At 61.3% G+C, this 56,337-nt stretch carries 52 protein-coding genes, 1 tRNA gene and 1 riboswitch (2 of these 54 only partly in view); of the genes, 21 read left to right on the top strand and 32 right to left on the bottom strand.

Annotated elements, in window-relative coordinates; genetic code table 11:
- Nucleotides 1-221 carry the beginning of an MDR family MFS transporter gene (locus tag FX982_RS02385; RefSeq protein ID WP_172609508.1) on the bottom strand. Its footprint begins 1,285 nt before the window's first position, so the window shows 221 of its 1,506 coding nt (coding positions 1-221); it begins with the start codon at nt 219-221; its stop codon lies off the left edge, out of view.
- A 447-nt stretch (nt 222-668) separates the two neighbouring features.
- Nucleotides 669-1,556, bottom strand: coding sequence for a LysR substrate-binding domain-containing protein (locus tag FX982_RS02380; RefSeq protein WP_172609507.1), 888 nt, complete (start codon nt 1,554-1,556; stop codon nt 669-671).
- A 147-nt stretch (nt 1,557-1,703) separates the two neighbouring features.
- On the opposite strand from FX982_RS02380, the gene FX982_RS02375 reads away from it, so the two are divergent.
- On the top strand, nt 1,704-3,335 hold the full coding sequence (locus tag FX982_RS02375; RefSeq protein ID WP_172609506.1) for a 5-guanidino-2-oxopentanoate decarboxylase: 1,632 nt from the start codon (nt 1,704-1,706) through the stop codon (nt 3,333-3,335).
- 27 nt (nt 3,336-3,362) lie between these two features.
- Here the strand turns inward: FX982_RS02375 and FX982_RS02370 are convergent, their stop codons facing one another.
- Nucleotides 3,363-4,316 (bottom strand): AraC family transcriptional regulator, encoded by a 954-nt coding sequence (locus tag FX982_RS02370; RefSeq protein ID WP_122622413.1) that lies wholly within the window; start codon nt 4,314-4,316, stop codon nt 3,363-3,365.
- Nucleotides 4,317-4,685: 369 nt separating this feature from the next.
- On the opposite strand from FX982_RS02370, the gene FX982_RS02365 reads away from it, so the two are divergent.
- Both FX982_RS02365 and FX982_RS02360 read left to right on the top strand, forming a co-directional pair.
- The gene (locus FX982_RS02365) at nt 4,686-5,039 is read left to right on the top strand and encodes an antibiotic biosynthesis monooxygenase family protein (RefSeq protein ID WP_172609505.1); all 354 of its coding nucleotides are present in this window, start codon (nt 4,686-4,688) and stop codon (nt 5,037-5,039) included.
- 120 nt (nt 5,040-5,159) lie between these two features.
- Nucleotides 5,160-5,399 (top strand): hypothetical protein, encoded by a 240-nt coding sequence (locus FX982_RS02360; RefSeq protein ID WP_122536017.1) that lies wholly within the window; start codon nt 5,160-5,162, stop codon nt 5,397-5,399.
- On the opposite strand, the gene FX982_RS02355 is transcribed toward FX982_RS02360, so the two are convergent.
- The 7 genes from FX982_RS02355 to bglX form a co-directional block, all read right to left on the bottom strand.
- The gene (locus FX982_RS02355) at nt 5,400-6,023 is read right to left on the bottom strand and encodes a flavin reductase family protein (protein WP_122536018.1); all 624 of its coding nucleotides are present in this window, start codon (nt 6,021-6,023) and stop codon (nt 5,400-5,402) included.
- Between the two features lie 214 nt (nt 6,024-6,237).
- The gene (locus FX982_RS02350) at nt 6,238-6,561 is read right to left on the bottom strand and encodes a hypothetical protein (RefSeq protein WP_172609504.1); all 324 of its coding nucleotides are present in this window, start codon (nt 6,559-6,561) and stop codon (nt 6,238-6,240) included.
- Between the two features lie 406 nt (nt 6,562-6,967).
- Nucleotides 6,968-7,432 (bottom strand): hypothetical protein, encoded by a 465-nt coding sequence (locus FX982_RS24655; protein WP_172609503.1) that lies wholly within the window; start codon nt 7,430-7,432, stop codon nt 6,968-6,970.
- 246 nt (nt 7,433-7,678) lie between these two features.
- Nucleotides 7,679-9,001: an MFS transporter gene (locus FX982_RS02340; protein WP_172609502.1), complete on the bottom strand. Its 1,323-nt coding sequence runs from the start codon at nt 8,999-9,001 to the stop codon at nt 7,679-7,681.
- A gap of 340 nt (nt 9,002-9,341) precedes the next feature.
- A complete protein-coding gene (locus FX982_RS02335) occupies nt 9,342-10,688 on the bottom strand; it encodes a sigma-54-dependent transcriptional regulator (protein WP_172609501.1) in 1,347 nt (448 codons plus the stop codon).
- Complete coding sequence (locus FX982_RS02330; protein ID WP_172609500.1) at nt 10,682-12,445, bottom strand: ATP-binding protein; 1,764 nt, start codon at nt 12,443-12,445, stop codon at nt 10,682-10,684. The genes FX982_RS02335 and FX982_RS02330 overlap by 7 nt, the downstream gene beginning before the upstream one ends.
- Before the next feature lie 43 nt (nt 12,446-12,488).
- On the bottom strand, nt 12,489-14,786 hold the full coding sequence (bglX, locus tag FX982_RS02325) for a beta-glucosidase BglX (protein ID WP_172609499.1): 2,298 nt from the start codon (nt 14,784-14,786) through the stop codon (nt 12,489-12,491).
- A gap of 341 nt (nt 14,787-15,127) precedes the next feature.
- Between bglX and FX982_RS02320 the strand changes: the two genes are divergently transcribed.
- The 4 genes from FX982_RS02320 to FX982_RS02305 all read left to right on the top strand — a co-directional run bounded on the left by FX982_RS02320 (nt 15,128) and on the right by FX982_RS02305 (nt 18,549).
- Complete coding sequence (locus FX982_RS02320; RefSeq protein WP_438826312.1) at nt 15,128-15,691, top strand: LemA family protein; 564 nt, start codon at nt 15,128-15,130, stop codon at nt 15,689-15,691.
- Nucleotides 15,691-16,467 (top strand): TPM domain-containing protein, encoded by a 777-nt coding sequence (locus FX982_RS02315; RefSeq protein ID WP_172609497.1) that lies wholly within the window; start codon nt 15,691-15,693, stop codon nt 16,465-16,467. Before FX982_RS02320 ends, FX982_RS02315 begins: the two co-directional genes overlap by 1 nt.
- A 27-nt stretch (nt 16,468-16,494) precedes the next feature.
- The gene (locus FX982_RS02310; RefSeq protein ID WP_172609496.1) at nt 16,495-17,112 is read left to right on the top strand and encodes a TPM domain-containing protein; all 618 of its coding nucleotides are present in this window, start codon (nt 16,495-16,497) and stop codon (nt 17,110-17,112) included.
- A 219-nt stretch (nt 17,113-17,331) separates the two neighbouring features.
- On the top strand, nt 17,332-18,549 hold the full coding sequence (locus FX982_RS02305; RefSeq protein WP_172609495.1) for a class I SAM-dependent methyltransferase: 1,218 nt from the start codon (nt 17,332-17,334) through the stop codon (nt 18,547-18,549).
- On the opposite strand, the gene FX982_RS02300 is transcribed toward FX982_RS02305, so the two are convergent.
- Nucleotides 18,546-19,445, bottom strand: coding sequence for a DMT family transporter (locus FX982_RS02300; RefSeq protein WP_172609494.1), 900 nt, complete (start codon nt 19,443-19,445; stop codon nt 18,546-18,548). The two genes, FX982_RS02305 and FX982_RS02300, sit on opposite strands and share 4 nt — an antisense overlap.
- Nucleotides 19,446-19,632: 187 nt before the next feature.
- Between FX982_RS02300 and FX982_RS02295 the strand changes: the two genes are divergently transcribed.
- Complete coding sequence (locus tag FX982_RS02295; RefSeq protein ID WP_172609162.1) at nt 19,633-19,998, top strand: hypothetical protein; 366 nt, start codon at nt 19,633-19,635, stop codon at nt 19,996-19,998.
- A 292-nt stretch (nt 19,999-20,290) separates the two neighbouring features.
- Here the strand turns inward: FX982_RS02295 and FX982_RS02290 are convergent, their stop codons facing one another.
- Nucleotides 20,291-21,325, bottom strand: coding sequence for a DUF4917 family protein (locus FX982_RS02290; protein ID WP_172609493.1), 1,035 nt, complete (start codon nt 21,323-21,325; stop codon nt 20,291-20,293).
- 211 nt (nt 21,326-21,536) lie between these two features.
- On the opposite strand from FX982_RS02290, the gene FX982_RS02285 reads away from it, so the two are divergent.
- From FX982_RS02285 to FX982_RS02275, 3 genes are all read left to right on the top strand, one after another.
- Nucleotides 21,537-21,734 (top strand): SPOR domain-containing protein, encoded by a 198-nt coding sequence (locus FX982_RS02285; protein WP_065992330.1) that lies wholly within the window; start codon nt 21,537-21,539, stop codon nt 21,732-21,734.
- Between the two features lie 256 nt (nt 21,735-21,990).
- Complete coding sequence (locus tag FX982_RS02280) at nt 21,991-22,467, top strand: hemerythrin domain-containing protein (protein ID WP_122536032.1); 477 nt, start codon at nt 21,991-21,993, stop codon at nt 22,465-22,467.
- A gap of 307 nt (nt 22,468-22,774) precedes the next feature.
- Nucleotides 22,775-23,545, top strand: coding sequence for an alpha/beta fold hydrolase (locus FX982_RS02275; protein ID WP_172609492.1), 771 nt, complete (start codon nt 22,775-22,777; stop codon nt 23,543-23,545).
- Between the two features lie 57 nt (nt 23,546-23,602).
- Here FX982_RS02275 and FX982_RS02270 read toward each other — a convergent pair whose 3' ends face one another.
- From FX982_RS02270 to FX982_RS02215, 12 genes are all read right to left on the bottom strand, one after another.
- Complete coding sequence (locus FX982_RS02270; RefSeq protein WP_172609491.1) at nt 23,603-24,412, bottom strand: EAL domain-containing protein; 810 nt, start codon at nt 24,410-24,412, stop codon at nt 23,603-23,605.
- A gap of 236 nt (nt 24,413-24,648) precedes the next feature.
- Nucleotides 24,649-24,722 (bottom strand) — tRNA-Gly (locus FX982_RS02265).
- Between the two features lie 184 nt (nt 24,723-24,906).
- Nucleotides 24,907-25,791, bottom strand: a complete 885-nt coding sequence (locus FX982_RS02260; RefSeq protein WP_122536035.1) for an alpha/beta fold hydrolase — start codon at nt 25,789-25,791, stop codon at nt 24,907-24,909.
- Nucleotides 25,792-25,874: 83 nt separating this feature from the next.
- Nucleotides 25,875-26,567, bottom strand: coding sequence for a pseudouridine synthase (locus FX982_RS02255; RefSeq protein WP_172609490.1), 693 nt, complete (start codon nt 26,565-26,567; stop codon nt 25,875-25,877).
- Complete coding sequence (locus FX982_RS02250; RefSeq protein ID WP_172609489.1) at nt 26,557-26,775, bottom strand: cysteine-rich CWC family protein; 219 nt, start codon at nt 26,773-26,775, stop codon at nt 26,557-26,559. Before FX982_RS02250 ends, FX982_RS02255 begins: the two co-directional genes overlap by 11 nt.
- A gap of 81 nt (nt 26,776-26,856) precedes the next feature.
- A complete protein-coding gene (locus FX982_RS02245) occupies nt 26,857-30,249 on the bottom strand; it encodes a dermonecrotic toxin domain-containing protein (protein ID WP_172609488.1) in 3,393 nt (1,130 codons plus the stop codon).
- A 135-nt stretch (nt 30,250-30,384) separates the two neighbouring features.
- On the bottom strand, nt 30,385-34,023 hold the full coding sequence (gene uca, locus FX982_RS02240) for an urea carboxylase (RefSeq protein WP_172609487.1): 3,639 nt from the start codon (nt 34,021-34,023) through the stop codon (nt 30,385-30,387).
- A gap of 128 nt (nt 34,024-34,151) precedes the next feature.
- Nucleotides 34,152-34,787 carry an urea amidolyase associated protein UAAP2 gene (locus tag FX982_RS02235; protein WP_172609486.1) on the bottom strand — a complete coding sequence of 212 codons (636 nt, stop codon included), beginning with the start codon at nt 34,785-34,787 and terminating at the stop codon, nt 34,152-34,154.
- A gap of 11 nt (nt 34,788-34,798) precedes the next feature.
- A complete protein-coding gene (locus tag FX982_RS02230) occupies nt 34,799-35,524 on the bottom strand; it encodes an urea amidolyase associated protein UAAP1 (RefSeq protein WP_172609485.1) in 726 nt (241 codons plus the stop codon).
- Nucleotides 35,525-35,536: 12 nt separating this feature from the next.
- Nucleotides 35,537-36,301 (bottom strand): ABC transporter ATP-binding protein, encoded by a 765-nt coding sequence (locus tag FX982_RS02225; RefSeq protein WP_172609484.1) that lies wholly within the window; start codon nt 36,299-36,301, stop codon nt 35,537-35,539.
- Nucleotides 36,298-37,113: an ABC transporter permease gene (locus tag FX982_RS02220; RefSeq protein WP_172609483.1), complete on the bottom strand. Its 816-nt coding sequence runs from the start codon at nt 37,111-37,113 to the stop codon at nt 36,298-36,300. Before FX982_RS02220 ends, FX982_RS02225 begins: the two co-directional genes overlap by 4 nt.
- A gap of 18 nt (nt 37,114-37,131) precedes the next feature.
- Nucleotides 37,132-38,199, bottom strand: a complete 1,068-nt coding sequence (locus FX982_RS02215; protein WP_172609482.1) for a putative urea ABC transporter substrate-binding protein — start codon at nt 38,197-38,199, stop codon at nt 37,132-37,134.
- A 61-nt stretch (nt 38,200-38,260) separates the two neighbouring features.
- Nucleotides 38,261-38,362: riboswitch (guanidine-I (ykkC/yxkD leader) on the bottom strand.
- A 277-nt stretch (nt 38,363-38,639) separates the two neighbouring features.
- On the opposite strand from FX982_RS02215, the gene FX982_RS24700 reads away from it, so the two are divergent.
- Nucleotides 38,640-39,230 (top strand): hypothetical protein, encoded by a 591-nt coding sequence (locus tag FX982_RS24700; protein ID WP_172609481.1) that lies wholly within the window; start codon nt 38,640-38,642, stop codon nt 39,228-39,230.
- A 186-nt stretch (nt 39,231-39,416) separates the two neighbouring features.
- On the opposite strand, the gene FX982_RS02205 is transcribed toward FX982_RS24700, so the two are convergent.
- Nucleotides 39,417-40,529 (bottom strand): enoyl-CoA hydratase/isomerase family protein, encoded by a 1,113-nt coding sequence (locus FX982_RS02205; RefSeq protein WP_172609480.1) that lies wholly within the window; start codon nt 40,527-40,529, stop codon nt 39,417-39,419.
- 171 nt (nt 40,530-40,700) lie between these two features.
- Between FX982_RS02205 and ung the strand changes: the two genes are divergently transcribed.
- The gene (gene ung, locus FX982_RS02200; protein WP_172609479.1) at nt 40,701-41,396 is read left to right on the top strand and encodes a uracil-DNA glycosylase; all 696 of its coding nucleotides are present in this window, start codon (nt 40,701-40,703) and stop codon (nt 41,394-41,396) included.
- Between the two features lie 176 nt (nt 41,397-41,572).
- On the opposite strand, the gene FX982_RS02195 is transcribed toward ung, so the two are convergent.
- From FX982_RS02195 to FX982_RS02180, 4 genes are all read right to left on the bottom strand, one after another.
- Nucleotides 41,573-42,604 carry an AbrB family transcriptional regulator gene (locus FX982_RS02195; protein WP_172609478.1) on the bottom strand — a complete coding sequence of 344 codons (1,032 nt, stop codon included), beginning with the start codon at nt 42,602-42,604 and terminating at the stop codon, nt 41,573-41,575.
- A complete protein-coding gene (locus tag FX982_RS02190) occupies nt 42,597-44,111 on the bottom strand; it encodes a tripartite tricarboxylate transporter permease (RefSeq protein WP_065992418.1) in 1,515 nt (504 codons plus the stop codon). The genes FX982_RS02195 and FX982_RS02190 overlap by 8 nt, the downstream gene beginning before the upstream one ends.
- A gap of 1 nt (nt 44,112) precedes the next feature.
- Nucleotides 44,113-44,571: a tripartite tricarboxylate transporter TctB family protein gene (locus FX982_RS02185; protein WP_172609477.1), complete on the bottom strand. Its 459-nt coding sequence runs from the start codon at nt 44,569-44,571 to the stop codon at nt 44,113-44,115.
- Nucleotides 44,572-44,646: 75 nt separating this feature from the next.
- Nucleotides 44,647-45,624, bottom strand: coding sequence for a Bug family tripartite tricarboxylate transporter substrate binding protein (locus FX982_RS02180; RefSeq protein ID WP_172609476.1), 978 nt, complete (start codon nt 45,622-45,624; stop codon nt 44,647-44,649).
- A 472-nt stretch (nt 45,625-46,096) separates the two neighbouring features.
- Between FX982_RS02180 and FX982_RS02175 the strand changes: the two genes are divergently transcribed.
- On the top strand, nt 46,097-46,768 hold the full coding sequence (locus FX982_RS02175; protein ID WP_172609475.1) for a response regulator: 672 nt from the start codon (nt 46,097-46,099) through the stop codon (nt 46,766-46,768).
- Nucleotides 46,761-48,185, top strand: coding sequence for a sensor histidine kinase (locus FX982_RS02170; RefSeq protein ID WP_122536051.1), 1,425 nt, complete (start codon nt 46,761-46,763; stop codon nt 48,183-48,185). The genes FX982_RS02175 and FX982_RS02170 overlap by 8 nt, the downstream gene beginning before the upstream one ends.
- An 18-nt stretch (nt 48,186-48,203) precedes the next feature.
- Here the strand turns inward: FX982_RS02170 and FX982_RS02165 are convergent, their stop codons facing one another.
- Both FX982_RS02165 and ygfZ read right to left on the bottom strand, forming a co-directional pair.
- Complete coding sequence (locus tag FX982_RS02165; RefSeq protein WP_172609474.1) at nt 48,204-49,025, bottom strand: HDOD domain-containing protein; 822 nt, start codon at nt 49,023-49,025, stop codon at nt 48,204-48,206.
- Between the two features lie 97 nt (nt 49,026-49,122).
- The gene (gene ygfZ / locus FX982_RS02160; protein WP_172609473.1) at nt 49,123-50,064 is read right to left on the bottom strand and encodes a CAF17-like 4Fe-4S cluster assembly/insertion protein YgfZ; all 942 of its coding nucleotides are present in this window, start codon (nt 50,062-50,064) and stop codon (nt 49,123-49,125) included.
- Nucleotides 50,065-50,206: 142 nt separating this feature from the next.
- On the opposite strand from ygfZ, the gene FX982_RS02155 reads away from it, so the two are divergent.
- Together FX982_RS02155 and FX982_RS02150 are read left to right on the top strand one after the other, a co-directional pair.
- A complete protein-coding gene (locus FX982_RS02155) occupies nt 50,207-50,461 on the top strand; it encodes a succinate dehydrogenase assembly factor 2 (protein WP_065992433.1) in 255 nt (84 codons plus the stop codon).
- A complete protein-coding gene (locus FX982_RS02150) occupies nt 50,445-50,912 on the top strand; it encodes a protein YgfX (protein WP_172609472.1) in 468 nt (155 codons plus the stop codon). The genes FX982_RS02155 and FX982_RS02150 overlap by 17 nt, the downstream gene beginning before the upstream one ends.
- Here FX982_RS02150 and nadB read toward each other — a convergent pair.
- Complete coding sequence (gene nadB / locus FX982_RS02145) at nt 50,881-52,497, bottom strand: L-aspartate oxidase (protein ID WP_172609471.1); 1,617 nt, start codon at nt 52,495-52,497, stop codon at nt 50,881-50,883. The genes FX982_RS02150 and nadB overlap by 32 nt on opposite strands.
- Nucleotides 52,498-52,990: 493 nt before the next feature.
- On the opposite strand from nadB, the gene rpoE reads away from it, so the two are divergent.
- The 4 genes from rpoE to FX982_RS02125 all read left to right on the top strand — a co-directional run.
- A complete protein-coding gene (gene rpoE / locus FX982_RS02140) occupies nt 52,991-53,572 on the top strand; it encodes an RNA polymerase sigma factor RpoE (RefSeq protein WP_037014368.1) in 582 nt (193 codons plus the stop codon).
- A 33-nt stretch (nt 53,573-53,605) separates the two neighbouring features.
- On the top strand, nt 53,606-54,193 hold the full coding sequence (locus tag FX982_RS02135) for a sigma-E factor negative regulatory protein (RefSeq protein ID WP_172609470.1): 588 nt from the start codon (nt 53,606-53,608) through the stop codon (nt 54,191-54,193).
- Between the two features lie 8 nt (nt 54,194-54,201).
- A complete protein-coding gene (locus FX982_RS02130) occupies nt 54,202-55,164 on the top strand; it encodes a MucB/RseB C-terminal domain-containing protein (RefSeq protein WP_172609469.1) in 963 nt (320 codons plus the stop codon).
- A gap of 291 nt (nt 55,165-55,455) precedes the next feature.
- On the top strand, nt 55,456-56,337 hold the 5' portion of the coding sequence (locus FX982_RS02125) for a DegQ family serine endoprotease (protein WP_438826295.1). It continues 555 nt past the right edge of the window; only the first 882 of its 1,437 coding nucleotides appear in the window; the start codon lies at nt 55,456-55,458; the stop codon falls past the right edge of the window.

The raw sequence follows: 56,337 nt of genomic DNA, 5'->3' as shown, positions 1-56,337 counted from the left end.
TACAAGTCCCCCAGCTTGCCGTAAATCGGCACGGCCACGGTCAGCGCGACCATGTAGGCGGAAATCACCCAGGCGAGCAGGTCGAAATCCTGGAATTGGGCTGAGATGGCCGGCATCGAGACCGCAACAATGGTCTGATCCAGCGCACTGAGGAAGACGGCCATCATCAGCGCAAACAGAATGCTGCGGATGTCCGGACGGGGTTGATTGAGGCTCGTCACAGAAGGGACTCGACTGGCAGATTGACCCGCTGAACACCCGCAGGAATTTTTGCCAAGTCTAGTCCGTTAGCTTGCTAATCGATAGCAGGCTGCGGGGTTTTTAAGCGTCGGATTGACCGGCGTTTGCCGTCAACGCAGGGCGCTGAACGTCGCATCCGTAGGGACGCAATGCCCCATCGTGCAGACCACCGCCATGCGGGGCGTTTGCCGCATTTGTTCGATTCGGTAAGCACCTGCGACATACAGGCTCAATACGGCAGTAACGGCGACGACATAAACACACTGTCTTTTTATTGTGGTTCTCATGACATTTGCCTCGATCCGGTAGGACATCTGGTTCAGAGCGGACACTGTCAGTGTAGGTCGCTTACGGCGAGTTGGCCGGGCGAGGGGGGATTGAATGTTTGTATCAGGCGGGCCATGGAGGAAGAGCGAGCATTGCGCCGCTCAGCCGATGCGCCTTTCTGCCGCCTGCAGCGACAGCCAGTCCAGCAGATCCTGCAGTGGGGAAGGGATGCTGGCGCCTCTGGGATGCACGAAGTAATACGCCGCGCCGGTCCGCACTCTCAGCTCGAACGGCATGACCAGCCGCCCGGCGCTCAGGTCTTCGCCGATCAGCGACCAGTCGCCGATGGCAACGCCGGACCCTTGAGACGCGACGGTCATCGCCAGGTCCATCGTGTCGAAGTGCTGGCCCTGCTCGACATTGCTCAGCTTCGCCCTGGCGGCTTTCAGCCACAGCGTCCAGTCCCGCTCGTCGAGGGTGGGGTGCAGGAGCATGTGCCGTTCCAGATCGGCGAGGCGGGAGAGGGGATTGCTGAATGGCAGTGATGGCGAGCACACCGGCGTGAGTTGTTCGTCGAAAAGGTGCTGCACGTGGGTGAAATCACCTGGGTGTGCGCCGAACACCACGGCGGCATCGAAATCCTCCCGGCGAAAATCCACGGTGTGGGCGCTGGTCGTGGTCAGACGCACCGGCACGTCAGGCCGCTCTTTCTGCCACTGCATGAGGCGCGGCAATAACCAGCGGCTGATGCAGGTCGGCGCCTTGATCTGTAGCGCCCTCGGTTTGGCATCGACCTGATCCAGCGCTTCTTCGATCAGGCTGAACACCTGTTCGATGCGCGGCAGCAATTCACGGCCCTGGGCGGTCAGGTTCAAGCCCCGGGCCTGACGATTGAACAGGCGATAGCCCAGATGAGCTTCCAGTCCGGAAATCTGCCGACTGACTGCGCCTTGGGTGATATGCAGCGCCTCGGCAGCCCGAGTGAAGTTGCAGCACTTCGCGGTGATCAGGAACGTGTGCAGGGCGGGCAGGGGCGGAAGGCGTTTCATCGGCAGGATGAGCCATGATCTGAGGACATGGCTAAGCATGACATTTTTTGCGTTGTGGTCGATACGGTCGCGCCGCTTCAATGGTCGCCTGCTGATCCTGGCAAATGGGCGGGCAGCGTCGGGCAAGACTTAACAAGGGGCAGATACATGGCGACGTGCGGGGAAGTGCTGGTCAGGTTGCTGGAAGGTTATGGGGTCGAGCGAGTGTTCGGGATTCCGGGCGTGCACACGGTCGAGCTTTACCGGGGACTGGCGGGTTCGTCGATAACCCACATCACTCCGCGTCATGAGCAGGGTGCAGGCTTTATGGCAGACGGTTATGCGCGCACGCGAGGCAAGCCCGGCGTGTGCTTCATCATCACCGGGCCCGGCATGACCAACATCACCACGGCGATGGGTCAGGCGTATGGGGACTCGATCCCGATGCTGGTGATTTCCAGCGTACAGTCGCGCAGCCAGTTGGGCGGCGGTCGCGGCAAGCTGCATGAGCTGCCGTCCCAGAGCGCACTGGTCGCTGGCGTCGCGGCGTTCTCCCACACGCTGATGTCAGCGGCTGAATTGCCGTCAATGCTGGCCCGGGCCTTTGCGGTGTTTCAAGCGGCGCGGCCGCGCCCCGTGCATATCGAGATCCCGCTGGACGTGCTGGTGGAAAATGCCGACGCCCTGGTGAATAGCCAATCCGTATCGGTGACCCGCGCGGGGCCGGCGCCTGCAGCGATTCGGCAGATGGCGACTTTGTTGGCCACGGCGCAACGGCCGTTGATTCTGGCCGGAGGCGGCGCCATTGACGCCGCCCCGGCGCTGACGCGTCTGGCGGAACGGCTGGACGCGCCGGTCGCGCTGACCATTAACGCCAAAGGCATGCTGCCGGGCGATCACCCACTTCTGATCGGCTCGACGCAATCCCTCGACGCCACCCGCGAGGTCATTGAAAACGCCGACGTGGTGCTGGCCATCGGTACTGAACTGGCCGAGACCGATTACGACATCACCTTTCAGGGCCACTTCAAGATACCGGGCGCGTTGCTGCGCATCGACATCGACCCTGATCAGACCGTGCGCAACTTCCCGCCGACCCTCGGGCTGGTGTCCGACGCTCAATACGCTGCCGAGGCTTTGATGGACGCGTTGGCCAACGAAGTGCTGGCGCCACGCAGCGGAGATTGGGGGCATGCGCGAGTCGCTGCGCTGAGGAAGCGTCTTGGGGCGGGCTGGGACGACGCCACCCGTGCGCAGACCCTGTTCCTGAGGACGGTGCTCGAAGCACTGCCGGAGGCCGTGATCGTGGGCGACTCTACCCAGCCCGTCTACACCGGCAACTTGACCCTCGACCTCGACAAGCCCCGCCGCTGGTTCAACTCCTCCACCGGTTACGGAACACTTGGCTACGCCTTGCCCGCCGCCGTGGGTGCATGGCTGGGCATTCAAGACGCGGGTGCATCCAACCCGGTGGTGTGTCTTATTGGCGACGGCGGCCTGCAGTTCACCCTGTCCGAACTGGCGAGTGCGGTGGAGGCGCGGACGCCCATCGTCGTGCTGTTGTGGAATAACCAGGGCTACGAAGAAATCAAAAAGTACATGGTCAACCGCGCCATTGAACCCATCGGCGTCGACATCTACACGCCTGATTTCATCGGGGTGGCCATGGCACTGGGATGCGCCGCGGAAGCGGTTGGCAGCGTTGAGCAACTGACGGCGGCCTTGAACTCAGCCGGCCAGCGTGACGGCCCGACCTTGATCGAGGTCGACCAAAAGCGCTGGATGAGCAGCCTCGGCTGATGTTTCAGATCAACTGATCAGCGTGTTTCAGACCGTGCTGCGCAGGCGTGCCAGGTCCCGCAACGGTGGCGCGCCGAACAGGCGGCTGTACTCGCGGCTGAACTGCGAAGCGCTTTCGTAGCCGACCCGGTAACCGGCGGCCGACGCCTCCAGGCCGTCCGCCAGCATCAATCGCCGGGCCTCCTGCAGTCGCAGCTGTTTCTGGTATTGCAGCGGGCTCATGGCGGTGACGGACTTGAAACGGTGGTGCAGCGTCGAGACGCTCAGGTTCACCTCCTTCGCCAGATCTTCAATCCGCAGCGGCTCCTGGAAATGGTCGTTGAGCCATTTGATCGCTTGGGTGACGCGATGGGTCTGGCAGTTGGAGATGGCGATTTCGTACAGCCGGTGCCCTTCGCTCCCACGCAGGAGTCGGTAAAGAATCTCCCGGTTGATCAGCGGTGCGAGCATGGGAATGTCTTTCGGCGTGTCCAGCAGGCGGATCAGGCGGATGACGGCGTCGAGCAGCTGTGAGTCGATCCGCTCGACGTACATGCCGCGCCCGCTGTGACGCGTCGGCACGCTCATCGGTCCGGCCTCGGCGATCAGCGCGTTGATTTCCACCGGGTCGATTTCCAGGCGCAGGGCCAGATGCGGTTCTTCCGGCGTCGCGTAAATCACCTTGCCGCTGATGGGCAACGCCACCGACAGCACCAGGTAATTGAGCGGGTCGTAGGTGTACAGCTCGCCGCCCAGCGTCACGTCCTTGCGGCCCTGAGCCATGATGCACAGCGCCGGTTGTACCAAGCCGGGCACCGATTGCGACGGCCTATCGTGGCGAACCATGAACAGCGACTTGATCACCGTCTGGAAACTGCCATCGGCGGGGGCATGCCGGCGGATCAGTTCTGCCAGCTCGGCGCGCTGCTGCGTCATCTGCGCACTCAGCTCGGCAACAGGTCGAGCATCCGGGGCGGACGGCGCAAGAGCGGATAGCGACATGGGGAATTCCTCTGACAGGGCATTGATGCAGCACAGCTTATTTTTGGGCAAGCGCAAGCGTTAGGCGAATCCTGCCGGATGCTTGCCTGATTCTGTTACCGAGGTGTTGCGATGCCATGAATGGGCCCTGTTCGTTTGAGATCATTGCTCGAAAGTCCATGGTAATCACGAGGCGCAGCGTCGAGGTCGGCTCTTGCTGTGAAGCTGTCGGCGCAGAATCAGGCAATAACGTGGCAGTAATCGGCTACCGTTGGGCGTGCTTTCGCCCCTAACCTTCACTTTCAGCCGCAGCCTGCTTCCCGGATAAACGGTCCCGGAGCACGGCTCGTCTGCTAAAGACACGCACGCAAAAAAGAAGGAGCGCCGAGCATGCCAAACACTTCAGTCGTGAGCCATTGGGTCTCCGTCCGCGCCCGCCCCGGACACAGTACGCAACTGGGCGCCCGCTTGAGCAGCCTGATCAGCCCGTCCGCTGCGGCGTCGGGTTGCCTGCACTTTGCGCTGCAGAAATCCCTGACCGACGAAGATCTATGGGTCATCACCGGCACCTGGGCCGATCCCTCCGCGATGAACGACTGGTTCGCCGCCCCCGAGCTCAACCTTTTTTCCGAACTGCTGACCGAGATGCTGGTGACGAGCCTGGATTTTCAAACGTTTGCCACCGTGACGACGGTTCAGGCACAGATGGCTCATGTCTCTGTGGATGCTCGCCTGGCGGGCTAGTGGGTTCAGTGCTGGTGCTCACTTGGCTCAGCCTATAAGGGCCTGCAAAGAAAACCTTTCGAGAGTTAGAACGCCTGCGTTTAAAATCCCGGCCTCATTTTCAAGGCAAGGCGTCGAACCATGGCACGCAAAGAATTCCAGCATCACGAAGCCGTTTCTGCAGCCGTTCCCGGTGACGACGGCTACAGCGCCGCCATTGCCGTCAAGGCCAGGGTCATGGGCGGCGCGCCGACTTTTCACCGCGTGCTGGCCGAGCAGAAATTCCCTACCGCGCTCGCCGCTGACGACGCCGCTGTGAAAGAGCTGGAGCGGCTCGCCGACGTCACGCAAGAGGGCGAACTGGTATTCGCCCGGGATTGATCAGACTTTCGGCCGGTACATCTTGAACAGCGACTCTGCGCTCAGCTGAAAATAGTCGGCCGGGCCGCCGCCGCGCAGGATGGGCTCGCCGGCTGCGGTGTCATAGACACCTTCCTTCAGCAGCCGCTTGGCAATGTGCACGGCCACCACTTCCCCCAGAATCAGCCAGCTCGGCACGACTTCCTTGTCGGCGCGTTGCAGCTGGATGATCTGCGTCACTTTGCATTCGAACGAAACCGGCGTCTCTTTGACCCTCGGGACGGAAACGATGCGCGACGGTTCTGCCGTCAGGCCCGCGAGTTCGAACTCGCTCACATCCGCCGGCACTGCCGCGCAACTCATGTTCATCTGCTCGGCCAGGCTGCGCGTGGCAAGGTTCCAGACGAATTCGCCGGTCTGTTCGATATTGTTCAGGCTGTCTTTGCGGCCGATGCTGCAGAACCCGATGATCGGCGGCACATAGTTGAAGGCGTTGAAGAAACTGTAGGGCGCCAGGTTCAGCTTGCCTTCTGCGTCCTGGGACGAGATCCAGCCTATCGGGCGTGGGCCCACGATGGCGTTGAACGGGTCGTGGGGCAGTCCGTGACCCTTGGACGGTTCGTAGAAATGTATATCGTCTGACATGGTGTGTTCCTGAATGGTGTTGTGCCGGCGTATCGGCCACGGTGTGCGCGTGCACGGGGTGCGGGCCGACATAGTGCAAGGCATTGAATAAGGATTCCAGCAGCCTCCAAACCCCGGGCAAAAAAAAGCCCGACACGCGTCGGGCTACAAAGGGAGTTCAGGAGGTGGAACATGAAGCGGTTGGACGTGAAGCAGGCAACGTGATGCGGGCAACTTAGCTGACGCGGTTGGCACCGACGTGATCAGCGCCGTCTGCGGCCAGACGATTGGCGCCGACGTGATCAGCACCATCTGCGGCCTGGCGATTGGCACCCACGTGGTCAGCGCCGTGAGCGGCGAGACGATTGGCGCCAACATGGTCAGAACCGTCGGAGGCCTGACGGTAAGAACCGGTGTGCGATGCGTTTGTATGAGAAGAACCGCCTTCTGCTACTACAGTGCCGTTAAATGCAGAGTGCTGTTCGGACACAGGCAGAGCAAATGCGCTCGATGCCAGAATTGACAGACTAAGACCAAAGATAATATTTGAAGTTTTCATGAGTGTTGCTCCAGTAAGTTCAATAATTTTTTCAACTTGGGAATGGAGCCAATTTTACGCGCGTGCAGATTAAGTTGAAGTTAACGCTATTGCTATCGACCATCGCTAAAAATGATAGTTGGCTGGAATGCCCGGTTTTAAAGCGTTGTCGGGAGATTTGCGCTGGGATGGGGCAATTTTCACGAGCGGCGGCGAATTTGCCTGTTGACTAGAGTGGTAAATATTGCTAGCGCGTTAGCGGCTAGAAGGGGCCAAGGGATGACATCGAATGGAATCGCGGCGAGTGCAACCTGCTTCGTTGCTGGCAAGATTCCGGCATGCGCCCAGTCACACCAGGGGTTTCAGGTTTTGTAGTGGACAAAATTAAGCCCGGCATAAAGCCGGGCTGAGAGAACGACAGGGGTGATCAGCTCAGGCGATTTGCACCAACATGGTCCGAGCCGTCAGCTGCGAGGCGGTTGGCACCTACGTGGTCGGCACCGTCAGCAGCCAGACGGTTGGCACCTACATGATCCGCACCGTCAGCAGCGAGGCGGTTTGCGCCTACATGGTCGGCACCGTCAGCAGCGAGGCGGTTGGCACCTACATGGTCGGCACCGTCAGCAGCGAGACGGTTTGCACCTACATGGTCGGCACCGTCAGCAGCGAGGCGGTTTGCACCTACATGGTCGGCACCGTCAGCAGCGAGGCGGTTGGCACCGACGTGGTCCGAACCGTCAGCAGCAACGCGCCCGATGTTAGTGTGGGACGAGCCGTTTTCTGCAACAACCGCAGCATTAACAGCGTGGTGCGCATCAACGGATGGAAGTGCAAAGGCGCTGCTTGCAAGAATGGAGAAAGCGAGGCCGAAAATCAGTTTGTTAGTTTTCATGATTAGTTGCTCCAGATCGATTTAATTAGTGGGTAACTCGGTATGGAGTGAACTTTACTCGCCTCAGAATTATTAAGAAGTCAATCGCATTGGTAGCGATCATCGCTGAAATTGATACTGCCAAAAGCGAGTGTTATTCATGCACTTAGCGGCGCCTAGAAGCGCAAAAGGGCAGCTCACGTGAGTGAGCTGCCCTTGTTTTTCTGTCTTGAAGCGCTGGTCGAAGCGGCTCGCAGCCGGGTCAAATCAATCGGTTTCGATCCGTGAGTGCTTGCGGGTGTCCTTCATGAACACATACACCAGCAGCGACACCGCGATGCAGGCGGTGACGTACCAGTAGTAACCCGTTTCCATGCCGATGCTCTTGAACCACAGCGCGATGTACTCGGCCGTACCGCCGAAGATCGACACCGTCAGTGCGTACGGCAGGCCGACGCCCAGGGCGCGGATCTCGGTCGGGAACAGTTCGGCTTTCACCACGGCGTTGATCGAGGTGTACCCGCTGACGATGATCAGCGCGGCCATGATCAGGAAGAACGCACCCCACCAGCTTTGGATGGTGTGGAGGGTGGTGAGGATTGGCACGGTACACAAGGTGCCCAGCACGCCAAAGGCAATCAGGATCGGGCGGCGACCAATCTTGTCAGACAGCGCGCCGATCACCGGTTGCAACAGCATGAACAGGAAAAGCGTGGCGGCAGAAATCGTCGTCGAATCGGTGATGCTCATGCCCACCGTGTTCACCAGATACTTCTGCATGTAGGTCGTGTAGGTATAGAAGGCCAGCGTGCCACCCATGGTCAGGCCGACCACGGTCATCAGCTCTTTCGGATGGCGCATCAGTGTACGCATGAGGCTTTCTTTGGGTTTGTCCTTCTTGCGGTTGAACGACTCGGTCTCTTCCATGCCGCGACGCAGGAACAGCGCCACCACTGCGCACAATGCGCCGATGGCAAACGGGATGCGCCAGCCCCACGCGTGCAGCTGTTCAGTGGTCAGCGTTTGTTGCAGCACGATCAGCACCGCCAGCGCGATGAGCTGGCCGGAGATCAGCGTCACGTACTGAAAGCTTGAGAAGAAGCCCCGGCGCTCTTTGGTCGCCATCTCGCTGAGATAGGTCGCCGAGGTGCCGTATTCGCCACCGACCGACAGGCCCTGCAAAAGGCGGGCGAACACCAGCATGATTGGGGCGCCGACGCCGATGGTTTCGTAACCGGGGGTGAGGGCGATGATCAGCGAACCGAAACACATCAGCAGCACCGACGCCATCAGCGCGGCCTTGCGGCCTTTGCGATCTGCATAAAGGCCCATCAGCCAGCCGCCGATAGGGCGCATCAAGAAGCCCACGGCGAAGATCGCGGCGGTGTTGAGGAGCTGGGCGGTGGTGTCGCCCTTGGGAAAGAAGACTTTGGCGAAGTAGAGGGAGAAGGCGGCGTAGACGTACCAGTCGTACCACTCAACCATGTTGCCGACCGAACCGCTGAAAATGGATTTCAGGCGGCTTCCGGTGGTTTTCTCGGCGGCTAGCGTGGCAGCCGTTCCGTGGGAGGCAGAATTGGGGATGGCCATGGGATTTCCTGCAAGTCATTGTTGTTAGAAGGAACGCATCGAGGCGGTCTGACAACAGTGATAGCAGGAGCTGTGCCAAAGGCTGAAAGGCCCGGAATAGAAGGGTTATCGCGGCGAGGGTAAGCGGAAATCCGCTTGTTGTCTGAAACCCATGAGCGAAAATCCGCTCATTGCCAGAAAGCCGTTCCCGGCTGAAGCCGGTCCTACTAACGCGCTGCGATCATTCTGTAGGACTGGCTTTAGCCGGGAATGCGTCGGTGGTTACACCACAAATGTGATGGCAATCAAACGGGCCTGTTCCCGGCTGAAGCCGGTCCTACACAGATTACATCCGGTCAGCTCAACTCTGTGTATTACCTTCGACCAGAAAGTCCTCGCGCACCAACCCGTGCCGCTGCATCTTTTCATTCAGCGTGCGGCGGGGCAGTTGCAGTTCGTGCATGGCCGCTTTGATGTCGCCCCTATGCCGTCGCAACGCCGAACGAATGCAATGGGCTTCGAACGCTTCTTGCTGCGCCACGAGAGACTGACCTACCGCGCTGCCTTCCGCAGCGGGACCGTCCAGCCCCAGCACCTGGCGCTCGGCCGCATTCGCCAGCTCGCGCACGTTCCCTGGCCAGTCGTGGCTGAGCAGATGGCTCAGCTGTTCACCACTCAATACCGGCGCGCTGCGACCCAGGCGCTCCGCCGCATTTCGCGAGAAATGGCTGAACAGCATCGGGATGTCTTCTCGCCGCTCGCGCAATGGCGGAAGGCGCAATTCCGCGATATTCAGCCGATACGCCAGGTCCTCGCGGAAACGCCCCGCCCTGGCTTCGTCCAGCAGGTCAGGCTTGGTCGCGGCAATGATGCGCAAATCAATATCGATGCTCTGGTTCGAACCCAGGCGCTCGATTCGCCGTTCCTGAATCACCCGCAGCAGCTTGACCTGCTGCGCCAGCGGCATGCTTTCGATTTCGTCGAGGAACACCGTGCCGCCGTGGGCGTACTCCAGCTTGCCGATTCGCTTGCCCTGAGCGCCGGTGAACGCGCCGCTTTCGTGTCCGAACAGCTCGGCTTCGAACAGCTGCTCCGGGATCGCCGCGCAGTTGACCGCAACGAAAGGTTTGTCGGCCCGCGGACCGAAGTCATGCAGGCAACGCGCGACCATTTCCTTGCCGCTGCCGGTCTCGCCGCGAATCAGCACATTGACCGGCAGTTGCGAGAGGTCCAGCACCTGCCGCCTTAAAGTCTGCATCGTCGGCGACATGCCCAGCAGCGTCGCATCGAGACGCGAGCGGTTATCCGCGCGTTCGTGCAACGCGCGGTTTTCCAGCACCAGCGCGCGCTTCTCCAGGGCCCGCCGCAAACTGCCGAGCAGGGTTTCGGGGCTGAACGGCTTCTCGAGAAAGTCATAGGCGCCGTCGCGCATGGCGTCCACGGCCATAGGCACGTCACCGTGGCCGGTCAGCAAGATCACCGGCAAATCACGGTCTCGCAGCTGCAACGCTGCCAGCAATTGCAAACCATCCATGCCGGGCATGCGCACATCGCTGAGGATCACGCCGGGGAAGTGATCCGGCAGATGCGCCAGGCATTCCTCGGCACGGCTGAACAGGCGCACCTCGAACCCGGACAGCGTGAGCCATTGCTGCACCGCTTCGCGAATGGGCGCCTCGTCATCCACCACGATTACCGCGTTCAGCATGGGGCGTCGGCCTCCGGGGCCTGGGTCAGACAGAAGAAAAACCGCGCGCCGTTGTTGACGTTTTCGGCGCTGAGCCGACCGCCCAGCTCATGCACGATGGCAAACGAAACCGCGAGCCCCAGCCCGAGGCCGTCGCCCACCGGCTTGGTGGTGAAAAACGGATCGAAGACGTTGGCCAGGTGTTCGTGGGCAATTCCGCCGCCACTGTCGATGACGGAAAGGCACCAGTGCTCGCCGGTTGCGTCGATGCGGATCTCCAGGCGCTTGAGGGGTTTATCGCCCATCGCGTCGAGGGCGTTGCGCATCAGGTTGATCAGCACCTGTTCAAGCCGAATCGCGTCGCCGCGCACCCACGCCGGACGCGTCAGGTCGAGCACGCAACTGACACGTTCTTCCCGAATACGTGCGTCCAGCAACAGCAGCGCCTGGTCGACGACGGTGGCCAGATCAAGGCGTTCGCGCAGGCCGCTGGGGCTTTTGCGGGCAAAGGTTTTCAGGTGGCCGGTGAGCGCGGCCATGCGCGTCAGTTGCTGATCCAGCAGGCTCATCGCTTTGTGCGCATCGTCGACGCGGCCATGCTCCAGCAGCAGGCGCAGGGTCGCGAGTTGCATGCGCTGCGCCGTCAGCGGCTGGTTGATTTCGTGGGCGAGGGCGGCGGACATCTGACCGAGCGCCGCCAGTTTGGTCGACTGCACCAGACCGTCCTGCGCCGTTTGCAGATCCCGCGTGCGTTCTTCAACCAAACGTTCAAGCTCTTCGCGACTGCGCTGGCGGACCCGGCCGAGGCGCCAGCGCTGATACAGAAACAACCCGAGGAACACCAGCGTCAGCCAGATGCCTGCTGCCGCCAGACCCGCATTGCGCACATCTTCACTGGCAGTCTGGGGCTTGCGCAGCAGGTGCAAGGTCCAGCCCTCGGTCGGCAGCAGCATCGACTGCCACAAAAAATCGGCCTGCTCATTCGGCGCGTCGACGCGGCTGAGGTGGCTGTTTTCGCCGAACGTCCGCAGCGGCTCCTGACTCAAGGGCGTCAGCGGCTGTTTGTCGTATTGGCGGGTGCTCGCCAGTTCGGCGCGGTCCTGATCGGTGAGTGCTCGCAACGCCCGATAGCGCCAGCCCGGCTGATTGGCAATGAAGACGATGCCTTTGGCGTCGCTGACCAGCAGCAGGTCATCGTTTTGCGCCCAGGTGTGTTCGAGGTCCGGAAACTCCAGCTTGACCACCATCGCCCCGATGAACTGCCCGGCCTCATCGCGCACCGCGTTCGACAGGAAATACCCCGGGATGCCGCTGGTCACGCCGACCGCATAAAAGCGTCCGACGCCAGTGGCGCGGGTTTGCGTGAAGTAGGGGCGGAAGCCGTAGTTGTGGCCCACGTAACTGCTCGGCAGACGCCAGTTGCTAGCGCCGACGGCAAGCCCGTTTCGATCAAGAAGCTCGAGAGTGGAGGACTGGGCAGCCCCGTTGATCTGCTCCAGTTTGAGATTGAGCGCCTGGGTGGTGTCGGCGCTGACCGGTCCGGCCAGTGCCGCCCGCAGTTGCGGATCGAGGGCCAGAACGGCTGGCAACGCGCGGTAGCGCTCGATCAGGGTTTGCAGCGTATTGGCATAGAGCGCCAGCCGATCCCTGGATTGTTCAGCGTCGTCTTCCAGGGCATGGCGCTGAGCCTGATGCATCGCCAGCGTCGCCGCAATGACGGCACCGGCGAGGATCAGCAACACGTAGAGCATAAGGCGGACGGAACGGGGCATGGGCATGACCTCCTTTCAGTGGCTGGCGCATTCGCCCCGGATTCCTGCCTTACAGCAAGTTAAACGTCGTCTCTTTCACGTTCTCCGAATCCAGGCCGATCATCAGCTTGAACTCGCCAGCCTCGGCCGCGTACTTCAGCGACGGGTTGAAGAACTTCAGGTCTTCTTCGGTCAGGGTGAAGCTCACGGACTTCTCTTCACCCGACTTCAGCATGACTTTCTGGAAGTTCTTCAGCTCCTTCACCGGACGGCTGATGGAAGCGGCTACATCGCGCAGGTACAGCTGAACCACGGTCTCACCCGCGACCTTGCCGGTGTTCTTGACCATGACGCTGGCGGTCAGCTTGTCCTTGCGGGTCATCTTGTTGATCGACAGGGTAATGTCCGACACGCTGAACTGGGTGTAGCTCAGGCCGTAACCGAACGGGAACAGCGGGCTGGTCGGCTCTTCGAAATAGTTCGAGGTGTAGTTCGAATCGTTCGGGCGATACGGGCGGCCGGTGTTCAGGTGGTTGTAGTACGCCGGGACCTGGCCCACGGAGCGTGGGAAGGTCATCGGCAGTTTGCCGGACGGGTTGTAGTCGCCGAACAGCACGTCAGCCAGGGCATTGCCGCCCTCGGTGCCGAGGAACCAGCTTTCCACCATGGCGTCGGCGAGTTCGTTTTCTTCACCCAGCGCCAGCGGCCGGCCATTCATCAGCACCAGCACCAGCGGTTTGCCCGTAGCCTTGAGCGCGCGGATCAGGTCCCGTTGACGGCCCGGTATTACCAGGTCGACACGGCTCGCCGCTTCATGGGACATGTTGCGCGACTCACCCACAACGGCAACCACCACGTCCGCCTGCTGCGCGGCCTTGACCGCTTCGTCGATCATTTCCTGCTCGGGACGCGGGTCGATGGCGATCTGGTCGTCCATCTTGTTCAGGTAAGTGATGGCGTGCTGGTTGTCGGTGATGTTGGAGCCCAGTGCATAAACCAGCTTGGCCTTGTCGCCGACCGCCGCCGCAATGCCGTCATAGGCGTTGACGGTCTGACGCGCCAGCCCGGCCGCTGACCAACTGCCCATCATGTCCATCGAGCTCTTGGCCAGCGGACCGATCACAGCGATGGTGCCTTGCTTCTTCAGTGGCAGGGTGTCGTTCTGGTTCTTCAGCAGCACGACGCTCTTGCGCGCAACGTCGCGGGCTTCGGCACGGTGCAGACGGTTTTCGGCGTTGCGGTCGGCCGGGTCATCCACTGCCGCGCCGATGCGCAGGTATGGGTTGGCGAACAGGCCCATTTCCCACTTGGCGCCAAGCACTTCACGTACGGCGTTATCGACTTCTTTGACCGACACTTCGCCGCTCTTTACCAGATCCGGCAGTTCTTCGCCGTAGGCCTTGTCGTTCATGCTCAGGTCGACGCCGGCCTTGATCGCCAGCTTGGCGGCTTCGCGGAAGTCCTTGGCCACGCCGTGGTCGATCAGTTCCTTGATCGCGCCGTGGTCGCTGACGGTTACGCCCTTGAAGCCCCAATCCCTGCGCAAGACATCCTGCAGCAGCCAGGCGTTGGACGTGGAAGGCACGCCATTGATGGAATTGAGCGCGATCATCACGCCGCCTGCGCCGGCATCAATCGATGCGCGGTAGGGCGGCAGGTAGTCCTGCTGCATGCGCACCGGGCTCATGTCGACGGTGTTGTAGTCGCGACCGCCCTCGACCGCGCCATACAGGGCGAAGTGTTTGACCACCGCCATGATGCTGTTGGGCGCCTGCATGCTGGTGCCCTGAAACGCGCGGGTCATGGTGGCGGAGATGCGCGACACCAGATAGGTATCCTCGCCGAAGCCTTCGGAGCTGCGGCCCCAGCGCGCGTCGCGGGTGATGTCGACCATCGGTGCAAAGGTCATGTCCACGCCGTCGGCCGCGGCTTCGATCGCTGACACGCGACCGGTGCGGGTGATGGCGTTCATGTCCCAGGTCGACGCGAGACCCAGGCTGATCGGGAATACGGTGCGCTGGCCGTGGACGACGTCGTAGGCGAAGAACATCGGGATCTTGTTGCGGCTGTGCCCGGCGGCGTCCTGCATGGCGCGGTTGTCCGGCAGCACGACGGAGTTGAACGTGCCGCCGATGCGGCCTGCGGTGATTTCCTTGAGAATTTCCGGCTTGGGCATCTCCGGGCCGATGCTGATCAGACGCAGTTGACCGATCTTCTCGTCGAGGGTCATTTGCTTCATCAGGTTGGCGATGAATGCATTCTTGGCTTGCAGCGTGGAGGGGGTGCCAACGCCAGTGGTGGCGTTTTCGGCCCAGGCGGACTGACTGACCAGGCCGATGACGAGACTCAGGAAACACAGCTTATTCATGAATGGTTTTCTCAAGGCGTTGCCGGCAACTCGCGCGTAATACCGGTCAGCCATTGTTATAGGTGTCGAACCTTTGGTTTTTATTGTCATCAGGACGGCAACGTCGCTGAACTCCTGTCTCATATGAGCATCAGTAGCGCAACGAGTTTTATCTGATTGTGGCCCGGCAATCCAGAGCCCTGACAACGTGATGGGGCGCGATTATGCCGGGGATCGTCCGGTTTGGCTAAAGTCATGACTGACAGGACTAACTATTGATGAGTACAGGGAGCACGCACGCCATGCAAACAGAGCGTTATGACCACAGCCGGGGCAGTCGTTACAAATTGTCACTGGCGTTGATGATGCTGCTGACGACGCTGTTGTCCGGCTGCGGGATCAACAACATTCCGACCTACGACGAGCAGGTGAAGGCCGCCTGGGCTCAAGTGCAGAACCAGTATCAGCGCCGCGCCGACTTGATCCCCAACCTCGTGGAAACGGTGAAGGGCTACGCAAAGCAAGAGCAGGATACGCTGACCGCCGTTGTCGAAGCGCGGGCCAAGGCAACGTCGATTCAGGTGGACGCCACAACCCTGAACGATCCGGCCAAACTTAAGCAGTTCCAGGATGCACAAGGTCAGCTGACCGGCGCACTGAGCCGTTTGATGGTGGTCTCGGAGCGCTATCCGGACCTCAAATCCAACCAGAACTTCCTCGCGCTGCAGTCCCAGCTTGAAGGCACGGAAAACCGTATCGCGGTGGCCCGTCGCGACTTCATCACGGCGGTCGAGCGTTACAACACCGAGATCCGCACTTTCCCGGGCCGTCTGTGGCATACCGTGATGTACAGCGATCTGCCGGTGCGTCCGAACTTTGAAGCCACTGCCGCTGACGCTGATAAAGCGCCGCAAGTGAAGTTCTGATGGGACGCGCGCGCCGGGGAGTGCTGGTCGCGTTTCTGGCGATGACGGTGGGCGTATTTGCCCAGTGGGCGCAAGCCGACCTCACGTTTCCGCCGCTGACCGGGCGGGTCGTCGACACCGCCGGGATGATCGATGGCCCGAGCAAAGAGCATCTCGAACAGATGCTGCGCGCGCACGAAGAACTGACCACCGAGCAAGTGGTGGTGGTCACACTGCCTGACCTGCAGGGCTCGACCATTGAGGACTACGGCTATCAGCTAGGTCGTCACTGGGGCATCGGCCAGAAGGGCAAGGACAACGGCGCTCTGTTGGTGGTCGCCCGGGACGAACGCAAGGTGCGCATCGAAGTGGGTTACGGCCTGGAAGATCGTCTGACGGATGCGCAATCATCAGTGATCATCAATCAGATCATCACGCCGGCGTTCCGCCAGGGCGATTTTGTGGGCGGTATCACCAAAGGCACCGAGGCGATGGTCCAGGTACTCGGCGGCGATCCCCTTGCCGAACCCGCAGTCGGCGCCACCGGCAGCGCAGCGGCGAGCGAGAACGAGGGTGTCGACTGGAAAGTGACCTTGCTGTTTCTGGTGCTGTTCGTGGTCATCAGTTACATCAGCGCACGTTCTGGGCGAGGCCGTTCCATCGGCTCCGGGGGCGGCGGGTTCGGCGGGTTTGGTTCCGGCGGCTCTGGCGGCTTCGGCTCAGGCGGCTCGGGCTCGGGCGGCATGCGCGGTGGCGGTGGTGGTTTTGGCGGGGGCGGTGCCTCCGGTGGCTGGTAGTCGTTCGCTCAGGAAGGGTTTAGGTGCATGACATTGCTCAATAAAGACGAACAGCAGCGGGTTGCCCACGCCATCGAAACCGTCGAGCGTCAGACCGACGCGGAACTGGTGACGGTGCTGGCAAGCAGTGCAGACGACTACACCTACGTACCGCTGATCTGGGCCGGGGTCATCGCGCTGCTCGTGCCGGGGCTGATCAACCTGCTGACCGGCTGGCTCAACGCTAATCATCTGCTGCTGGTGCAGGTCATCACGTTCATTGTGGTGGCGCTGCTGTGCCGGTTGCCTGGCGTCACTACGCGGCTGGTGCCTGTTCGCGTGCGGCACTGGCGGGCGGGCAATCTCGCCCGACGGCAGTTTCTCGAACAGAATCTTCATGCCACCACCCATGGCACCGGCGTGCTGATTTTCGTCAGCGAGGCCGAGCGCTACGTCGAAATCATCGTCGACGATGGCATCGCCCGACGCGTCGATAACGAAGTCTGGCGCGCGATGGTCGAGACCTTTACCCGGCAGGTGAAGGATGGCCGGATTCTGGAGGGGTTTGTCGGGTGCATCCGTTCGTGCGGCGATGTGCTGAGCGAGCAGGTGCCCGTGACCCAGGCGCGCAACGAGTTGCCGAATCGGTTGGTGGTGTTGGGGTAAATCGGTCTCATGCCGCAGAGATCTGACGCAGAGCGTCAAGGGCTGCGTCACCACGCGGAGCGTGGGGACGATCATCCGTAGGTGTCCGACCGAGTGAGGATCGTTCCCGCGCTGCGCGTGGGAATGCCTCTTCTGACGCTCCGCGTCATTTAATTGCACCTACTCCTCACGACCCGCCTAAAATAGCGCCTCGCATTTCCGCTCCCGAGGCGCTTTCCGATGTCCGTTACCGCACCCGCCACCGTTCCTGCGCAGGACCACCGTGCTCAGTTTCTGAGTCTGCTGGACACCTGCCTGACGCAAAATTCGCTGATCAAACTGGTGCTGGCCAAGTACGTCGGAAGTGAAGCGGAATTGCAGCGGGTCATCATCAAGCCCGTCACAGTCAAGGATCAGCCTTGCCTGTCCTTCGTCTACCGCTACAAGACCCGCGACATCACCAAGAATCACCCCTTGGTCGAGGCGCATTCGCTGATCACCAGTCTGTTGCCCGAGTCCTTCAAGAACGCGCATCTGCTTTCCCTCACCGATGAAGTGCAGCTGGAGTTCAGCAAGAAGGGCAAGAGCACGCTGTTCCGCAACAAGGCCCAGCAAGAACGCGAAGCCCCGACCGCCGAGCATGACCGCGAGAAAAAACGTTATCTGGAACTGAGCCGGCCGTTCCTGACCGATCTTGGCGTGACCAACAAGCAGCACGAGCTGATCCCGGCGATGTCGCGCAAGTGGAAGCAGATCAACAAGTTCATCGAAGTGTTTTCCCACGCGCTGGCGACCTCGCCGATCAAGCTGGACAGGCCCGTGACGGTTGCGGATTTCGGATCGGGCAAGGGCTATCTCACCTTCGCCATCCACGATTACCTGCGCAACACCTTGCAGGCCGAGGGCAACGTCACCGGCGTCGAGTTGCGCGAAGACATGGTCTCGCTGTGCAACAACGCTGCCGCGCGGCTTGAGCATCCGGGGCTGGTGTTCAAGTGCGGTGACGTGCGCTCGGTGGCGCCCAGCGAACTGGACGTCATGATCGCCTTGCACGCCTGCGACATCGCCACCGACTACGCGATTCACACCGGCATCCGCTCGGGCGCCTCGATCATCATGTGCTCGCCGTGCTGCCACAAACAGATCCGCCTGCAGATCCAGAGCCCGACGCTGCTCAAGCCGATGCTGCAATACGGTTTGCACATGGGCCAGCAGGCCGAGATGGTCACCGATGCCTTGCGCGCGCTGCTGCTGGAAGCCTGCGGCTATGAAACCAAGGTTTTCGAGTTCATCTCGCTGGAGCACACCAACAAGAACAAGATGATCCTGGCGGTCAAACGCACCAGCCCGGCGGACCCTGCTGAATTGCTGGCGAAGATTCAGGAGCTGAAAGTGTTCTACGGGATTCAGGAGCAGTGCCTGGAGCGCTTGCTCCAGGCGGATGGCCTGCTCGGTTAAATGCGAGCGGCGGCGACGGGCTTGGGTGCAATCACAGCCGTTTTGCGCCCGATGGCCAGCACGACCACGACACCGGCGGCGAAGATCCAGGTTGTCGGGTCAATGTGCTCGCCGAAAAACAGCGCCGAGAAGGCCATGGTGAAGAACAGCTGCACCAGTTGGATCTGGCTGACCCGCGCGATGCCGCCCATGGCCAGCCCGGCGTACCAGGCGAAGAATCCGATGAATTGCGAGAACAGCGACACGTAACCGAAGGCCCACCAGGTCCCGGGGGAAATCGGGCCTTGGTGCTGCCACGCCAGATAGCTGACGGGCACGATCAGTACCGGGATCGAAATCACCAGCGCCCAGCAGATCACCTGCCAGCCACCCATCTCCTTCGCCAGCCGCCCGCCTTCGGCATAACCCAGCCCGCCAATCGCCACCGCAGCGACCATCAGCAGATCACCGGCCTGAAGGTTGCCGGCCCCGCTGATCAGCGCGTAACCCAGCACCAGAACGCTGCCCATGGCCGCGCAGGCCCAGAAGGCTTTCGACGGGCGCTCGTGGGAGAGCCATGCGGCGTAGATGGCCACCAGCAGCGGTTGCAGGCCATTGACCAGTGCGCCGTGGGAGGCAGGCAGGGTTTTCATGGCCCAGGCCGAGAGCACCGGGAACCCGACGATCACCCCAAGCGCGACCACCATCAAGGCCTTGAACTGAGCCAGGGTCGGCCATTTTTCCCTGCGCCACAGCAGCAACGCCGCCGCCGGCACCGCCGCAAACAAGGCGCGGCCCAGCCCGTTGAGCAAGGGATGAATTTCCTGCACTACGATGCGGGTCATGGGCAGCGTCAGACTGAAGATCACCACGCCGATCAGTCCGAGGGCCATGCCGGTGTTTTCACGAGAGGACATAGAGGGTCTTGCCTTGTTCTTGTGGGTGCGAAACGCACCGGTATTCAGCCACAGAACCTGGGTGGCGGCCCTTTACAGATGCGCGCGGAATCGTCCGTACACTTCAAAAGCTTCCCGGCTGAAGCCGGTCCTACTAACCGACCGCGATGCTTGTGTAGGACCGGCTTCAGCCGGCAATCGGTCAAGGGTGGAACTGCCGTTTTCGAGGATTTTCCTGGCGAGCACTCAATCGCCTCAAATGTTGGTGCAGAAGTTGAATGCAACGTTCCTGCAACAGTTGAAGGTCAAATTGATGCCGTCGAATTCAGCCAGGAGAACCATCGTGTCGGGTATCGGAAAATGGGCGTTGCAGGGTGTCGTGGTATTCCTTTTCGCATGGCTGGCGACGGTGGCCGCTCAATGGTCAGGCAGCGTTGTGCACACGACAAGCAGTGATCGGCTTGCCGCCCTCAGCAGCATGCGCCTGACCACCGAATCGGTCGCCACCAGCGTCAGCAAACACAATCAGAGTGGGGCAGTGGTGGTGGGGGCGTTGTCGGAAGGTAACGAGTAAAGGCCAGCGGCTGGGAAGATTCGAAGCGGTGAGCGACTGGAGGACCGGACCTCGCAGGCGGGTTCGGCTCCGTTCGCCCGGATCGCAATGATGCCGACGATCGTCTGACCTCCATGGCCTTTGTGGGAGCGAGCTTGCTCGCGAAGGCTGACTTACGGTAGCTGAAAGTTGGCAGCCTGTGACGGCCTCTTCGTCTGCAAGCTGACTCCCACAAGATCAGCGTTCGTCATCGGTTCTTGGGTGAACAAGCTAATGAGGTGTCCGGCGGCGGGCCCACTCTTACGCCAACCCCTCAGCTCTTCTTCAACTCCAACGCTTCCTTCAATCGCGCCACCGGCACGGCAAGCGCCGGGTCGCCCAGCGGGTGGGTGGTGGCGTTGAAGAATGTCAGCTCGATGTTCTGCCCTTCAAACAATTCGCTGTAGCGGCGTTTCTGGTGCTGGATGAACGCGTCACTGCGTGGCAGCACTGAGATGGCGATACGCTCCGGGCGGGCCTGGAGAATGGCGTTGAGGATGTGTCGATCGTGTTTGCCCAGCGAGTGGCCGAAGACGCACAGCGCGCCCTGATGCTGCGCCAGTTGAGCGTGGCAAAACGAAAGATAGTCCGAGCCGCGGATGATCTTCATCTTGTCGTCGCTGCGCCCTTCGCAGACAAACAGCGGCACATCCTCCAGCGCATTGATCGCGAAGCTGCCCAGCAGCGTGCTTTCCGAGGACATCAACTTGCGTGCCGTGCCATCGAAGTTCTTCACCAGGTGCATGCCGCCGTGGAGGTACAGGATGCGCGTTGCGTGGCTGCCGGTGCGGTGCAGGTTGAACATCGCGTCGTCGTCGAACAGGTCATCAAACGGCTGTGCGCCATGCATTGCCGCCCAGTACGCCAGCAGGTCGTAATTGGTGGAGTACACCGTCTGGTACTGGCTCAAGGCTTCGCTGATCCTGGCAATGGTGGCCGCTTCCATCAGCCGCCACGGTACATGCGCCGACCGGATGCCATGAATCAGGGCTTCCTTTATCGCGAAGTAACGGTTCCGTGGCGAGGACGACCCGATCGTCAGCGCGGCATTGACCCGCATGGCGACTTTCAGGCCGCTGAGCACGGGTTCGAAATTCTCCGTTTCCATGGATTTGAACAGCGCCAGCTCAGTGGCGCTCAGGGGTTTGTTGCGCGTGGTCTGCGCCAGCTCGAACAGCGAGTCGTAGGCAAAGTTCTTCCACACGGCAAGACTGGCGCCGTTGCCCAGCAGCAGTCCCGAGCAGGGATTGGCGGCTTGCAGCGTGTTCCAGTCGGCCAGTTCGGCATCAAAATCCGTGAATTCCATCATCTCGCTTCGCTTTCAGGTGAGCAGGTACTGACCGGACGCCAGAACGGAGGGGACTTATAGAAACCCAAGTCGGCATTGTCAACGCGGCATCCCGGCTTCGAGCATTCTTGGCAGGGCACCGCTGGTCTCGCTAACGTCTATAGAGTGAATGGCGGGTGTAAGGTTTTATCCGACAACCCACAACACTCTCTTGAATGAGGGGGAGATCACCATGCACACCGCGATGCTCAGCAAGACGCACTTCAACGGCTACGATGTGATTAACGTCAATAACGGACCTTGGCGGGTCTGCACCCACCACGACAGATTGGGGTCGTTCTCCACACGCGAGGAGGCCATGGCGTTTGCGGCCTCGTTGCCTGCCTATCAAGAACGAACGGCGTTGGCACCTGCCACCAAAGCCCACTAATGATGCGGCTCGTCCTGATGTGAGCTCCGGTTTTGCCCGAGCTCAGATCAGGCGGATGACAACTGGTGAACTGCACTATCCGTTGCCACGTTTCATGCAACCTGCACGATTTCGCTGTTATTGAATTCTTCTAACTTGTTGTTTAAGCAAGCTTTTTTGCAAAGCGCTGTTTCGGCACGCTCGATGCAACTCTACTCATGAACCTGCAGGGTCGGCACTTAGATCGATCCGCTTACCGTGATCCAGAGGAAATACTATGAACGCCATCGAACTGTTGAAAGCCGACCATGAACGCGTAAAAGCCATTTTGACCCAACTGAGCGAGTCGACCGAGCGTGGCGTTAAGAAGCGCACGGACTTGCTGGCCAAGCTGGAAATGGAAATCACTATCCACACCAAGATCGAAGAAGAGATTCTCTATCCGGCGTTCAAAGAAGCGGGCGGCAAAGAACAGGACATCATGTATTACGAAGCCAAGGAAGAGCACCGCACAGTCGACGCCCTTGTGCTCCCTGACCTCAAGCAAACTGACCCTGCAACCCCGGAATTCTCGGGTCGTGTGAAAGTGGTCAAGGAGCTGCTTGAGCACCACATCGAGGAAGAAGAGGAAGAGATGTTCCCGCAGGCTGAAAAGTTGCTGGGCAAGAAGCAGCTGGAAGAACTTGGCGCGCAGATGGAAGCGATGAAGGCTGAATACAAAAAGTCCATGTCGTCGCCGAGCATTGCAGCGTAAGCGTTGATGGAATGAACAAGCCCGGAGTTTTCCGGGCTTTTTTGTGGGTGATGGTTTTAATACTCGTTAATGTTTTAGCGCCCTCACTGGCGCTTTCCCGGCTGAAGCCGGTCCCACATAAAAATTCGAGCTTTGTATGCGCGTGTATCCAGATCCCTTGCCGATACGTGCTCACTGAAAGCTCGCCCTCAGCGACACACCGCAGATACGTGCAGCGCATTCAATGGTTCACAGCGAAGCGCGGGGCCAGGCTTCGGCCATTTCGGTCAAGCCCCCCGACCATGAATGCACACTGAGGAAGCACCCCATGAACAGAATCAACGCGTCATTGCTGTTAAGCGTTTTTACGGCGGGCGCCCTGGCGCTGGGCGTTGCCGATGCTGCTCAAGCCGCACCGGTCAAAAACATCGTGCTGGTGCACGGGGCCTTTGTGAATGGGTCAGGTTGGAAACCGGTTTACGAGATCCTGCGCAAGGACGGCTACAACGTCTCGATCGCTGAACACCCGCTGACGTCGTTCGCCGATGACGTGACGGCGGTGAAGCGCATCGTTGACCAGCAAAATGGCCCGACGATTCTGGTCGGCCACAGTTATGGCGGCGCGATCATCACGGATGTCGGCAATGACGCCCACGTCGTGGGCCTGGTGTACATCGCTGCCCACGCGCTGGATCAGGGGGAAACCGAAGCGCAGAACGGCAAGTTGTACCCCAACGCCACCAAGGCGGTGAAGAAAACCGCCGACGGCTTTCTGTCCCTCGACCCTGCGTTATACCCGGCGGACTTCGCGGCTGACCTGCCCAAGGCTCAGGCTGAGTTCGAAGCCATTTCCCAGGAGCCGACCGCGGCATCGGTGTTCACCACCCCCGCTGGCGTGCCCGCGTGGAAAACCAAACCGAGCTGGTACGCAGTGGCCGGCGCAGACCGGATCATCAACCCGGACCTTGAGCGCATGTATGCCAAGCGGGCCAACAGCCACACCATCGAAATCAAAGGCGCCAGTCACTCGGTGTACCAGTCCCGTCCCCAGGAAGTGGCCACGTTGATCGAACAGGCCGCCGCTCACGCCGCGGATTGACGTATCGCTTTCACAGCTGACCTTTAACCCCTGCAACGTCAAAGGTTGCCTGGGGAATCAGGCCACTTCGACAACGCCTGAGCCGGCGATCAAATCCAACGGCATCGGTTGCAATTGCCCCACCATGGGTTTGGCAAACAGATAGCCCTGCATCAGCTCGACACCCAGATCCAACAGGGCGTCGCGCTCTTCGCGGGTTTCGATGCCTTCGGCCACGACCGTGATGCCAAGCCGCTTGGACACCAACACGATCCCTTCAACAATCGCCTGACGTACAGTGTCCCGGTCGATGTCTCGGGTGAGTGCCATGTCGATTTTCAGGACCTGAGGCTGAAACATCGCCAGCATGTTCAGGCCGGAATAACCTGATCCGAAGTCATCGATAGCGGTGGTAAAACCTTGCCGCGCGTACTCTTCAAAAATGGACTTGAGATGATTCGGGTCTTCGACCCGCTCGCCTTCTGTGACTTCGAACATGAGCCGATCCACCGGGAAGTCGAAGGTCCGGGACGCTTCAAGGGTTGCACGAATGCAGGTCTCCGCCCGGTACACCGCCTTGGGCAGAAAGTTGATACTCAGCTTGCAGTCTGGAATCCCAGGCAGGCCCAGCTGGGTAGCGAGCTCAATGGCCCTGACCCGGCACGTCTGATCGAAACGGTATCGGTTGCCGTCGTTGACCTGACCCAGAATGAACGCAGCCGACTCGCCATTGACGCCACGTACCAGCGCCTCATAAGCAAAAGGTGCGCCCGTGATGACGTTGAAAATAGGTTGGAAAGCCATGGTGAAGTCGAATCCCAGACCCTCGAGATTTCGACATTCAGCGCAGCCAATGGATTCGAAGGTTGCCAAGGGGATATGTTGCATGATCGTCACTGCCTTGAGGTTTCGTCGGTCGCTGCATGGATTTCGAGCGACAGGTTTCTCTGTATCGGCAGCTGGCGTGAAATCTGTGGTGCGGATTTGCAGCAGGGGATTAGCGGTAACGAAATCGGTGCATGAGAGGGGGCAGGTCTGGCCCGGTCTTTGAAATCGAAGGTAAGAACCAAGGTTGATTCAGAGAGGGTGAGGGCGGCTGGAAGGCCCGTAAACACTGGGGGAGATGGAGCGGGTAGAGGGAATCGAACCCTCAACTAAAGCTTGGGAAGCTTTCGTTTTACCACTAAACTATACCCGCTTTTAAATCGACGCCTTTGGCGCGGCTGACTTTGTACCAGATGCGGCGTGTTAATTGAAGCGTTATATGCCGCACCGACCCAATGCCATCTCGCCCACCCCTGATTCGCTGTCCAATAGCGCTCATCAGGGGCTGCAGCAGACCATTCCTTCCCCGTCTTCTGCTCTTGCATCTCCCAGTCCGATCACACCGCAAACGCCTGTTGCAACTGACCCGTTCTGTAATGAACGCGGCGGGGTTCAGGCGTGGGCGTCAGAAACCCGTGCAGCGCCTCTTTCGATGCCAGGCACGCGGCCTTGTTCTCCATGTCCAGAAAGTGCCCGGCATCCTGAAGGGTGCTGAAATGGCAGTCGCGAATGTAGTGGGCGAAGTGCCGGGCGTCGGCAGCCGAGGTGTATTCGTCCCATGCGCCGTTCATGAACAGCACCGGCACATTGATGCGCTTGGCCGCTTTCATCTGGGGATGATTGCTCGCGTCCAGCACATGATCGATGTGGTGGTGCATCTGCGCGTATTCATGCGCATCCAGGGAGCTGACGTGCTTGTGGTTGTAGCGTTTGAACAGCGAGGGTAAGTGTTTGCCCAAGGTGCTGTTGAGCAACTCCCCGACGCCATGGCGGTTGTAGGTGCCGAAGTGTTGCCGGCCGCGCTCGAGGTAGTCGCGCAGAGGGTCGCTGATGACGGGTGAGAACGAGCTGATGACTGCCTTTTCGATGCGTTTGGGCCGGTGGGCCAGGGCGACCAGCGCCGCCGCGCCGCCCCATGAGAACGACATCAGGAGTTCGGCGTTGAAATGGTCGATGAGCTCCAGCAGCAGTTGGCCTTCAAGCTCTTTGGTCAGCGGGCGTTCATGGGCATTGTGGGGTTTTGATTTGCCGGCGTAAGGCGGGTCGTACAGCACGACGTTGAATTGCGGATGCAGGTTGCGCACGGTCTGGGCGAAGGAGGTGGTCGTGGCGAGCGAGCCGTTGACCAGAATGATGGTCTTCTCGGCGGCGTCTGCGCGGTAGAGCTCCGTGTAAACCCGGAACTGGCCCTGAATATCCAGCACAGCGATTTCTGGCTTCATCTCCATGTCTCCTGACGAAAAAACGGGGTGCGCAGAGACACGTTGCACGGGTTTCGTGACAGGTAGGCATTGGGACGCAGGTTTCAGATCAACGCGACTTCGCCGGCACTCAGCGCCCTGTATTGTCCAGGCGCCAGCGCGGAGTCGAGCACCAGTGGCCCCATGCTTTCGCGGTGCAGCCGGGTCACCTTGTTGTTGAAGTGGCCGAACATGCGTTTGACCTGGTGGTAGCGCCCTTCGATGATGCTCAACCGGGCGCGATGACTGTCCAGGATCGTCAGCACGGCGGGCTGTGTCGTCAGGTCTTCAAACGCAAAATAAAACCCTTCAGCAAATTTTTCGACGTAGTTCGCGCCGATGTCGTCTTCGGTCTCGACGCAATAGACCTTCGCCAGCTTGGTGGTTGGCTGCGTCAGACGGCGCGACCAGTGGCCGTCATTGGTAATAAGCATGAGCCCGGAAGTGTTGAAATCCAGACGGCCGGCGATGTGAAGATCGTCCTTGTCGGGTTCATCCAGCAGGTCGAGCACGGTGGGGTGCTGCGGATCGACGGTTGCGCTGACGCAACCCGGAGGTTTGTGCAGCATGAAATACCGGGCGGGTTTGCCGTGCTGAAGGACTTCTTCATCGATCCGCACCTGGCTGAATTCGCGGACCTCATGCAGCGGGTTTTTTACCGGCAACCCGTCGACCTGCACGCGGCCTGCGATCAGCGCAAGTCGTACATCTTTGCGGCTGAAGCGCGGCAGGTTGCTGAGGAAACGGTCAAGACGCATCGCGACGCTTCGCCTCGACGCCTGCGCATTGCGGGCAAAGACATGCCTGTCCACGGACCTCTTCGGGTAGCGCTGCCAATACCGCCGGGTCGATCTCGGCGGTAAAACACCAGCAGGCCTGGTCCACTGTGCGCGGATCAGCCAGGGTACAGCGGTTACTGGCGCCGCAAACAGGGCAAATGCGGGTGTCGATAATGTGAGTGTCCATGTAGGCGCGGTCTTTGAGGGTCGCCAATGCTAGCGCGCCGCCTTGTCTCACGCCATGAGCATGTGCTGTCGCGCAACGCGCCTACGGGGTGATCGGTGATGGGCCCCTGGGTGCTACAAAAGAGGGAGAGCGCCCCAGCATCGATCCCACGGCAGGACAGCGGCAATGCACGAGCAGGATGTTGTCGTAATGAATACCTTGTCGATGCAGCTCACCGAACAGGTCCTGCAGGGTCGGGTTGGCCATACCGAACCGGTTGCGCACGGTCAGCACATCCATGGGCGTTGCAGGGAGTGGGCTCGGTAGCGGAGGTTGGTGACTGTTGCGCACGACTTGGCTGATGTCCCGATAACTCTCATAGTGCTCGCTCTGAAATTTCGCCAGCGTGTAGTTCTTGATGCGCCCCGGCAACGAAGTACCGGCCATCAGCGTGTCCCGGGCCAGCATGTCGAGAAAAGGCCCGACGCCCGGACCGGGCATAGGCTGCGCCGTGTTCAACGTTGCGTAAGGCCGGACCGACTGGCTGGCGATCCGGTGCAGCATCGGGTCGACCAGCTCGTGACCGTGAGGGGCGTAGGTTCGCAGTTCGGTGCCATTGGGAATGGCCGTCGTGCGCGTCCACGGCAAGTAGTAGCCGTGGCTGCTCACGACCAGCGTGCGGGCCTGGGTCCGGTCCGATGTCCACAGCAGAAATTTGCGTCCCAGCTTCCACACCTGAACCGCTGAAGTGCCGAATTCGGCGTTGCCCGCAACGCTCCACGTCTTCATCAGGCCAGTCCCATTGAAGAATGGCTTGAGCAGCGTCCTGCGCGGGTGGGTCGCCCTGCGCAACCAGTCGCCAAAACCACGGGCCGGCAGCGCAGCCTTCACTCGAGTCAGCCCAGGGCCCCATGCTGCGGCGGGCGCGGTGAGTTTACCGAACGCCTGCAAAAGACGTGGCGTGGCCGGCGCCATGTGCAACAGCCCCAGGGACAGAATGGCGAACATCGCCTGGCGCCGTTCTGCCTGACGGTCGCCGGGAAGGTTGGCGGCCTGAATCCCCAGCGCGACACTTGCCGCGCTGGCCGTCAGTGCCGCAATCGAGGCCGCCGGCAGCACGAGCGCCATCGGAGCCAATAACAGTTGCAAGCGATCGAGGTGTTGAATCCACGTGTCGAGGGCCTGCTCGCGGTCGGTCACGATGCTGTCCTCGGCGTCGTACTGGCTGTTAAGACGCAGGCGCTCACAGATGAATCCCATGGGCGAGCCGGACACTTCCTGCTCGCTTAGAAGATGTTGCCGGGCGGCATGGGTGTCCGGGCTGTATAGCGGCTCGGTCCAGGGACGCAGGATCGAGACCGGTTCGGTCGGCGAGCGGACCCCGCCCCACAGCTCGAGGACATAACCGAGCCTGGCGTGAAAACGGCGCGGCATGTAATTGAGCACAGTCTCGCGCCAGGCAGGGTTGGTGGCAGCGGCTTTTAAATGGCTGATGAGCTGCTGACGATTGCTGAATGGCACGAAGGGCGTGGACTGCCCGGCCTGGTACAGCACGCCGTCTTCTCGGTCGGGAGTGGTGATCATCAGCAAGCCGACGCAGGGAGGGCAGTCGGCACCGAGTGGCAGGCCGTTGCTCACGTAAAAGCCCGCAGCGCTCCAGCGGACGGGAGCTGTCGCCAAAAGCCGCGTCTCGGGCGGATGCCCCCGCTGAGCCTGCTCGACGGCCTCGATGACCCGCTGGAAGCTGTCCCTGGGCAGTTCCCCGCTTTTCAAGGCCAGCAGCGCCTGGCTTACGAACGTCGACCAGAGCGCGCGCTCGACATCAGCGCGTTGCTGTTGCCAGAACCGGTCAAGGTGGCGCTGCATCAGCTCGAGAAAGTCGATGCCCTGAATGTATGCCTCGACGCCAAGCGCGCTGATATTCAGCTCCGCCTCGGGCGACCATGTCCCCTTGCCGCTGGGGTCGGCGTAGACGACCCAGCGACCGCCTTCGTCATCGTACCCATGAGGCTGAAGCGCCCTGAACCGGCTTATCAGTGCCTGAGCCAGGGTGACGGGCGCTTCATCCGGCGTGACGATCACGTTGCCTGCCGCAATCCGCGGATGACCCCAAGGCGTCCTCGATGTGCCGGGCAAGTAGCGGATGAACACCCGCTGCGGGTCCGTGACCAGGGTGTGCTTCTGCTTCAACGGGACCGGCTTGAGCCGGGGACACATCTGCCTCAGCCACTGGCCCATGAGCCGGTTCGCAACCCCGAGGGGCGTAGGGATTCGCGTCAGCAATGGCTCATGGTGCTGCCAGTAATCAAGGGCGCTGACCAATGCCATCGCTGGCTCGATGGGCATGAGAGCGCAGTGGTCGTCGTCGATAAATGCGGCAGGTGATTCAACCGCATCGATGTCGCTCAGTCTTGCAGCGCAAAAGTGTTGCTGGGCAACGCGCAGTTGGGTGAACACGCCGTCCGAAGGCGCCGCCAGCGTGAGGAGGGTGTGCGTGCCCTCGAGGGAGAGATTCAGCCGATGCCAGGCCGATGCGTTGATCGCCTCCAGCACCTTGTCCGCCTTCCACGGCGCGTCATCGCTGACGTACTCATGGCAAAGGGGCGCGCTGCCCAGCACGTGGACATAGCAATGCCCCGTGGTGTTGGAGCGTACATGGAAGATACCGGGGATGATCTCGCCGTTCAGCGCCAGCCCGCGCACGACCGAGCGTGCCGGCGGCCTGGGCGACTGCAGGTCCTGGAGACTTGGCGGGAAACGTGTGAGGCCCAGCGCATCCAGCGCCAGTAGATGGCCGTCGTTATCGATCCACCTGCGCGACTGCAGACGGGTCAGACCGTCCAGAAACGCCAGCTTGGCGAGCATCTCCCACGTGTTGCCGTGCTGCTCCCAGAACTGACGCTGCATCTGCTCATATTCCAGTGTCCATCGGGTTTCAATGAGCAGCTCGAAAAACGCCGAGACGGTCAGGGTGGGCGTCGAGGCCGACAGCGGGCGATCAGCCTCGGCGCAGCGTTTAAGGGCGAGAAATCCGAGCGGGTCCAGGGTCTCCCGGCCCAGCTCGCGTAACGTCAGGCGCAGCTCGAACCGCTCCCGACCGTCGGTTTCCACGGCCGGCTCCAGCGCGGTGCTGAAACTGATGTGCAGCTCGTCAAGGTCAATGGGTGCGCCAAATCTGGCCTGCAGCGTTTCCTCCAGCCGCTGGTCCAGATGACGGACGGTCGAGGGCGGACACTCGAGATCCAGTTGCCAGGCTTTCAGTACCCAGACCGACCCGTACAACAATTCGGCAACCGGACTGACGGCCTGGCGCATCAATCTTTTGTGGTTCAGCGTGTGAGGTTCGGCGGGCGCTGCGGCGGTCGGCTTCAGGGATTCTGCCGGTCGCATGTCCTCCGCGAACGGCGAAACGCTGAACGCGCTGCCATGGGGCAGGGTGTCATTGGAAATGAGATCAAGGCCGCTCGCGGGATCGGAGCTGCTGCGGTCGTTCATGAAAAATCGCGCCACGTGGAAAGATGCCCACTATGGCGCGATGCCGGGTTGCAATGGCGGTAACTATGTATCGCGTGTGCCACCGCGTTTTATGCCTTTATGAAAGTTACAGGCTGCAATGAGCAACAGCGCCAATCAGCTAACGTCCAGCACGACCACCCGTTGCCCGGCGCGTACCGCCGAGCCGGGTTGCACGCGTACGTCGCTGACCACACCGGCGTGGGGCGCCAGCAGCGGGATCTCCATTTTCATCGACTCCAGAATCACCAGCGTTTCCCCCGCTTCGACGCGCTGACCGACGTTGACCTGCACCTGCCAGAGATTGCCGGCAATGTGGCTGTCGATGCTGGTCTGCCCGTTTTGCAGCGGGGCTTCTTCCGTGGAGTCGGCCACCGCTTCGTCGCTCTCGAACGAGGCCTGACCGTTGGCGATCCAGCGCTCGCGCTCGGCGTTGAACGCACTCTGCTGCTGGCTGCGGAACGCCGCGATGCCCTGCGCTTCATCGGCCAGAAAGCCTTGGTACTCAGTCAGATTGAGCGTGCTGTGCTCGATCTGCAGCGGGTATCGACCGAGGGGGAAATCGCGGCGGATGGTCAGCAACTCGTCGGCACTGACAGGATAGAAACGGATCTGATCGAAAAACCGCAGCAGCCACGGTTTGCCATCGAACGCCGCCACCGCGCGATAGCGGTTCCACATCTGCAACGTGCGGCCCACGAACTGATAACCGCCTGGGCCTTCCATGCCGTAGACGCACATGTAGGCGCCGCCGATGCCGACGGAGTTCTCGGCGGTCCAGGTGCGCGCCGGGTTGTATTTGGTGGTGACCAGCCGATGGCGAGGATCCAGCGGCGTAGCAACCGGCGCACCGAGGTAAACGTCGCCCAGCCCCATCACCAGATAGCTGGCGTCGAAGACGGTGCGGTGCACTTCGTCGAGGTTCGGCAGGTCGTTGATGCGGCGGATGAATTCCAGGTTGCTCGGGCACCACGGCGCGTCCTTGCGCACGGTGGTCATGTACTTTTCGATGGCCAGCTGGCAGGCCGGATCGTCCCAGGACAACGGCAGATGAACGATGCGCGACGGCACCTCCAGATTCTTGCTGGCGCAGACGCCGTCCCACTCGCCGGCGACCACATCGAGCAGCGTTTTCAGCGGCAGTTGTTCGGGCTGGTAATGCACCTGCAGCGAACGAATGCCCGGCGTCAGGTCGATCACGCCGGTGAGTTGCCTGCTTTCCAGCGCCTGCATCAGCGCATGGCCCCGGAAGCGCAGCACCAGGTCCAGTTCCGGCGCGCCGATTTCCAGCAACAGATGGGTGTCGCCAGAAAGTCGAGCAACGAGGCGGGTGTCGTTTTCACCTATATCAAGAACGATGGGTGACTGTAGGAGCGCGCTTGCCCGCGAATGCGATGGCCCGGCCGCCACAGACTCATGGGATGTACCGGCCCCTTCGCGAGCAAGCTCACTCCTACCCAGATCGGTATTCAGTTTCAGCGAGCGGGCCGCTTCGACGCTCACCGGATAAAACCGCACCTTGTCCCCGGCCTTGAGCTGCCCCAACTGCCACAGATCCGCCTCGATGATCGTCACCGGGCAGACAAAACCGCCCAGGCTCGGCCCGTCCGGCCCAAGAATCACCGGCATGTCCCCGGTAAAATCCACCGCGCCGATGGCGTACGGATTGTCGTGAATGTTCGACGGGTGCAGGCCCGCTTCGCCGCCGTCGGCACGCACCCATTCAGGTTTCGGCCCGATCAGGCGCACGCCCGTGCGGCTGGAGTTGAAATGCACTTCCCAGTCGGTGGCGAAGAAGGTTTCGATGTAGCGCTCAGTGAAATATTCCGGCGCTGCGTGGGGGCCGTAGATCACCCGAATGTCTCGCACTGCCGGCAGCTCGACGATTTGCGCTGGCGTCAACTGTTCACCTGCGCGGCGGTCCACCAACGGCGCAACATGCAGCACGTCCCCTGCGCGCAACGCCCGCCCGCCATGCCCGCCAAACTGGCCCAGGGTGAATGTGCTCTTGCTGCCCATATAATCCGGAACATCCAGCCCGCCCCTCACGCACAGATAACTGCGGGCACCGGCGCCAGCGATAGTGCCGAGCATCAACGTCGATCCAGCAGCAACGAGCAACGATTGATTCATCGGCTGCACGTCGCCATTCAGCGTCAGCGGAATGACCGCGCCCGTCACGGCGATGACCGCATCGGTGTTGAAGCGCAGGGTCGGCCCGCTCATGGTGATTTCCAGCGCGGCGCACCCTTCAGCGTTACCTACCAGAACATTGCCCAGACGCAACGATCGGCTGTCCATCGGACCGGAGGGAGGCACGCCCACCGCCCAATAACCCAGGCGCCCCGGGTAGTCCTGAACGCTGGTCTGGGTGCCGCCGCTCAGCACCTCGAACGTGTCGGCGCGATAGCTCAGCCCCTCAAGGCACCGCGTCCACGGCTGACCGCTGGCGAATGGCACGTCCGCGATAATCTGACGCAAGTAGTCGCGGTTGGTCTCGATCCCGTACAGCCGGGTTTCGCTCAGGGCCTGGGCGAGACCGGCACTGGCAGTCGCTCTGTCCGGCGCCCAACTGATGACCTTGGCGATCATCGGATCGAAAAACGGCGGAATCTCGCACCCGGCCTCGACCCATGTGTCGATGCGCAGGTGTTTTCCGTCGGCGGTGGGGAAGTGCACCGAGGTCAGCAAGCCGGGGCTGGGCTGAAAGTCCCGGCCCGGGTCTTCGGCGTACAACCGCGCCTGAATCGCATGGCCGACGGGCTGTAAACCCGCGCGCAATTCAACGAGCGGCGGCAGATCACCGGCCGCGAGCTGAATCATCCAGCTCACCAGGTCCACGCCCCAGACCTGCTCGGTCACGCCGTGCTCGACCTGCAAACGGGTGTTCACTTCCAGAAAGTAGAAGCGCTGATCGTCGCTGTCGAAGACGAACTCCACGGTGCCGGCGCTGCGGTAGTTGACCGCCTTCGCCAGCTTGATCGCCGCAGCGCACAGCTCATCGGCCATGCCGGCGGGCAGGTTCGGCGCTGGGGTTTCTTCGAGGACCTTCTGATTGCGACGCTGCACCGAGCAATCGCGCACGCCGAGGGCGATCACCTCGCCACAACCGTCGCCGAACACCTGCACTTCCAGATGGCGGGCGCGCTGGATGTACTTCTCGATGAACACGCCAGCGTCGCTGAAGTTGTTCTGGCCCAGTCGCTTGACGGCCTCGAACGACTCGCTCAGTTCGCTGGCGCTGCGGCACACGCGCATGCCGATCCCGCCGCCGCCCGCCGTGCTTTTCAGCATGACCGGGTAGCCGATGGTTTCAGCAGCGCTCAATGCGGCGTCCACGCTGTCCAGTAGTTCGGTGCCTTCAAGCATCGGCACGCCGTGCTGTTTCGCGCGGGCGCGGGCGGTGTGCTTGAGGCCGAAGACCCGCAGTTGCTCGGGCGTCGGGCCGACGAAGGCGATCCCGACGTCTTCACAGGCCTGGGCGAAGGCCGCGTTTTCCGACAGGAAGCCGTAACCCGGATGAATCGCTTTGGCGCCCGTGGATTGAGCGATGGCGAGTATTTTGTCCACCGCCAGGTACGTGCCGGCGGCGCCACCGTCGCCCAGGCTGTGAGCTTCGTCGGCTTGCAGGATGTGCAGACTGGCAGCGTCCGCTTCGGCGTACACCGCGATGCCGCCGACCTGCAGGTCGCGAAGGGTACGCAGGATGCGGCAGGCAATGGCGCCGCGGTTGGCAATCAGCAGTTTGTCGAACATGGCATAGACCCCGGGGACCGACAGCGATCAATCCCTCACTGGGTAGCGGGCCGTCCCGCTGTGGTACGCGTTGCACGAAGGCCGTCCCTCGCGCCGAAGCCTTGAACCCTTGAAACTGTGGTCAGCCGTCAGTCCCAGACCAGAAGTTCTGCCGGGGTCGGGTTGTAGCCGTTGCACGGGTTGTTCAACTGAGGGCAGTTGGAAATCAGCACGATCACGTCCATCTCGGCGCGCAGTTCGACGTACTTGCCGGCGCCGGAAATGCCGTCCTCGAAGGTCAACCCGCCGTCCGCCGTGACCGGGACGTTCATGAAGAAATTGATGTTCGGACTAATGTCACGCTTGCCCAGCCGGCCATCATGGATGCAGGCGCGCAGGAAGCTGTCGCGGCAGCTGTGCATGTGTTTTTTTTCCAGCGCATAACGCACGGTGTTGCTCTCTTGGGCGCAGGCGCCGCCGAGGGTGTCGTGGCGGCCGCAGGTGTCTTCGACGAGGGTCAGCATCGGCTTGCCCAGGTTCGAATAAAGGACGCTGCCCTTGCTCAGGTAAACGTTGTTCTGGCGGCGCAGCGTGCGCTGCACGTCATAGCGTTCGCGGGGGTTGGCGAGGCTGTAGAACAGCGTGTCGACCGCCTGATTGCCTTCGAGGTCGAGCAGGCGCAGGGTTTGCCCGGCCTTGAGTTCGGTCAACGATGGCTCGCCAGCCGGGATGTGGGTGATGGAAACGGGGGCGTTCGTGTGGCGATGAGAGTGTGCGGTGCTCATGGCAAGCCTCCTCAGGCGAACAGGCGATCAGTGTTGATGAAGCCGCGCACGTTTTCCTCGCGGGACGTGCGGCAGTGCTCGGCGACGCTGGGGTCAGCCTTCATCCAGCTCAGCTTGACCGGCTGCGGTGCGTACTCGGGGTTGGGGTCCATCGGGTGTTGCAGGGCCGTCATCACGATCAGCGTGTCCATCGGCGCGTACAGCTCGATGCTGTCGCCCGCTCTGGAGTTACCAGGGACGAAGGTCAGCGCGCCGTGATCGTCGACGTTGACCCGGCTGAACAGGTTCAGCGTCATCAGCAGGTCGGACAGGCCCAGGCCCCACTTGCCCATCTCCACCAGCAAGTTGTCGGCGCCGTTGCGGAAGAAGCCGTTGCGCAGTTCCTGATAGCGGCCCTGGCCGTATTTCTCGGTGACCTCTTCGGCGCAGAGCACGCCGCCGATGCTGTCGCTCCAGCCGCAGGTGTCGGCGGTGATCGCCGCCAAGACGCGGCCCATGTCCGAATAAAGGCAATGGCCCGCCGTGAGCTTGGCGGTGTGCTGGCACTTGAGGCTGTCGGGCAGGTTGAGACGCTCGGTTTTTTCATGGGCGTTGAACATCGTCAGGCTGACGTTGGCGTTGCCATTCAGGTCGGTCAGGCGCAGCAGTTCGCCGCGCTTGAGCACGAACGACAGGTGGCCACCGCCGGGCAGCAGTTCTTCGGCGAACACGGGAAACAGCGTGGTTGATTCATTCATGGGCAATGTCCTTCAAGCCGTTTTCAGCGAATCGAGCGCTACGCGGGCGGCGCGACGATCGCTGTTCAGGGGAATGTCGTAAGTGATGCGCGCGCCATAGGCGCCGGGGGCGTGGGGGTCGATGCGGACCTTGTCGAACACCAGCAGCCGGGTGCCGAGGTTGAAGCCTTCGGACAGGTCGTGGGTGACCATGAACACCGTCAGTTTTGTCTCGCGCCACAGCTCCAGCAGCAGCGCGTGCATGTCCTTGCGGATGCCGGGATCGAGCGCGCCGAACGGCTCGTCGAGCAGCAGAACCCGAGGCTTCATGATCAACGCCTGGGCGATGGCCAGCCGCTGCTGCATGCCACCCGACAATTGCGTCGGGTACTTATCCAGTGCGTGATCGAGGCCGACCTTGTGCAACAGCGTCGCCGCCTGGTCGCGGGCGTCACGCTTGGCGGCACCGAACAGCCGCCCGAGCAAACCCGAGCGCGGCAATTCAAGGCCCAGGGCAACGTTGTCCAGCACCGACAGGTGCGGGAACACCGAATAGCGCTGGAACACCACGCCACGGGTCGAATCCGGTTCCTTCGCCAGCGGCTGACCGTCCAGCTGAATCGTGCCTTTGCTGGCGACTTCCTGGCCGAGCAGCAGGCGCAGGAAGGTCGATTTGCCGCAGCCCGACGCGCCCACCAGGGTGCAGAACTCGCCTTCGGCAATGCTCAGGTTCAGGCCTTCGAGCACCACCTGATCGCCGTATTGCTGCCAGACGTTTTTGACCGAAATAAAGCTCATGGGCGCGCGCCCTCGTACCACGGGAACGCCTTGCGGGTGAGGGCTTTCAGGCCCCAGTCCATCAGCCAGGCGAGGAGGGTGATCCACACCACGTAAGGCAGAATCATGTCCATCGCCAGATAGCGCCGCACCAGAAAGATCCGGTAACCCAGACCGTCAGTGGAGGCGATGGCCTCGGCCGCGATCAGAAACAGCCACGCCGACCCCAGCACCAGCCGCAGCGAGATCAACAGGCGCGGCAGCAATTGCGGCAGCACCACCCGCAGGATCAGCGTCCAGGTCGAGGCGCCCAGGGTTTGCGCCTTGATCAGCAGCTCGACCGGTATCTCCCGGGCGCGCTGCTCCAGGTCACGGGCCAGCACCGGCGTGATGCCGATGACGATGAGCATCACCTTCGACAGCTCGCCCAGACCAAAGACGATGAACAGGATCGGCAGAATCGCCAGCGGCGGCACCATCGACAGCACGGTCAGCAGCGGCGACAGTGGCGCGCTGAACAACGGCAGTACTCCCGAAGCAATGCCCAGGCACAACCCGACCACGGCGCTGATCGCCAGCCCGATTGCCAGTCGCTTGAGACTGGCCCCGGTGTCCTGCCAGAGGATGTATTCGCCGGTGCGTTGATCGGGCACGAACGCCACCCGTTTGATCGCATCGGTCATCTGCACGGCGCTGGGCAGCAGCTTGTCGTTGGGGTTTTCCGTCAGCCGTGTCGCCGAGCCCGTGAAATAGGCGAACAGCAACAGGGCGAACGGCAGGAGCACCAGGATCAGGCGACTGGCGCGATCCGGGCGGCGGTTTATCAAACGCATGGCAAAGACCTTTGGTTTTTACAGCGTGCCGTCGGCAGCCATCTGCACGTAGCTCGTGTCGAAGTGCAGCTTGAGGTTGGCCTTGTCGCCATCGGTGACGCTGTTGGCGAAGGTCATGCCGACGGCGCTGGCGTCTTTGGCGCCTTCGCCGAGCAGGCCGTGGTCGAAGGAGAAGTCCGCGACCTTGCGCATGGTCATCGGCAGTTGCTTGCTGGTGGCAAACTCCAGCGCCTCTTTAGGGGTGGCGAACAGCCTGGTGGTATCCAGTTGCGCCTGGAAGCCGGCCAGATCGGTGCCCGACGCCTGGGCCATGTGCTCCAGCGCGGCTTTGGATTCGGCGGACTTGGCGTTCATCAGCGCCACCACTTCAAACCACGCGCCGGTCAGGGCTTTGCCCAAGGCCGGGTTGTCCTTCAGGGTTTGGGTGTTGACCACCATCATGTCCATGATCTCGCCAGGGATCTTGCTGGAGTCGAACACTTCGGTGACGCCGGGCTTGGCCTTGATCTCCGAGAGCATCGGGTTCCAGGTGGTGACGGCCTTGACCTCGCTGGTGTTGAAAGCGGCGGCGATGTCAGCGTCGGAGGTGTTGACGACTTTCAGGTCTTTCTCGGTCAGGTCCACCGAGTCTAGGGCGCGGGCGAGGAGGTAGTGGGACACCGACAGCTCGACCAGATTGACGTCCATGCCCTTGAGGTCGGTGACTTTCTTGCCCTCGCCCTTGAGGACGATGCCGTCGTTGCCGTTGGAGAAATCGCTGACCACCAGCGCGGTGCTTTCAACGCCGCCGGCGGCAGGAATGGTGAGGGCGTCCATGTTGGTCATGGTGCAACCGTCGAACTGGCCGGCGGTGTACTGGTTGATGGATTCGACGTAGTCGTTGAGCTGCGTGACTTCGATGTGGATGCCGTACTTCTTGGCCCACTTGTCGACGATGCCTTGAGTCCCTGCGTATTCCCATGGCATCCAGCCGGCATAAATGGTCCAGCAGACGTCGAAATCTTTCTTCGGGGCAGCGGTGGCCGAGAGGCTCATTGCGGCGAAGACGCCTGCGGTGAGCAGGCTGAACAGACGGGACTTTTGCATTGGGGGTGTCTCCAGTAGCGAAAAGGGACGGTCAGGAGCACGGCGACACCACTGGTGTCCTGTCTCCCGGGCTTTTATCCCGCCGTGTAACCTCTACTGGAGGTCGCCAACTCTCGGACCAGCCACTCGCTTGACGCGAGCCGGAACCCTAGTCGGCTATTGCAAATTGTGGTGCCGCGAACCTGAGGTGACTCCTGCACAAGCTCCCTCAAGCGAGAGTTGTGCCAAGTTGCCCAAACCCATGTCGCGCCTGAGCCGCGCGGGCACAGGTCGTTTGACGAAGGACAAGACGTGCACTGATGCAGGGCGCCGTCTGGCGGCTGGGGACCGCGGTGGGGCACTCGCTCATGATTCAAGAGTCTGAGTTAGCGTTCTCGGCAGTTTCGGGAACGCCGACCAGCGCCGCTGGTTCGAGCTCTACCGCGGTCCGGGAGGCCGCCATGTATCGACGATTGCTTACCGCTTTGATGACGTTGTCCCTGGCAGGTTGTTACGGAGGTTATTACGAATCAGAAAGCTACACGCAGCCGATCTATAGCAGTGGCTACAGCAGTGGTTACGTGTACGAGAGTTACCGTCCGGTCGCTCCGGTGTATTCCGCAGGAGCGGTGTATTACTCCTCGCCGCGTTATTACTCGGCGCCTCGCTACTATGCGCCCCCTCCACGTTATTACGCTCCGCCGCCCCGTTATTACGGGCCTGGCTACGGACGCCCCGGTTATGGACGCCCTGATTACGGCGGTCGCCCGGGTTATGGCGGCGGCAACTGGAATGGCGGCGGGTACCACGGCGGGGGTGGCTACAACGGCGGCGGTTATCACGGCGGCGGCAATGGTTATCGCCCTCCGCCTCCAGGTCCGCGACCCGGAGGCGGAAATGGCCCTGGCCCCGGTGGTGGCTGGCATGACAATCCCGGCGGTGGCGGTGGCGGCGGACCACGTCCCGGCTTTGGACCCGGCGGCGGTGGCCACCGGGGAGATGGCGGTTTCGGTCGTGGTGGTCACGGCGGACCGGGCGGCGGCAACCGCTGAGTTACAAAACGGCGCTCCGAGGAGCGCCGTTTTTTTATGGGAAGGATCTCACGGTTGAGGTGTATCACCTGACGCTTTCCAGGCTAAAGCCGGTCCCACAAGGGGTAAGCATTTCCAATAGTGGGACCGGCTTTAGCCGGGAAGAGGCCCGTTTGAACACCATCCAGGCAGGCATGAATTAAAGCCTCAATACTCCGACAAATCCGCCAACGGGTGCCGTCCTTCCCAGGCCTTCTCGAAGTGCGCGTCCACCACCGCCAGCGGAATGGTGGCGATGTCCTGCCAATGCCAGTGAGGCTTTTGGTCCTTATCGATCAGCCGAGCGCGAACACCCTCAGCGAACTCGGGATGTCGGCAGCAGTTGAGCGCCATGGTGTATTCCATCTGAAACACCTCGGCCAGCGACAGATGCCGCGCCCGTTCGATCTGCTCCCACACCAGATGCGCGGTCATCGGGCAGCCGTCGGTCAGGGTTTTCGCCGCCTTGGCCAATGACAGGTCATCGCCATTCAGGTGATGTTTCAACGCACTCCAGGCACTCGGTGCGTCGGCCACGTCCAGCAACTCATCAAGGCTCTCGCGCCGAGGCAGCCATTGCGCGGCGGGCATCTGATCCACCGCCTCCAGTTGCAGCGCCCGGAACAGGCTGGTCAGTTGCACCTTCGTCTGTTCCTGCCAGTTGAGTTGCAGCAGCCGGTCGATCATTTCCTCCTGCTGGTCGTCCAGCAGAAAGCGATCAGCGAGCCCGAGGTCCAGCGCGTCATGGCCGTTGATGTGCGCGCCGGTCAATCCCAGGAACAGCCCCAATTTGCCCGGCAGTCGCGACAGGAACCAGCTGGCGCCGACGTCAGGAAACAGGCCGATGCTGATTTCCGGCATCGCCAGCCGGCTGCTTGGCGTGACGACGCGGATGCTCGCCCCCTGCAGAAGGCCCATGCCGCCGCCCAGCACATAGCCGTGGCCCCAGCAGATCAGCGGTTTGGGATAGGTGTGCAGCGTATAATCCAGTCGATATTCCGCGGCGAAAAACTGCGCAGCCAGGGGCGGGACCGTGCCCGGCTGACCGCGCCCGGCCTCGACCAGCGCACGCACGTCGCCACCGGCGCAGAAGGCTTTTTCGCCATTGCCGCGCAGCAATACGCAGACGATTTGCGGGTCGCTGGCCCACTCATCAAGGCGGTCCTGCAACGCGAGAATCATCGGCAGCGACAGGGCATTCAGGGATTTTTCCGCATCCAGCGTGGCAATGCCCAGGCGGGCGCCGTCGGTGGCGGTGAGCTCTTCAAATTGCAGATTCATCGTGACCTCTTGTCAGTGGTACGGGGATCTATCGAGAGTTGTGAGTCCCCTCGACGCCCGGAAGTTGCAAACCGGCGGCTGTGAACGAGTGTAGGAACATCTGACGGCGCCGCGCTGGAAATAATCAGCCACAGTCCCTAAAGTTGCGCATTGTTTCTGCCGGATCACACCATGACAAACGACGACCGTATCAAACTGGAGGCCAGCTGGAAGCAGGCCCTGCGCGACGAGTTCGAGAAGCCTTACATGGGCGAGCTGCGCGACTTTCTGCGTCAGGAGCATGCGGCGGGGAAGGAAATCTACCCGCCGGGGCCGCTGATCTTCAATGCGCTGAACTCGACGCCGCTGGATAACGTGAAAGTGGTCATCCTGGGTCAGGATCCTTATCACGGCCCCAATCAGGCCCACGGCCTCTGCTTCTCGGTGCAACCAGGCGTGCCGGCGCCGCCTTCGCTGGTCAACATCTACAAAGAACTCAAGCGTGACCTGAACATCGACATCCCCAATCACGGCTATCTGCAATCCTGGGCCGATCAGGGCGTTCTGATGCTCAACACCACGCTCACTGTCGAGCGCGCCAACGCCGCTTCCCATGCCGGCAAAGGCTGGCAGCACTTCACCGACAAGATCATCGAAACCGTCAGCGCTCATCAGCCGCACTTGGTATTCCTGCTGTGGGGCGCCCATGCGCAGAGCAAGAAAAAACTGATCGATGCCTCCAAGCACCTGATCCTGACCGCCGTGCACCCGTCGCCGCTGTCGGCCTACAAAGGGTTTCTCGGCTGCGGGCATTTTGGTCTGGCGAACAAGTTTCTGGAGCAGAACGGCCTGGCGCCGATCGAGTGGCGATTGCCGCCTGTTGTCTGACACACCACACCCTGTGGGAGTGACCGGGGTGGCGTTCCACCTTGCTCACGAAGACGGCATTTCAACCGCTGAAGCTGTAGCGGATGTATTAGCCTTTTCGCTAGCAAGCTCGCTCCCACAAGTTGTGTGCTCGCAGGCAGCTCTGCGGTAGTGCCATGTTTGATGAGAGCGAGGCCTCAACCCAGCCGTCGATCCCAATACCGAAACAACGGCTCGGCCAGGAACAACACAAACAACAACCGCATCACTTGCATCGCCGTCACCAGTGGCACCGACAGTTGCAGCACCTCCGCCGTCAGGCTCATTTCTGCGATCCCCCCCGGCATCATCCCCAGCGTCAACGAGCGTAAATCCAGATGAGTCAGCGTGCTCAAGCCCAGTGCGCACAACGCCGCGATGCTCATGGTCAGCGTTGTCCCCAGCAGCGTGCGACCGATAAACGACGGCGCACGACGAAAGAACGCGCGGTTGAAGTGGCAACCCAGACCGCTGCCGATCAGCCATTGCCCCAACTGACTGCCACCCTGGGGCAGGCCGATGTGCAAATCGAAACTGACGCTGATGACCGCGCTGATCAGCAACGGCCCGAATAACCACGGATTAGGCTGTTTCAACCGCTCCCAGCCCCAGGCCACCAACGCACCCAGCGGAAACAGCAGCATCAGCCACCGCCAATCCACCACCGTCGCGTGGGAAGGCGGGCCGCCGTCGCCCATCAGGTATTTGAAGATCGCCGGCACGCACAGCACCACCGCCAGCACCCGCAGACTCTGCCCGGCGGCGACGTTGCTGAGAATCGCGCCGTTGCGTGCGCCGAGGTTGACCATCTCTCCCGAGCCGCCGGGCATGCTGGAAAAGAACGCCGTGGCGCGGTCTTCGCCGGTGCGCAGCATCAGCCACACGCCGACCACGCTGGAAACGCTGGTCACCAGTGCGCCGATAAAGATCAGGCCGAAGTGGGAGAGGACTTGTTCGATGACGACGGGGGTGAAGTGCAGGCCGATGCCGATGCCGACCACCCATTGGCCGCATTTGCGGCCGCCGGGGATTTCAGCCAGCTGCCAGGGCGTGAGACAGCGCACCAGGATGATTGCCAGCAACGAGCCGACCATCCAGGGCAGTGGCCAGCCGACCTGACTGGCGAGAAATCCCCCCAGCAGGCCAACCAGCGGTGTTCCCCACCACGTACTGAAGGGTCGATCAGACATCGGCCAGCGCGCGACGCTGCCTGGAGCGCTTGCGCCAGATGCGGATCAGCGGGAACACCAGCATGAATGCCGTCACTACCCACATGCCCAGGGTGATCGGGCTGGACCACAGAATCTCCAGCCCGCCATTGGAAATCGACAACGCGCGGCGCAGGTTCTGCTCCATCAGCCCGCCAAGGATGAACCCCAGCAGAATCGGCGACAGCGGGAAATCCAGCTTGCGCAGGATGTAGCCGAAGATGCCGATGCCGACCATCAGGAACAGGTCGAAGGTAGTGGCGTGCACTGCGTAGACGCCGATCCCGGTGATGATCGCGATCACCGGCACCAGTGCCCAGTTCGGCACCGAGAGGATGCGGGTGAAGATGCGGATCATCGGGATGTTGAGGATCACCAGCATGATGTTGGCGACGAACAACGACGCGATCAGGCCCCAGACGATGTCCGGTTGCTGTTGAAACAACAGCGGTCCCGGCGTGATGTTGTACAGCGACAGGGCGCCGATCATCACCGCCGTGGTACCCGAACCCGGCACGCCCAGGGTCAGCATCGGCACCAGTGCGCCGCAGGCCGTCGCGCCAATGGCGGTTTCCGGCGCAGCCAGACCGCGCATGTCGCCCTGTCCGAACTTGCCACTTGCGCCGGCGATGCGTTTCTCGGACATGTAGGTCACGGCGCTGGCCAGCGTCGCGCCCGCACCGGGCAACACGCCCATGATGAAGCCCATCAGACCGCAACGGATGTTCACCCAGAAGACCGAACTGGCCTCCTTGAAATTAAACATCATGCGCCCGGTGGCTTTCACCGCTTCCTGCCCGCGGTGGGTTTTCTCCAGCAGCAACAGAATTTCACTGATCGAGAACAGACCCAGCACCAGCACGACGAACTGAATGCCGTCAGCCAGATGGATGTTGTCGCCGGTGAAACGGTACACGCCGCTGTTGGCATCGATACCGATGCTCGACAGAAACAGCCCGATCAGCGCAGCGACAAAGGTCTTCAGCGGCCTATCACCGGCCATGCCACCCAGGCAAACAATGGCGAACACCATCAGCACGAAGTATTCCGCCGGGCCGAAGGCAATTGCCCATTTCGCCAGCAGCGGCGCGAACATGACCATCCCGCAGGTGGCGATGAACGCGCCAATGAACGAACTCCACGCCGACAGCGACAACGCCACGCCGGCCATGCCCTGACGCGCCATCGGGTAGCCGTCCAGCGCTGTCATCACAGTCGATGCTTCGCCCGGAATGTTGAGCAGAATGGAGCTGATGCGGCCGCCGTATTCACAGCCCAGATACACCGCCGCCAGCAGAATCAACGCCGACTCCGGCGGCAGGCCCAACGCGAACGCAATGGGGATCAACAGCGCCACGCCATTGATCGGGCCCAGCCCGGGCAGCAGGCCGACGACGGTGCCGATCAGCGTGCCGGACAGCGCGGTGATCAAGTTGTAAGGGGTCAGCGCGACGCCGAAGCCCTGGCCGAGATAGCCGAGAGTGTCCATATCAATTCTCCAGAACGTCGAGCAGGCCGAGGGGCAGGGGCACATCCATCACTTTGTCGAACAGCACGTACAGCGCGATGCTCATGAAGGTGATGATCACGACACTCGGCAGCCAGCGGCCGCCGTACAAGCGCGCCATGGGAATGCCGATCAGGATGCTGCTCAATACAAAGCCCAGCGGCTCGAACAGCCCGGCGAACACCAGCAACAGCAGGGTACAGATACCGATCTTGATCAGCGTCGGACGGTCCAGCGCCGGTTCTTCCTCCGAATGCACGATCGGCGTCGGACGGATCGCCATGTACAGCAGCGAAATACCCATCAGCGCCAGCATCAGCAGCGGGAAGGCGCGGGGGCCGACGGGTTCGTAGGAAAACGGCGCCTGATAAGGCCAGGCCATCATTGCCAGACCGATGCAGACCAGCAGCAGCACGACAGCGAAAAGTCGTTGTATCACCATGGAAAACTCCCGGATCACGCCACCGCGCAGGCGGCGCAATCCTCAGTCAATCGAAGACCGGTCGATGCAGTTCAGTCACTGAATCAGGCCGAATTCCTTGGCCAGCGTCTTGTACTCGGCGACGCGGGTTTTCACATATTTGTCCAGCTCTTCACCGGTCATGGCGAACGGGAACAGCTCACGCTGATCGCGCAGCTTGGCGAAGTCTTCCGAGGCCAGCAGCTTGTCGAAGGCCGCTTTCCACCAGTTGTAGTCCTCGTCCGACACCTTTGGCCCCAGATAGAAACCGCGCACCACCGGCCAGACGATGTCGTAGCCTTGTTCTTTGGCGGTCGGGATGTTCTTCATTTCCGGCTCGTCCAGACGCTCTTCGGAGAACACCGCCAGCAGGCGCATGTCGCCGCTGAGGATGTGCGGCATGGAGTCGGAAATGTCGGTGGAGCCCACTTGAATGTGGCCGCCGAGCAGGGCAGTGGCGATTTCACCACCGCCTTCCAGGGCGACGTAACGCAGTTCGCGCGGGTTGATTCCGGCAGCCTTGGCGATCAGCGCGGTCTGCATCCAGTCCTGGCTGCCCACGGTGCCGCCGGAGCCGATGACCACTTTGCCCGGGTCGGCTTTCAGGGCTTTAACGAGATCGTCGAGGTTCTTGTAGGGCGAATCAGCCTTGACAGCGATCGCGCCGTAGCTGGTGCCGACGGCGGCCAGCCAGCGCACGGCGTTCTCGTCGAAACGGCCGAACTTGCCCTGGGCCAGGTTCAACAACGAACCGCTGGACCAGGCCACCAGTGTGCCGGCGTCGGCCGGGCGCTGAGCGACCACCGCGTTGTACGCCACGGCGCCGACGCCGCCCGGCATGTAGGTGACGCGCATCGGTTTGGAGAGGATCTTCTCGTTGATCAGCGCGCTTTGCGCCAGCTTGCAGGTCAGGTCGAAGCCGCCGCCGGGCGAGGCCGGCGCGATGCATTCAGGACGATTGGGCTCGGCCCACAATTGGGTGGCCATCAGCAGGCAGCTGGCGGCAACGCTGATATGGCGCAACGATAGGTTCATGGTCCGTCTCCAGAGGAGTTGTTGTTTTAATGGGGCAGGCAGTCGTACGTTCGTCAGGCAGTCGTCTCATGACCTCGCGAAAGGGTCGGCCGACAAGATGCGGACGTGACGAAACACCGCGCAACAGGGCTGCGAGGTGAACAGTAAACACAACGGGATTCAGGCGGCACGAGGGCCGAGGGTTGCAGTGAGGGCATCACTGATGACTCCGATATTGTTTTTATTGTTGAAAACGCATCAAGGCGTTTTTCGTCACGACCCTGGCATCAGCAGCGTCACGCAAGACGCAATCGTGACAAGTCGTGACGGGATCCTAATCAGCGAAGCTTTCATCAACCTTTCAACTACCTTTCAGAAAGCGTTCACCTGATCCGCTTCCAGATCGGAGGCTGGCTTTCCCGCGCACCGGGCCTTCCCTGACGGCGGCGCGCCTGTAAACTCCGCCCATAAAATGCTCACTCGGGAGAAGTCGATGCGTGTCCTGCTCGTCGAAGATCATCTGCAACTGGCTGAAAGTGTCGCGCTGGCGCTCAAGAGCAGCGGCCTGACCGTTGACGTTCTGCACGACGGCGTTGCAGCTGATCTGGCCCTGAGCAGCGAAGACTATGCCGCGGTGGTGCTCGATGTCGGCCTGCCGCGCATGGACGGTTTCGAGGTGCTGGCACGTCTGCGGGCGCGGGGCAAGAACACTCCGGTGCTGATGCTGACTGCCCGCAGCGACGTCAAGGACAGGGTCCACGGCCTGAACCTCGGCGCCGATGACTACCTGGCCAAACCCTTTGAACTGTCGGAGCTGGAAGCTCGGGTCAAGGCGTTGCTGCGCCGCAGCGTGCTCGGAGGCGAACGCCAGCAACGCTGCGGCGAGCTGGTCTACGACCTCGACACCCGAAGGTTCACACTCTGTGAAGAACTGCTCACCCTGACCTCCCGAGAACAATCGGTGCTCGAATCACTGATCGCCCGGCCCGGTCGGGTCATGAGCAAGGAACAACTGGCCGCGCAAGTGTTTGGTCTGGACGAAGAGGCCAGCTCCGACGCTATCGAAATCTACGTGCACCGCCTGCGCAAGAAGCTGGACGGGCACCCGATCGCGATCGTGACGTTCCGGGGCCTCGGTTACCTGCTGGAAAGCCGCGATGCTTAATCCGTTTCCCGCAGCCGAAAACAGCCTGCGCTGGCGCTTGCTGTGGAACCTGGGATTACTGCTGGTGGTGCTGATGATCGCCAGCGGCATGAGCGCCTACTGGAACGGGCGCGAAGCGGCAGACACCGCCTACGATCGCACCTTGCTGGCCTCGGCGCGGACCATCGCCGCCGGGTTGTCGGAACACGACGGCACCCTCAGCGCCGACGTGCCCTATGTGGCCCTGGACACCTTCGCCTACGACAGCGCCGGGCGCATTTACTACCAGGTCAACGACATCGATCAAAAGCTCATTTCGGGCTACGAAAACATCCCCGCGCCGCCGCCAGGGACGCCGCGCACCGACGCTTATCCGGCCCTCGCCAAGTTCTACAGCGGCCGTTATCAGGGCCAGGACGTGCGCGTGGTCAGCCTGCTCAAGGCCGTCAGCGAACCGAACATGAACGGCATGGCCGAGATTCGCGTCGCCGAAACCGAAGAAGCCCGGGTGGACATGGCCCAGGCGCTGATGGCCGATACGCTGCTGCGGCTGGGCATGCTGGGCGGCGGCGCGTTGCTGCTGGTCTGGTTCACCGTCAGCGCCGCCTTGCGACCCCTGGATCGCCTGCGCACGGCGGTGGAAGAACGCCAGCCTGACGATTTGCGCTCGCTGCCGCTGGTCGAGGTTCAGCACGAGTTGCGCCCGCTGGTCAGCTCGCTCAACCACTTCACCGAAAGGCTGCGCATGCAGTTCGAGCGTCAGGCGCAATTTATCGCCGACGCGGCCCATGAGTTGCGAACGCCGCTGGCGGCATTGAAAGCGCGACTGGAGCTGGGTCTGCGAGACCACGAGCCTGCGGCGTGGCGCAACACCCTCGAAAGCGCCGCCTCCGGCACCGACAAGCTGACCCATCTGGCCAACCAGTTGTTGTCGCTGGCGCGCATCGAGAATGGCGCGCGGGCCATCGCCGAAGGTGGGGCGCAGTTGCTCGACCTCAGCCAACTGGCCCGTGAACTGGGCATGGCCATGGCGCCGCTGGCCCACGCCCGGGGTGTGGCATTGGCGCTGGAAGCGGACGAACCGGTGTGGATGCGCGGCGAACCCACGTTGCTCAACGAACTGCTGAGCAATCTGGTGGATAACGCCCTGGCCCACACCCCGGCGGGCGGCAATGTGATTCTGCGTGTCCATGCCCCCTGCGTGCTTGAAGTCGAGGACGACGGCCCCGGCATCCCGGCCCACGAGCGTGATCGGGTGTTCGAGCGCTTCTACCGGCGCAATCAGCAGAGCAAGGGTTCGGGCCTGGGGTTGGCGATTGTGGGAGAAATCTGCAGGGCACATTTGGCGCGCATCACCTTGCACGACGGCGCACAACGGGGCTTGAAAGTAAGGGTGAGCTTTATGGTGCCGGAGTCGGGACTGGTGGGGCTGGTTTGACCGGGCAGGCCATAGCGATCAGTACAGCAGCGTCATCGCCTCGTTCATCTCATTGATAAGCCCGCCGTCGGCCATGTTCAGGCCCAGTTGCGCTACCGCCGGCACGGACTTGAAGCTCAGGTTCGGGTAAGGCGTGCCGTTCATTTCATGAATATGAATCGTCGCGACCTGCACCAGGTCAACGTAGTCAGCCTGACCCGAGACACGGCTGAAACTCTGGAATTCCCGAGGCACGATCGCCAGGGCATCCGGGAAATCCCATGACCGCAGCAGCCTCTCACCGATGATCGGATGAATCCGTTCAATGACGTGATTGAGGCTGATAGGGTCGGAAAGCAACTCGTAGTTGTCCTCGGCGTAGGTCAGGATCGGCAGCACACCAATGAGGTGAATGAGCCCGGCCAGCGTGGCCCTGTCGGCCTTCAGTCGTGTGCTGCGGTAGCTCAGGACATTACAGACCCCGGCCACCTGCATGCTGAGTTTCCAGATGTCGCGCATCTTGGCTTCGATGACGGCGGACTTGGCGTGAAACATCTGCTCCACCACCAGCCCGATGGCCAGGTTACTGCTGTAGTTCACGCCCAGACGTCGAACTGCGGTCAGCACGTCGCTGACTTCAAAGTTGGGCCGCAGCAGGGGGCTGTTGACGACTTTGATCAGGCGGGCGGAAAGCGCCGTGTCGCTGCCAATGACTTTGCTCAGCGCAGCAATGGAGATTTCCGAGTCTTCCGCCGCCAGGCGAATCCTCAGCGCGACTTCCGGGAGAGTTGGCAGAAACAGAGCATCCTTGTCGATCGCCTTGATCAGATCCCTCTGCACTTCGTCAGCCATGCTACTCATATTGGATCTCTGGACATTGCATTCCGGCCAACGGCCGTCCGCTCGGGATTACGGCGATGGCAACCACGCTGACGTTTTGCACATGCTTCAACCGGGTTCAACGCTGGGTTTCGAGTTTCGCGTCGAGCGTGTATGGCAATTCACCTAGTTGCAGGTTCGGGCCATCTGGCGCGCCAAGATGGATTTGACCATCTTCCGCCGCATCCGCCTGTACAACCGCCAGCACCTCGATCCCGACATCAGACCGGGCCGCGATCACAACGTTGCCTACTGCACTCGAATGTACGGGCGAAAACAATGCAACACCCGGCTCAGGCACTTCGCTGTCGCCCATAGTCAGGCGGTACAGCCGGCGTTTCAGCTTGCCGAGGTATTGCATCCGCGCCACGATTTCCTGGCCGGTGTAGCAACCTTTCTTGAAGCTCACCCCGCCCACGGCTTGCAGGTTGATCATCTGCGGAATCAATTCTTCACGGGTCTGCCCGAACACCTGGCCAATGCCGGCGCGGATCTGCCCCAGCAGCCAGTCGTTGAGGGGCGCTTGCGGCACGTGGGCGATCAGGCGGCTGCGCACGTCATCGGCCTGTTCGGCACGTACCCACAATTCGGCGCGGGCAGGGGAGACGCGAATGGCAATCAGGTCATTGGCGCGGACGACCGAGTCGGTCTCCTGCGCAAGATCAAGGCCCAGGCTGACCAGCGCGCCGTCGCCGTCTTGCAAGCCGAATCGCACCCAGGATGCGCTTTCGTCGGTCAATTTGGATTTGGAGAAGACGGCGTACTTCTTCAGATCCAGCAATTGCGCGTCGATCAGCTCGCTGGCCATTGCCAGCAATATGCCGTCGCCCTCAAGCAGGATGCGAAAGCTGGACTGCATGCGGCCTTTTTGGGTGCAGCGCGCCCCGAGGGTAGCCTTGGCTTCGCTGAGGTAGTCGATGTTGCAAGTCAGTTGGCCTTGCAGGAACTTGCCGGCATCCACGCCGCGAACGGCGAGCACACCTTCATGGGACAGGGGGCAGAAAAATGCTGGAACGGCCATGAGTCATCGCAGGGTAGAAGTCTGGGGCACCATCATAGTGCCGCGTGTCGCTAATGGGTATACGCAAAAAGCTGCGACTAACTGCAAGTACGCCCCGAGACGATGCGCCTGTATACTCGCCGGCAAATTCGAGGAGCCCTCCATGGTCGAAGATGTTGAACTCAATCGCCTCTTTTGGCACAGCCGTCGCGGCATGCTCGAGCTGGACGTGTTACTGGTGCCATTCGTCAAAGAAGTCTATCCGACGCTCAACCAGGTCGATCGAGACCTCTATGTCCGCCTGCTGACCTGCGAAGACCAGGACATGTTCGGCTGGTTCATGCAGCGCGCGGAGTCTGAAGACCCGGAGCTGCAGCGCATGGTTCGGATGATTCTGGACCGTGTCCAGCCGAAGTGATCGTTTCGAATGCCGTTGGCAAGCCTCCCGGGCGCTGCTGACGGCGTACCTCGTCACGCAAATCGTTGCGCTGACGTCGATAGTCCTCCTGTCAGTGCCCCTGTGGACCAAAGCCATCGGCATCCTGCTGTGCGCTTTGCATGCATCACGTCGCCTTCGCCCATCCATTCTGCTTGATCAGCCGCAGTCATCCACGGGGCTGCGGCGTGACAGCAGCGGATGGGCGTTGTGGAGTGAGGAGGGCGGCTGGCAACCGGTGCAGCTACGCCCGGACAGCCTGGCGCTGCCGCACATGGTCGTGCTGCGTTTCCGGGTGCCGACGGGCCACTGGCTGAGCCGTGTGTGGGTGCGAAGCCTGTGCATCCCGGCAGACGCCATGACGCCGGACAGCCACCGACGCCTGCGTTTGCGCCTGAAGTTCAGCCGGCGAAGGTGGGCGGCACCAGAATAGTGTCCAGCGCTTCGGGCAACATATCCGGGTAATCCAGCGTGTAATGCAGCCCCCGGCTCTCCTTGCGCGCCATCGCCGACGCGATCATCAGCTCTGCGACCTGGGCCAGGTTGCGCAACTCGATCAGATCGCGGCTGACCTTATAGTTGCTGTAAAACTCGTCGATCTCGTCCAGCAACAGCCGCACCCGATGCTGGGCGCGCTGCAGACGCTTGTTGGTACGCACAATCCCCACGTAGTCCCACATGAACCGACGCAGCTCATCCCAGTTGTGGGCAATGATCACGTCTTCGTCGGAATCGGTTACCTGACTCGAATCCCATGCCGGCAGGTTTTGCGGCTGCGGGACGTGCTCGAGCTGAGTCACGATGTCCGCCGCTGCCGAGCGGGCGTACACGAAGCATTCCAGCAGGGAGTTGCTGGCCATGCGATTGGCACCGTGCAGGCCTGTGAAACTGGTCTCGCCGATGGCGTAAAGCCCGGGCACATCGGTGCGGCCCTGCTGATCAACCACAACGCCACCACAGGTGTAGTGGGCGGCCGGGACCACGGGAATCGGTTGACGCGTGATGTCGATGCCGAATGTCAGGCAGCGTTCGTACACGGTTGGGAAGTGCCCTTTGATGAAGTCTTCGGGCTTGTGGCTGATGTCCAGAAACACGCAGTCGGCGCCCAGGCGTTTCATCTCGTGGTCAATGGCGCGGGCAACGATGTCGCGGGGCGCGAGCTCGGCCCGTGGGTCAAAACGCTGCATGAAGCGCTCGCCATTGGGCAGCTTCAGGTAAGCGCCTTCGCCGCGCAGGGCCTCGGTAATCAGAAAACTCTTGGCTTGCGGGTGGTACAGGCAGGTGGGGTGGAACTGGTTGAATTCCAGGTTGCCCACCCGGCAGCCTGAGCGCCAGGCCATCGCTATGCCGTCGCCGCAAGCGCCGTCGGGATTGCTGGTGTACAGATAAACTTTTGCCGCGCCGCCGGACGCCAGAATGGTGAAACGCGCGCTGTGGGTGTCGACTTCGCCCGTCGAACGATCCAGCACATAGGCGCCCAGGCAACGCTGACCTTCCAGGCCCAGCCGCGATTCGGTGATGAGATCGACCGCCACGCGCTGTTCCAGCAATTCGATATTGGGACGGGACCTGGCCTGCGCCAGCAACGTGCGAAAGATCGCCGCGCCGGTGGCATCGGCGGCGTGAATGATCCGGCGGTGGCTATGCCCGCCCTCGCGCGTCAGGTGGAACTCGAAGCCGCCGTCTACCACGGTGGATGGATCATCCCGGGTAAACGGAACGCCCAAGTCGATCAGCCACTGGATGGCCTCGCGGCTGTGCTCCACTGTAAAGCGTACCGCGTCTTCTCTGCACAGGCCGCCGCCCGCATTGAGGGTGTCTTCGACGTGGGACTGAACAGTGTCTGCGTCATCCAGCACCGCCGCAACGCCACCCTGGGCCCAGAAGGTCGAGCCGTTCGCCAGATCGCCTTTGCTGAGAACCGCCACGCGCAGATGCCCGGGCAATGTCAGCGCAAGGCTCAAACCGGCTGCACCGGAGCCTATTACCAATACGTCGTGCTGGAAATGCTGACTCATCTCGGTCCCGGCGTCTAAATGGCCACTAGTATAAGCAAGGGTGGAACGGCACAATAGCCGCGCTTTATGGCAAGGGTAGATCGCGGTGGTAGCGAAGTGTGCGCCACCCTGCGACGTCCTGCACCCCGTTTGATGGATGCGATCTTTCCTACAGCTTCATTCGGATTGAGTCCTACAGCTGATGGGGTGCGGGTCCTACGCCCAAAGGTGAGCGATGGGAACTTTTCATGAACCCGTACGTTCAATAGTGGGTTGCCCATAAAGGAACAGCGTCGACGTTACGCGTTGGTGGTTCAAGCCAGTGCGAGCGCTTATGACGACAAGATTATCTACGCAGCCGACCTGGTTCGAGCGGCGTTTTTCGCGCGGGCAGCAGACGCCCGCCGGAAACTTGCTTGAAGGGGGGAGAACTTTTGCTTAAAGCCCGAGTCTATGTTTGCAAGCCTGCGAAAGAGCCAATGCGATGCTCCTTTAAGCTTTATGAGGAGTGTTCATGCTAACCCAGGAAGAAGATCAGCAGCTGGTTGAACGCGTTCAGCGCGGCGACAAGCGGGCCTTTGATCTGCTAGTGGTGAAATATCAGCACAAGATTCTTGGGTTGATCGTGAGATTCGTTCACGACACCCACGAAGCCCAAGACGTTGCGCAAGAGGCGTTTATCAAAGCCTACCGCGCACTTGGTAACTTCCGCGGCGACAGCGCGTTTTATACGTGGCTGTACCGTATCGCCATCAACACGGCGAAGAACTATCTGGTGTCGCGAGGTCGGCGGCCGCCGGACAGCGATGTCAGATCCGAAGACGCAGAGTTCTATGACGGCGATCACGGCCTCAAGGATATCGAGTCGCCGGAGCGGGCATTATTGCGGGATGAGATCGAGGGCACCGTCCACCGAACTATCCAGCTACTGCCAGAAGATTTGCGTACAGCTTTAACTTTGCGTGAGTTCGACGGTCTGAGTTACGAAGACATTGCCAGTGTCATGCAATGTCCCGTTGGTACCGTGCGCTCTCGCATATTTCGCGCTCGGGAAGCCATCGACAAAGCCTTGCAACCTCTGTTGCAGGAAACCTGAGACAGCGGCGATAGCCACAAGAGAGGAACCGCCATGAGTCGTGAAGCCCTGCAGGAATCGCTGTCCGCGGTGATGGATAACGAAGCGGACGAATTGGAACTGCGTCGAGTGCTTAGCGCTATTGAAGATGCGGACACACGTGCCACTTGGTCCCGTTATCAGATTGCCCGTGCAGCCATGCATAAAGAACTACTGATCCCTCATCTGGATATTTCGGCCGCCGTTGCTGCCGGGATCGCTGATGAAGTCAGCCCGCTCAAGGTCGGTCGCGGTCCTTGGCGCACGCTGGGTCGTCTGGCCGTGGCTGCCTCGGTGACCGTTGCAGTGCTGGCGGGCGTACGTTTGTATAACCAGGATGAAATCGCAGGGGCACAACTGGCCCAGCAGACTCAGCCGACCAACGTTGCCATGCCTCAGGCCAAAGGCCCAGCGGTACTGGCAGGCTACACAGAAGGCGAACAGTCTCCGGGTCCAATGGCAAGCGGTGTGCTGCAGAACCAGGCTGGCTGGCATGATCAGCGTCTGCCAGGTTACCTGCGCCAGCACGCGCAGCAAGCGGCAACGAAAGGTGCCGAAGGCGCTCTGCCATTCGCCCGTGCCGCAAGCCTGGAAAACCGTTAAGGAGGATCATGCGCGCCATCCCTCTACTGTCGCTTTTGCTGGGCGGATGGCTGGTCCTTCCAGCTCATGCCGATGACGCGCAAGATCAGTTGAAACGTCTTACGCAGGCTGAGCAGCAGCAAAGCTACACCGGAACATTCGTTTATGAACGTAACGGCAGCTTCTCCACTCACCGAATCTGGCAGCGCGTCGCCGATGGCAAGGTTCGGGAGCATCTTCTTCAACTGGATGGCACGCCTCAAGAGGTGCTGCGCGTCAATGGGGTTACCCAGTGCGCCAGCGGTACCCTCGAAGAGGGCGCCTCCAGTGTTCCGGACTCTGCGGCCCGAGCTTTTGATGCTGCCAGGCTATCTTCCTGGTATGACATCAAGTCGGCAGGCACCTCGCGTGTCGCAGGACGCCTGGCTAACGTCGTCACACTGACCCCTCGCGATCAGCACCGTTACGGCATCGAATTGCACCTCGACAGTGAAACCGGCTTGCCGCTGAAGTCTTTGTTGCTCAGCGACAAGGGCCAATTGCTCGAGCGTTTTCAATTCACTGACCTCAATACCTCCCAGTCACTGACCGATCAAATGCTCTCGCCCGGTGCTGACTGCAAGCCGCTCGAAGTGGTCAAATCCAAGCCTGATGCTCCTAAGCAAAAAGTGGAATGGCGTTCCAATTGGCTGCCGCCGGGCTTTGACTTGAGCAGCGCTGCGGCACGCAAGGATCCTGACTCGAAGGATCTTGTGACGAGTCTGATGTATGACGATGGCCTGGCACGTTTCTCTGTGTTTGTTGAGCCGGTCAGCGGCGCGGCGGTGACGGATATTCGCACTCAGCTGGGCCCGACCGTTGCCGTCTCCCGTCGCGTCTCGACGGCGAGAGGGGATGCCATGGTGACGGTGGTGGGCGAGATCCCGATCGGGACGGCCGAGCGCATTGCGTTGTCCATGCGAGACGACGCTGCGGCTACGAGCAAAAACTGATTTACACACCGGTGATGCCCACGATGAAAAAGGTTTCATCCGGTCGGTTCACGTTCACAAGCCTTTAAATATGGGCTTCACTGGTACTGATGAAATGTTTAGTGCGCTTTGTCGGTTGCAATTGGATGTGTTTTTTTCTATAGGTCACAGCTTCGCAGCTGTGGCCTTTGTTGTTTCAGGGTCCAGGAAACTGGAGCAGATACAGGTGCTGCAGGAAACTGCAGCGCACAGATGCTTCGCGAGCCTGCGGGCTCGTACCGCTTAACCATGCTCGTTGTAAACGGGAGCCATATGTCGATACCACGCTTTAAACCTTACCTGGTCTGGATGGCCGCTGTGCTGATGCTTGGACAGGTCATCACTGCTCAAGCCGAAGCCTTGCCGGACTTCACCTCTCTGGTGGAGCAGGCTTCCCCCGCCGTCGTCAACATCAGTACGCGGCAGAAGTTGCCGGACCGCTCGGTTGCCCAGGGTCAGATGCCTGATCTGGAAGGCCTGCCACCGATGCTGCGCGAATTTCTCGAGCGCAGCACGCCGCCCGGCTCCCGCCCGCCAGGAGGCGGCAAGGGCGATCGTCAGCGTGAGGCGCAGTCATTAGGCTCGGGCTTTATCATCTCCGCTGATGGTTTCATCCTGACCAACAACCACGTCATTGATGGCGCCGACGAAATTCTTGTGCGTCTTTCGGATCGCAGCGAGATGAAGGCCAAGCTGATCGGCACCGATCCACGTACCGACGTTGCGGTGCTGAAGATCGATGGCAAGGACCTTCCCACCGTCAAGCTGGGTAACTCCGACAAGCTGAAAGTCGGTGAGTGGGTGCTGGCGATCGGCTCGCCGTTCGGCTTCGATCACTCGGTGACCAAAGGCATCGTCAGCGCCAAGGGCCGCAGCCTGCCAAATGACACGTACGTGCCGTTTATCCAGACGGACGTTGCGATCAACCCGGGTAACTCGGGCGGTCCGCTGTTCAACATGGCGGGCGAAGTGGTGGGTATCAACTCGCAGATCTTCACCCGCTCCGGTGGCTTCATGGGCCTGTCGTTCGCGATCCCGATCGACGTGGCGATGGACGTTGCCAACCAGCTAAAAGCCAGTGGCAAGGTCAACCGTGGCTGGCTGGGTGTCGTGATTCAGGAAGTCAACAAAGACCTGGCCGAGTCGTTTGGTCTG

Source organism: Pseudomonas graminis, from assembly GCF_013201545.1.
Lineage (GTDB): Bacteria > Pseudomonadota > Gammaproteobacteria > Pseudomonadales > Pseudomonadaceae > Aquipseudomonas.
The sequence above is the reverse complement of the archived record's forward strand: the minus strand, read 5'-3'. Positions and strand labels throughout refer to the sequence as shown.

Coding starts and splice junctions, on each gene's coding strand:
- FX982_RS02380 (WP_172609507.1), bottom strand. CDS start 1,556: ATGAAACGCCTTCCGCCCCTGCCCGCCCTGCACACGTTCCTGATCACC.
- FX982_RS02375 (WP_172609506.1), top strand. CDS start 1,704: ATGGCGACGTGCGGGGAAGTGCTGGTCAGGTTGCTGGAAGGTTATGGG.
- FX982_RS02370 (WP_122622413.1), bottom strand. CDS start 4,316: ATGTCGCTATCCGCTCTTGCGCCGTCCGCCCCGGATGCTCGACCTGTT.
- FX982_RS02365 (WP_172609505.1), top strand. CDS start 4,686: ATGCCAAACACTTCAGTCGTGAGCCATTGGGTCTCCGTCCGCGCCCGC.
- FX982_RS02360 (WP_122536017.1), top strand. CDS start 5,160: ATGGCACGCAAAGAATTCCAGCATCACGAAGCCGTTTCTGCAGCCGTT.
- FX982_RS02355 (WP_122536018.1), bottom strand. CDS start 6,023: ATGTCAGACGATATACATTTCTACGAACCGTCCAAGGGTCACGGACTG.
- FX982_RS02350 (WP_172609504.1), bottom strand. CDS start 6,561: ATGAAAACTTCAAATATTATCTTTGGTCTTAGTCTGTCAATTCTGGCA.
- FX982_RS24655 (WP_172609503.1), bottom strand. CDS start 7,432: ATGAAAACTAACAAACTGATTTTCGGCCTCGCTTTCTCCATTCTTGCA.
- FX982_RS02340 (WP_172609502.1), bottom strand. CDS start 9,001: ATGGCCATCCCCAATTCTGCCTCCCACGGAACGGCTGCCACGCTAGCC.
- FX982_RS02335 (WP_172609501.1), bottom strand. CDS start 10,688: ATGCTGAACGCGGTAATCGTGGTGGATGACGAGGCGCCCATTCGCGAA.
- FX982_RS02330 (WP_172609500.1), bottom strand. CDS start 12,445: ATGCCCATGCCCCGTTCCGTCCGCCTTATGCTCTACGTGTTGCTGATC.
- bglX (WP_172609499.1), bottom strand. CDS start 14,786: ATGAATAAGCTGTGTTTCCTGAGTCTCGTCATCGGCCTGGTCAGTCAG.
- FX982_RS02320 (WP_438826312.1), top strand. CDS start 15,128: ATGATGCTGCTGACGACGCTGTTGTCCGGCTGCGGGATCAACAACATT.
- FX982_RS02315 (WP_172609497.1), top strand. CDS start 15,691: ATGGGACGCGCGCGCCGGGGAGTGCTGGTCGCGTTTCTGGCGATGACG.
- FX982_RS02310 (WP_172609496.1), top strand. CDS start 16,495: ATGACATTGCTCAATAAAGACGAACAGCAGCGGGTTGCCCACGCCATC.
- FX982_RS02305 (WP_172609495.1), top strand. CDS start 17,332: ATGTCCGTTACCGCACCCGCCACCGTTCCTGCGCAGGACCACCGTGCT.
- FX982_RS02300 (WP_172609494.1), bottom strand. CDS start 19,445: ATGTCCTCTCGTGAAAACACCGGCATGGCCCTCGGACTGATCGGCGTG.
- FX982_RS02290 (WP_172609493.1), bottom strand. CDS start 21,325: ATGATGGAATTCACGGATTTTGATGCCGAACTGGCCGACTGGAACACG.
- FX982_RS02285 (WP_065992330.1), top strand. CDS start 21,537: ATGCACACCGCGATGCTCAGCAAGACGCACTTCAACGGCTACGATGTG.
- FX982_RS02280 (WP_122536032.1), top strand. CDS start 21,991: ATGAACGCCATCGAACTGTTGAAAGCCGACCATGAACGCGTAAAAGCC.
- FX982_RS02275 (WP_172609492.1), top strand. CDS start 22,775: ATGAACAGAATCAACGCGTCATTGCTGTTAAGCGTTTTTACGGCGGGC.
- FX982_RS02270 (WP_172609491.1), bottom strand. CDS start 24,412: ATGCAACATATCCCCTTGGCAACCTTCGAATCCATTGGCTGCGCTGAA.
- FX982_RS02260 (WP_122536035.1), bottom strand. CDS start 25,791: ATGAAGCCAGAAATCGCTGTGCTGGATATTCAGGGCCAGTTCCGGGTT.
- FX982_RS02255 (WP_172609490.1), bottom strand. CDS start 26,567: ATGCGTCTTGACCGTTTCCTCAGCAACCTGCCGCGCTTCAGCCGCAAA.
- FX982_RS02250 (WP_172609489.1), bottom strand. CDS start 26,775: ATGGACACTCACATTATCGACACCCGCATTTGCCCTGTTTGCGGCGCC.
- FX982_RS02245 (WP_172609488.1), bottom strand. CDS start 30,249: ATGAACGACCGCAGCAGCTCCGATCCCGCGAGCGGCCTTGATCTCATT.
- uca (WP_172609487.1), bottom strand. CDS start 34,023: ATGTTCGACAAACTGCTGATTGCCAACCGCGGCGCCATTGCCTGCCGC.
- FX982_RS02235 (WP_172609486.1), bottom strand. CDS start 34,787: ATGAGCACCGCACACTCTCATCGCCACACGAACGCCCCCGTTTCCATC.
- FX982_RS02230 (WP_172609485.1), bottom strand. CDS start 35,524: ATGAATGAATCAACCACGCTGTTTCCCGTGTTCGCCGAAGAACTGCTG.
- FX982_RS02225 (WP_172609484.1), bottom strand. CDS start 36,301: ATGAGCTTTATTTCGGTCAAAAACGTCTGGCAGCAATACGGCGATCAG.
- FX982_RS02220 (WP_172609483.1), bottom strand. CDS start 37,113: ATGCGTTTGATAAACCGCCGCCCGGATCGCGCCAGTCGCCTGATCCTG.
- FX982_RS02215 (WP_172609482.1), bottom strand. CDS start 38,199: ATGCAAAAGTCCCGTCTGTTCAGCCTGCTCACCGCAGGCGTCTTCGCC.
- FX982_RS24700 (WP_172609481.1), top strand. CDS start 38,640: ATGTATCGACGATTGCTTACCGCTTTGATGACGTTGTCCCTGGCAGGT.
- FX982_RS02205 (WP_172609480.1), bottom strand. CDS start 40,529: ATGAATCTGCAATTTGAAGAGCTCACCGCCACCGACGGCGCCCGCCTG.
- ung (WP_172609479.1), top strand. CDS start 40,701: ATGACAAACGACGACCGTATCAAACTGGAGGCCAGCTGGAAGCAGGCC.
- FX982_RS02195 (WP_172609478.1), bottom strand. CDS start 42,604: ATGTCTGATCGACCCTTCAGTACGTGGTGGGGAACACCGCTGGTTGGC.
- FX982_RS02190 (WP_065992418.1), bottom strand. CDS start 44,111: ATGGACACTCTCGGCTATCTCGGCCAGGGCTTCGGCGTCGCGCTGACC.
- FX982_RS02185 (WP_172609477.1), bottom strand. CDS start 44,571: ATGGTGATACAACGACTTTTCGCTGTCGTGCTGCTGCTGGTCTGCATC.
- FX982_RS02180 (WP_172609476.1), bottom strand. CDS start 45,624: ATGAACCTATCGTTGCGCCATATCAGCGTTGCCGCCAGCTGCCTGCTG.
- FX982_RS02175 (WP_172609475.1), top strand. CDS start 46,097: ATGCGTGTCCTGCTCGTCGAAGATCATCTGCAACTGGCTGAAAGTGTC.
- FX982_RS02170 (WP_122536051.1), top strand. CDS start 46,761: ATGCTTAATCCGTTTCCCGCAGCCGAAAACAGCCTGCGCTGGCGCTTG.
- FX982_RS02165 (WP_172609474.1), bottom strand. CDS start 49,025: ATGAGTAGCATGGCTGACGAAGTGCAGAGGGATCTGATCAAGGCGATC.
- ygfZ (WP_172609473.1), bottom strand. CDS start 50,064: ATGGCCGTTCCAGCATTTTTCTGCCCCCTGTCCCATGAAGGTGTGCTC.
- FX982_RS02155 (WP_065992433.1), top strand. CDS start 50,207: ATGGTCGAAGATGTTGAACTCAATCGCCTCTTTTGGCACAGCCGTCGC.
- nadB (WP_172609471.1), bottom strand. CDS start 52,497: ATGAGTCAGCATTTCCAGCACGACGTATTGGTAATAGGCTCCGGTGCA.
- rpoE (WP_037014368.1), top strand. CDS start 52,991: ATGCTAACCCAGGAAGAAGATCAGCAGCTGGTTGAACGCGTTCAGCGC.
- FX982_RS02135 (WP_172609470.1), top strand. CDS start 53,606: ATGAGTCGTGAAGCCCTGCAGGAATCGCTGTCCGCGGTGATGGATAAC.
- FX982_RS02130 (WP_172609469.1), top strand. CDS start 54,202: ATGCGCGCCATCCCTCTACTGTCGCTTTTGCTGGGCGGATGGCTGGTC.